The sequence below is a fragment of the Variovorax sp. FW305-3-2-15-B-LB1 genome (genome assembly GCF_058787635.1).
This window is the reverse complement of the sequence record NZ_JBYSZY010000027.1, coordinates 1-55,499: the sequence shown is the minus strand read 5'-3', so window position 1 is coordinate 55,499 and position 55,499 is coordinate 1. Positions and strand designations below refer to the sequence as shown.

General features: G+C 68.7%; 54 protein-coding genes (1 of these 54 running past the window's edge). 34 read left to right on the top strand and 20 right to left on the bottom strand.

Translation table 11 applies throughout. From position 1 onward, the window contains the following. The 4 genes from AC3WQR_RS17920 to AC3WQR_RS17905 all read left to right on the top strand — a co-directional run. Window positions 1-484: the 3' portion of an acyl-CoA thioesterase gene (locus tag AC3WQR_RS17920; protein WP_492743059.1), read on the top strand. 344 nt of this gene lie to the left of the window's left edge; only the last 484 of its 828 coding nucleotides appear in the window; its start codon lies beyond the left edge, outside the window; the stop codon is at window positions 482-484. Continuing rightward, entirely contained in the window at window positions 481-897 is a 417-nt protein-coding gene (locus AC3WQR_RS17915) for an EthD domain-containing protein (RefSeq protein WP_487850234.1), read from the top strand. The genes AC3WQR_RS17920 and AC3WQR_RS17915 overlap by 4 nt, the downstream gene beginning before the upstream one ends. 89 nt (window positions 898-986) lie before the next feature. Further along, entirely contained in the window at window positions 987-3,137 is a 2,151-nt protein-coding gene (gene fadB / locus AC3WQR_RS17910) for a fatty acid oxidation complex subunit alpha FadB (RefSeq protein ID WP_492743058.1), read from the top strand. A 59-nt stretch (window positions 3,138-3,196) separates the two neighbouring features. Further along, window positions 3,197-3,979: an SDR family NAD(P)-dependent oxidoreductase gene (locus AC3WQR_RS17905; protein WP_062478161.1), complete on the top strand. Its 783-nt coding sequence runs from the start codon at window positions 3,197-3,199 to the stop codon at window positions 3,977-3,979. A 21-nt stretch (window positions 3,980-4,000) separates the two neighbouring features. Here the strand turns inward: AC3WQR_RS17905 and AC3WQR_RS17900 are convergent, their stop codons facing one another. Beyond that, the gene (locus AC3WQR_RS17900) at window positions 4,001-4,798 is read right to left on the bottom strand and encodes an enoyl-CoA hydratase (protein ID WP_492743057.1); all 798 of its coding nucleotides are present in this window, start codon (window positions 4,796-4,798) and stop codon (window positions 4,001-4,003) included. A gap of 167 nt (window positions 4,799-4,965) precedes the next feature. Between AC3WQR_RS17900 and AC3WQR_RS17895 the strand changes: the two genes are divergently transcribed. Beyond that, a complete protein-coding gene (locus tag AC3WQR_RS17895) occupies window positions 4,966-6,123 on the top strand; it encodes an acyl-CoA dehydrogenase family protein (protein ID WP_492743056.1) in 1,158 nt (385 codons plus the stop codon). Between the two features lie 21 nt (window positions 6,124-6,144). Here the strand turns inward: AC3WQR_RS17895 and AC3WQR_RS17890 are convergent, their stop codons facing one another. Further along, on the bottom strand, window positions 6,145-6,654 hold the full coding sequence (locus AC3WQR_RS17890; RefSeq protein WP_487850230.1) for a MarR family winged helix-turn-helix transcriptional regulator: 510 nt from the start codon (window positions 6,652-6,654) through the stop codon (window positions 6,145-6,147). 134 nt (window positions 6,655-6,788) lie between these two features. Between AC3WQR_RS17890 and badH the strand changes: the two genes are divergently transcribed. The 17 genes from badH to AC3WQR_RS17805 all read left to right on the top strand — a co-directional run bounded on the left by badH (window position 6,789) and on the right by AC3WQR_RS17805 (window position 23,856). After that, window positions 6,789-7,556 carry a 2-hydroxycyclohexanecarboxyl-CoA dehydrogenase gene (gene badH, locus AC3WQR_RS17885; protein WP_056577609.1) on the top strand — a complete coding sequence of 256 codons (768 nt, stop codon included), beginning with the start codon at window positions 6,789-6,791 and terminating at the stop codon, window positions 7,554-7,556. Window positions 7,557-7,593: 37 nt separating this feature from the next. Then, window positions 7,594-8,385, top strand: coding sequence for a 2-ketocyclohexanecarboxyl-CoA hydrolase (gene badI / locus AC3WQR_RS17880; protein WP_095947987.1), 792 nt, complete (start codon window positions 7,594-7,596; stop codon window positions 8,383-8,385). 20 nt (window positions 8,386-8,405) lie between these two features. Continuing rightward, window positions 8,406-9,557 (top strand): cyclohexanecarboxyl-CoA dehydrogenase, encoded by a 1,152-nt coding sequence (aliB, locus tag AC3WQR_RS17875; protein ID WP_095746838.1) that lies wholly within the window; start codon window positions 8,406-8,408, stop codon window positions 9,555-9,557. 50 nt (window positions 9,558-9,607) lie between these two features. Further along, complete coding sequence (aliA, locus tag AC3WQR_RS17870; protein WP_492743054.1) at window positions 9,608-11,278, top strand: cyclohexanecarboxylate-CoA ligase; 1,671 nt, start codon at window positions 9,608-9,610, stop codon at window positions 11,276-11,278. 42 nt (window positions 11,279-11,320) lie between these two features. After that, the gene (locus tag AC3WQR_RS17865; RefSeq protein ID WP_492743053.1) at window positions 11,321-12,340 is read left to right on the top strand and encodes a Bug family tripartite tricarboxylate transporter substrate binding protein; all 1,020 of its coding nucleotides are present in this window, start codon (window positions 11,321-11,323) and stop codon (window positions 12,338-12,340) included. Window positions 12,341-12,350: 10 nt separating this feature from the next. Next, the gene (locus AC3WQR_RS17860; protein WP_492743051.1) at window positions 12,351-13,127 is read left to right on the top strand and encodes an enoyl-CoA hydratase-related protein; all 777 of its coding nucleotides are present in this window, start codon (window positions 12,351-12,353) and stop codon (window positions 13,125-13,127) included. A gap of 112 nt (window positions 13,128-13,239) precedes the next feature. Further along, window positions 13,240-14,418, top strand: coding sequence for an acetyl-CoA C-acetyltransferase (locus tag AC3WQR_RS17855; RefSeq protein WP_095746834.1), 1,179 nt, complete (start codon window positions 13,240-13,242; stop codon window positions 14,416-14,418). Window positions 14,419-14,570: 152 nt separating this feature from the next. Beyond that, a complete protein-coding gene (locus AC3WQR_RS17850; RefSeq protein ID WP_062478152.1) occupies window positions 14,571-15,389 on the top strand; it encodes an ABC transporter ATP-binding protein in 819 nt (272 codons plus the stop codon). Continuing rightward, window positions 15,386-16,105 (top strand): ABC transporter ATP-binding protein, encoded by a 720-nt coding sequence (locus tag AC3WQR_RS17845; protein WP_062478149.1) that lies wholly within the window; start codon window positions 15,386-15,388, stop codon window positions 16,103-16,105. The genes AC3WQR_RS17850 and AC3WQR_RS17845 overlap by 4 nt, the downstream gene beginning before the upstream one ends. 13 nt (window positions 16,106-16,118) lie before the next feature. Then, a complete protein-coding gene (locus AC3WQR_RS17840; protein ID WP_056577629.1) occupies window positions 16,119-16,991 on the top strand; it encodes a branched-chain amino acid ABC transporter permease in 873 nt (290 codons plus the stop codon). A 4-nt stretch (window positions 16,992-16,995) separates the two neighbouring features. After that, a complete protein-coding gene (locus AC3WQR_RS17835) occupies window positions 16,996-18,024 on the top strand; it encodes a branched-chain amino acid ABC transporter permease (protein ID WP_492743050.1) in 1,029 nt (342 codons plus the stop codon). Next, window positions 18,014-19,030 (top strand): phosphotransferase family protein, encoded by a 1,017-nt coding sequence (locus tag AC3WQR_RS17830; RefSeq protein ID WP_492743049.1) that lies wholly within the window; start codon window positions 18,014-18,016, stop codon window positions 19,028-19,030. The genes AC3WQR_RS17835 and AC3WQR_RS17830 overlap by 11 nt, the downstream gene beginning before the upstream one ends. Continuing rightward, window positions 19,030-19,404 carry a DUF6285 domain-containing protein gene (locus tag AC3WQR_RS17825; RefSeq protein ID WP_492743048.1) on the top strand — a complete coding sequence of 125 codons (375 nt, stop codon included), beginning with the start codon at window positions 19,030-19,032 and terminating at the stop codon, window positions 19,402-19,404. Before AC3WQR_RS17830 ends, AC3WQR_RS17825 begins: the two co-directional genes overlap by 1 nt. A gap of 3 nt (window positions 19,405-19,407) precedes the next feature. Then, the gene (locus AC3WQR_RS17820; protein WP_492743047.1) at window positions 19,408-20,694 is read left to right on the top strand and encodes an acyl-CoA dehydrogenase family protein; all 1,287 of its coding nucleotides are present in this window, start codon (window positions 19,408-19,410) and stop codon (window positions 20,692-20,694) included. 70 nt (window positions 20,695-20,764) lie between these two features. Continuing rightward, window positions 20,765-21,982 carry an ABC transporter substrate-binding protein gene (locus tag AC3WQR_RS17815; RefSeq protein WP_492743046.1) on the top strand — a complete coding sequence of 406 codons (1,218 nt, stop codon included), beginning with the start codon at window positions 20,765-20,767 and terminating at the stop codon, window positions 21,980-21,982. A 36-nt stretch (window positions 21,983-22,018) separates the two neighbouring features. Beyond that, on the top strand, window positions 22,019-22,828 hold the full coding sequence (locus AC3WQR_RS17810; RefSeq protein WP_492743045.1) for an enoyl-CoA hydratase-related protein: 810 nt from the start codon (window positions 22,019-22,021) through the stop codon (window positions 22,826-22,828). Continuing rightward, on the top strand, window positions 22,825-23,856 hold the full coding sequence (locus AC3WQR_RS17805; RefSeq protein ID WP_492743044.1) for a phosphotransferase: 1,032 nt from the start codon (window positions 22,825-22,827) through the stop codon (window positions 23,854-23,856). Before AC3WQR_RS17810 ends, AC3WQR_RS17805 begins: the two co-directional genes overlap by 4 nt. A 34-nt stretch (window positions 23,857-23,890) precedes the next feature. Here AC3WQR_RS17805 and AC3WQR_RS17800 read toward each other — a convergent pair whose 3' ends face one another. From AC3WQR_RS17800 to AC3WQR_RS17780, 5 genes are all read right to left on the bottom strand, one after another. Beyond that, window positions 23,891-24,283 (bottom strand): VOC family protein, encoded by a 393-nt coding sequence (locus AC3WQR_RS17800; protein WP_307696445.1) that lies wholly within the window; start codon window positions 24,281-24,283, stop codon window positions 23,891-23,893. 21 nt (window positions 24,284-24,304) lie between these two features. Beyond that, window positions 24,305-24,754: a helix-turn-helix domain-containing protein gene (locus tag AC3WQR_RS17795; RefSeq protein WP_492743043.1), complete on the bottom strand. Its 450-nt coding sequence runs from the start codon at window positions 24,752-24,754 to the stop codon at window positions 24,305-24,307. A 298-nt stretch (window positions 24,755-25,052) separates the two neighbouring features. Then, a complete protein-coding gene (locus tag AC3WQR_RS17790) occupies window positions 25,053-26,036 on the bottom strand; it encodes a hypothetical protein (protein ID WP_492743042.1) in 984 nt (327 codons plus the stop codon). 300 nt (window positions 26,037-26,336) lie between these two features. Continuing rightward, window positions 26,337-27,662, bottom strand: coding sequence for a hypothetical protein (locus AC3WQR_RS17785; protein ID WP_492743041.1), 1,326 nt, complete (start codon window positions 27,660-27,662; stop codon window positions 26,337-26,339). A gap of 290 nt (window positions 27,663-27,952) precedes the next feature. Continuing rightward, complete coding sequence (locus AC3WQR_RS17780) at window positions 27,953-28,273, bottom strand: hypothetical protein (protein ID WP_492743040.1); 321 nt, start codon at window positions 28,271-28,273, stop codon at window positions 27,953-27,955. Window positions 28,274-28,653: 380 nt separating this feature from the next. Between AC3WQR_RS17780 and AC3WQR_RS17775 the strand changes: the two genes are divergently transcribed. Further along, entirely contained in the window at window positions 28,654-28,881 is a 228-nt protein-coding gene (locus AC3WQR_RS17775; RefSeq protein ID WP_159272852.1) for a hypothetical protein, read from the top strand. Window positions 28,882-28,903: 22 nt separating this feature from the next. Here AC3WQR_RS17775 and AC3WQR_RS17770 read toward each other — a convergent pair whose 3' ends face one another. The 4 genes from AC3WQR_RS17770 to AC3WQR_RS17755 form a co-directional block, all read right to left on the bottom strand. Beyond that, window positions 28,904-29,857 carry a DMT family transporter gene (locus AC3WQR_RS17770; protein WP_492743039.1) on the bottom strand — a complete coding sequence of 318 codons (954 nt, stop codon included), beginning with the start codon at window positions 29,855-29,857 and terminating at the stop codon, window positions 28,904-28,906. Between the two features lie 35 nt (window positions 29,858-29,892). Then, entirely contained in the window at window positions 29,893-30,714 is an 822-nt protein-coding gene (locus AC3WQR_RS17765) for a helix-turn-helix transcriptional regulator (protein WP_492743037.1), read from the bottom strand. 28 nt (window positions 30,715-30,742) lie between these two features. Beyond that, entirely contained in the window at window positions 30,743-31,108 is a 366-nt protein-coding gene (locus AC3WQR_RS17760) for a hypothetical protein (protein ID WP_159279361.1), read from the bottom strand. 87 nt (window positions 31,109-31,195) lie between these two features. Continuing rightward, complete coding sequence (locus tag AC3WQR_RS17755) at window positions 31,196-32,749, bottom strand: long-chain-fatty-acid--CoA ligase (RefSeq protein WP_492743036.1); 1,554 nt, start codon at window positions 32,747-32,749, stop codon at window positions 31,196-31,198. Between the two features lie 201 nt (window positions 32,750-32,950). On the opposite strand from AC3WQR_RS17755, the gene AC3WQR_RS17750 reads away from it, so the two are divergent. The 3 genes from AC3WQR_RS17750 to AC3WQR_RS17740 are packed head-to-tail and all read left to right on the top strand — an operon-like array spanning window position 32,951 to window position 37,078. Continuing rightward, window positions 32,951-33,943, top strand: coding sequence for a tripartite tricarboxylate transporter substrate binding protein (locus AC3WQR_RS17750; protein ID WP_062475192.1), 993 nt, complete (start codon window positions 32,951-32,953; stop codon window positions 33,941-33,943). A gap of 20 nt (window positions 33,944-33,963) precedes the next feature. After that, window positions 33,964-36,051, top strand: a complete 2,088-nt coding sequence (locus AC3WQR_RS17745; RefSeq protein ID WP_492743035.1) for an acetate--CoA ligase family protein — start codon at window positions 33,964-33,966, stop codon at window positions 36,049-36,051. Window positions 36,052-36,091: 40 nt separating this feature from the next. Then, complete coding sequence (locus AC3WQR_RS17740; protein WP_139704328.1) at window positions 36,092-37,078, top strand: Bug family tripartite tricarboxylate transporter substrate binding protein; 987 nt, start codon at window positions 36,092-36,094, stop codon at window positions 37,076-37,078. A gap of 3 nt (window positions 37,079-37,081) precedes the next feature. Here the strand turns inward: AC3WQR_RS17740 and AC3WQR_RS17735 are convergent, their stop codons facing one another. The 9 genes from AC3WQR_RS17735 to AC3WQR_RS17695 form a co-directional block, all read right to left on the bottom strand. Continuing rightward, complete coding sequence (locus AC3WQR_RS17735; RefSeq protein WP_492743033.1) at window positions 37,082-38,293, bottom strand: CaiB/BaiF CoA transferase family protein; 1,212 nt, start codon at window positions 38,291-38,293, stop codon at window positions 37,082-37,084. 3 nt (window positions 38,294-38,296) lie between these two features. Further along, window positions 38,297-39,283 carry a Bug family tripartite tricarboxylate transporter substrate binding protein gene (locus AC3WQR_RS17730; RefSeq protein WP_492743031.1) on the bottom strand — a complete coding sequence of 329 codons (987 nt, stop codon included), beginning with the start codon at window positions 39,281-39,283 and terminating at the stop codon, window positions 38,297-38,299. An 11-nt stretch (window positions 39,284-39,294) separates the two neighbouring features. Beyond that, the gene (locus tag AC3WQR_RS17725) at window positions 39,295-40,284 is read right to left on the bottom strand and encodes a Bug family tripartite tricarboxylate transporter substrate binding protein (protein WP_492743029.1); all 990 of its coding nucleotides are present in this window, start codon (window positions 40,282-40,284) and stop codon (window positions 39,295-39,297) included. Window positions 40,285-40,325: 41 nt separating this feature from the next. Further along, on the bottom strand, window positions 40,326-40,775 hold the full coding sequence (locus tag AC3WQR_RS17720; RefSeq protein WP_390348533.1) for a hotdog family protein: 450 nt from the start codon (window positions 40,773-40,775) through the stop codon (window positions 40,326-40,328). Window positions 40,776-40,948: 173 nt separating this feature from the next. Beyond that, a complete protein-coding gene (locus AC3WQR_RS17715; protein WP_369630174.1) occupies window positions 40,949-41,479 on the bottom strand; it encodes a hypothetical protein in 531 nt (176 codons plus the stop codon). 15 nt (window positions 41,480-41,494) lie between these two features. Then, a complete protein-coding gene (locus AC3WQR_RS17710; RefSeq protein ID WP_095948110.1) occupies window positions 41,495-42,166 on the bottom strand; it encodes a nitroreductase in 672 nt (223 codons plus the stop codon). A gap of 2 nt (window positions 42,167-42,168) precedes the next feature. After that, window positions 42,169-43,368 (bottom strand): CaiB/BaiF CoA transferase family protein, encoded by a 1,200-nt coding sequence (locus AC3WQR_RS17705; protein ID WP_492743027.1) that lies wholly within the window; start codon window positions 43,366-43,368, stop codon window positions 42,169-42,171. Window positions 43,369-43,379: 11 nt separating this feature from the next. After that, the gene (locus tag AC3WQR_RS17700; RefSeq protein WP_492743025.1) at window positions 43,380-44,474 is read right to left on the bottom strand and encodes an acyl-CoA dehydrogenase family protein; all 1,095 of its coding nucleotides are present in this window, start codon (window positions 44,472-44,474) and stop codon (window positions 43,380-43,382) included. Between the two features lie 21 nt (window positions 44,475-44,495). Beyond that, window positions 44,496-45,749 (bottom strand): acyl-CoA dehydrogenase family protein, encoded by a 1,254-nt coding sequence (locus AC3WQR_RS17695; protein ID WP_492743024.1) that lies wholly within the window; start codon window positions 45,747-45,749, stop codon window positions 44,496-44,498. Window positions 45,750-45,923: 174 nt separating this feature from the next. On the opposite strand from AC3WQR_RS17695, the gene AC3WQR_RS17690 reads away from it, so the two are divergent. From AC3WQR_RS17690 to AC3WQR_RS17655, 8 genes are all read left to right on the top strand, one after another. Further along, entirely contained in the window at window positions 45,924-47,162 is a 1,239-nt protein-coding gene (locus tag AC3WQR_RS17690) for an ABC transporter substrate-binding protein (protein ID WP_159272866.1), read from the top strand. Between the two features lie 69 nt (window positions 47,163-47,231). Then, complete coding sequence (locus AC3WQR_RS17685) at window positions 47,232-48,446, top strand: ABC transporter substrate-binding protein (protein ID WP_492743021.1); 1,215 nt, start codon at window positions 47,232-47,234, stop codon at window positions 48,444-48,446. Window positions 48,447-48,491: 45 nt separating this feature from the next. Continuing rightward, window positions 48,492-50,132 (top strand): 3-(methylthio)propionyl-CoA ligase, encoded by a 1,641-nt coding sequence (locus AC3WQR_RS17680; RefSeq protein WP_095746812.1) that lies wholly within the window; start codon window positions 48,492-48,494, stop codon window positions 50,130-50,132. Between the two features lie 172 nt (window positions 50,133-50,304). Next, on the top strand, window positions 50,305-51,978 hold the full coding sequence (locus AC3WQR_RS17675) for a sigma 54-interacting transcriptional regulator (RefSeq protein ID WP_492743019.1): 1,674 nt from the start codon (window positions 50,305-50,307) through the stop codon (window positions 51,976-51,978). A 222-nt stretch (window positions 51,979-52,200) separates the two neighbouring features. Next, the gene (locus AC3WQR_RS17670) at window positions 52,201-52,470 is read left to right on the top strand and encodes a phenol hydroxylase subunit (RefSeq protein ID WP_174250303.1); all 270 of its coding nucleotides are present in this window, start codon (window positions 52,201-52,203) and stop codon (window positions 52,468-52,470) included. Between the two features lie 43 nt (window positions 52,471-52,513). Then, complete coding sequence (locus tag AC3WQR_RS17665; protein ID WP_095746811.1) at window positions 52,514-53,518, top strand: aromatic/alkene monooxygenase hydroxylase subunit beta; 1,005 nt, start codon at window positions 52,514-52,516, stop codon at window positions 53,516-53,518. A gap of 33 nt (window positions 53,519-53,551) precedes the next feature. Further along, on the top strand, window positions 53,552-53,848 hold the full coding sequence (locus AC3WQR_RS17660) for an MmoB/DmpM family protein (protein WP_174250302.1): 297 nt from the start codon (window positions 53,552-53,554) through the stop codon (window positions 53,846-53,848). 37 nt (window positions 53,849-53,885) lie between these two features. Next, window positions 53,886-55,469 carry an aromatic/alkene/methane monooxygenase hydroxylase/oxygenase subunit alpha gene (locus AC3WQR_RS17655; protein ID WP_492743017.1) on the top strand — a complete coding sequence of 528 codons (1,584 nt, stop codon included), beginning with the start codon at window positions 53,886-53,888 and terminating at the stop codon, window positions 55,467-55,469. Window positions 55,470-55,499: the final 30 nt, after the last annotated feature.

The window sequence follows — 55,499 nt, the reverse complement described above, 5'->3', positions numbered from 1 at the left end:
GGAGGGCGTGTCGCACCAGTGCGCGATGCCCGAGGCGCCGCCACCGGAAGAACTCACGCCGCGCGCCGGCCCGCGCGTGCGCGTCGAGGGGCCGATCGAGTTCCGCTACGTCGATCCGCGCGACCCGGTCACGGCCGGCCCGCGCCCGCCGCGCAGCCAGCTCTGGCTGCGCACCGCCGACGCGTTGCCCGACGACCCGCTGCTGCACCAGGCGATGCTGGCCTATGCCTCCGACTACAGCTTCATGGGTGTGGCGATGCAGCCGCACGGCCTGGCGTTTCAACAACCCGGTGTGCAGGGCGTGAGCCTGGACCACGCGATGTGGTTCCACCGCGATTTCCGCTGCGACGACTGGCTGCTGTACGACGCCGACTCGCCCTCGGCCGAGCACGCGCGGGGCTTTTGCCGCGGTGCGCTGTTCGACCGCGCCGGCCGGCTTGTGGCCTCGGTCGCGCAGGAAGGCCTGATCCGGGTGCGCCGATGATCAAGCTCGTCTTCTGCCTGCGGCGCTTGCCGCACCTGGACCGCGCGCAGTTCCAGCACCACTGGCGCAACGTGCACGCACCGCTCGTCGCCGAGCGCGCCGAGGTGCTGGGCCTGCGCCGCTACGTGCAGTCGCACACGCTCGACGATGCGCTGGTGCAGCCGCTGGCCGTGCCGCGCGGGAGCCCCGCGCCCTTCGACGGCGTGGCCGAGCTGTGGTGGGACAGCCTCGAGGCGCGCACCGGTGCGCGGCGCGAAGAAGCCCGCCGCGCGAGCGCCGAGCTGCTCGCGGACGAGCGCCGCTTCATCGACCTGGCCGCCTCGCCGATCTTCTTCACCGACGAGTTCGCCGTGGTCGGCGACCCCGCCGCCGAGGCGGTGCGCGACTACCTGCAGGCGCGCGGCCGCCTGTAATCGTCGCTTCGGACGATGCCTGCGCGCAGGGCGCGTCCCTAAACTTTTTCCCACAGGCTGGCGCGTCGCCGGCCGCGAGGAGACCCCCTTTGTTCCAAGGCGAAAGTATCGAAGTCCTGCCGCTGCAGGACGGTCTGGTGGAGCTGCGCTTCGACCGGCGCGGCGAGGCCATCAACAAGCTCGACGCACGCACCGTCGACGAGTTCCGCCAGGCCACCGAGCGCATCGCGGCCTCGCCGGATGTGCGCGGCGTGCTGGTGACAAGCGCGAAAGACGTGTTCATCGTCGGCGCCGACATCACCGAGTTCGGCGCCACCTTCCAGCAGGCCGAGGCCGACATCGCGCGCGGCGTGCGCGCCAGCAACGAACTGTTCAACGCCTTCGAGGACCTGAAGGTGCCCAGCGTGGTCGCCATCAACGGCTTCGCGCTCGGCGGCGGGCTGGAGCTGGCGATGCTCGCGCCGCTGCGCGTGATGGCCGACACGGCCCAGGTCGGCGTGCCCGAGGTGAAGCTGGGCCTGTTCCCCGGCTTCGGCGGCACGGTGCGGCTGTCGCGTCTCGCAGGCCTGGCCACGGCCATCGACTGGGTGGCGAGCGGCAAGCCGGCCAAGGCGCCGGCCGCGCTGGCCGCGGGCGTGACCGACGAGGTCGCGACGCCCGATGCTTTGCGCGACCGTGCGCTCGCGCTGCTGCAACGTGCGGTGCGCGGCGAGATCGACTGGCGAGCGGCGCAGCAACGCAAGCGCGCGCCGCTGGCGCTGTCGAAGCAAGAGGCGGGCGCGCTGGTCGAGACCGCGCGCACGCAGGTGGTGGCGCGCAGCGGCAAGCACCAGCCCGCAGCAATCATCGCGCTCGAAATGATGGCCGAGGCCGCAGGCCGCGACCGCGCGGGCGCGCTCGACCTCGAGTCGGCCGCCTTCGGCCGCGTCGCGAAGACGCAGGCCGCGGCTTCGTTGGTGCAGGCCTTCCTCAACGACCAGGCGCTCAAGAAGCTCTACAAGCGCCACGCGCGCGAAGGCCGTCCGGTGAAGCAGGCGGCCGTGCTCGGCGCCGGCATCATGGGTGGTGGCATCGCCTACACCAGCGCATTGCGCGGCACGCCGGTGCGCATGAAGGACATCGCGCAGCCGCAGCTCGACCTGGGCATGGCCGAGGCCGGCAAGCAGCTCGCCAAGCAGGTGAAGAACGGCCGGCTCGCGCAGGCCAAGGCCGACGCCATTCAAGCGTCGATCGTGCCGCAGCTCGACGAGGCCGGCTTCGACAGCGTGGACTGCGTGGTCGAGGCCGTGGTCGAGAACCTCGAGGTCAAGCGCAAGGTGCTGGCCGCGCTGGAGCGCAGCGTGAAGCCCGGCACCGTGATCGCCTCGAACACCTCGAGCCTGCGCATCGACGACATCGCCCAGCCGCTTGCGCGGCCCGAGGACTTTGTCGGCATGCACTTCTTCAACCCCGTGCCGGTGATGCAGCTGGTGGAAGTGATCCAGGGCGCGAAGACCAGCAATGCCGCCGTGTCCACCGCCGTGGGCTATGCCGTGGCCATGGGCAAGACGCCCATCGTGGTGAAGGACTGCCCGGGCTTCCTGGTCAATCGCATCCTCACGCCGTACATCAACGCCTTCGTGCAGCTGGTGGCCGATGGCGCCGACTTCGAGGCTGTCGACCGCGCGATGGAAGCCTTCGGCTGGCCCATGGGCCCGGCCTACCTGCAGGACGTGGTGGGCATGGACGTGGGCGCGCACGTGGGCGATGTGATCGCCGCGGGCTACCCGCAGCGCATGCCGGCCCTCGAACGCAACGCCGTGAAGCTCATGGTGGCGAACAAGCGCTACGGCCAGAAGAACGGCGCGGGCTTCTACCGCTACGAGAACGACCCCACGGGCCGCCCGCGCAAGTCGGCCGCGCCCGAGGCGCATGCGCTGGTCGCCACGCTGCAGCCGCAAGGGCGGCGCGACTTCGCGGACATGGAGATCGTCGAACGCATGATGCTGCCGATGGTCGTCGAGGCCGCGCACGCGCTCGAAGACGGCGTGGTCGCCACGCCGGCCGAGCTCGACATGGCGCTGCTGCTCGGCGTGGGCTTTCCGGCCTACGCGGGCGGCGCGCTCAAGTACGCCGACTGGCTGGGGCTGGACCGCGTGGTCGCGTTGTGCGACAAGCATGCGGCGCTCGGCGCGCCGTATGTGCCCACGGCGCGCATGCGCGAGATGGCGGCGCGAAAGCTGCGCTACTACCCGGTCTGAACGGCAGGCGTTTTCGGTTTTCTTTCTTCCTTTCTCTCTCTATCCAAGGACAACAAGAGATGCAACTCGATTCCAGCATTGCCGCCGTCGTCACGGGCGGCGCCTCGGGCCTCGGGGCCGCCACCGCGCGCCGCCTGGCCAGCCACGGCGTGAAGGTCGCGCTGTTCGACCTCAACGTGGAGCAGGGCGAGGCCCTGGCCAAGGAGCTGGGCGGCGTGTTCTGCAAGGTCGATGTCACGTCGGAAGAGCAGGTCGACGCGGCCTTTGCCAAGGCGCGCGCCGCGCACGGCCAGGAGCGCGTGCTGGTCAACTGCGCCGGCACCGGCAACGCGGTGAAGACCGCGAGCCGCGACAAGGCCTCGGGCGAGATCAAGCACTTTCCGCTCGCCAACTTCGACCGCATCATCCAGATCAACCTCGTGGGCACCTTCCGCTGCATCGCCAAGTCGGCAGCCGGCATGCTCACGCTCGATGCGCTGGAAGATGGCGAGCGCGGCGCCATCGTCAACACCGCCTCGGTCGCGGCGCAAGACGGCCAGATGGGCCAGGCCGCCTACACCGCCTCGAAGGCCGGCGTGGTCGGCATGACGCTGCCCATCGCGCGCGACCTCATGGGCGAGGGCATCCGCGTGAACACCATCCTGCCGGGCATCTTCAACACGCCGCTGCTGCAGGGCGCGCCCGACAACGTGAAGGCCGCACTGGCCGCCTCGGTGCCTTTCCCCAAGCGCCTGGGCAACCCTGCCGAGTACGCGACGCTGGCCGAGCTGATGATCACCAACGGCTACTTCAACGGCGAGAGCGTGCGGCTGGACGGCGCGATCCGGATGGCGCCGCGCTGAGGCCGGGGCGAAGGGCTGTCGTCAGCCCTTCTGCGCCCGCCCGCGCGCCTGCACCGCCTCGCGCCGCGCGCGCAGCACCTCGGGCGTGAGCGACGCAGCCCACTCGCGCGTGGCGGCCTGCTCCAGCGCCATGCCTTCGGCGAAGCTGCGTGCATGGCCGTCGTCGATCAGGCGCTTGTAGACCGGCAACATCTCGGGCAGCGCGCTCGCGATGTCGGCGGCCAACGCCAGCGCCTCGGGCATCAGCTGCTCGGGCGTCGTCACGCGGTTGACCAGCCCCCAGCGCTCGGCCTGTTCGGCGCCGACGAAGTTGCCGCTGAAGGCCATCTCCTTGGCCCGCGCGATGCCGATGAGGCGTGACAGCCGCTGCGACAGCCCCCAGCCCGGGATCACGCCGATGCGCGCGTGGGTGTCGGCAAAGCGCGCCTCGCTCGACGCGATCAACAGGTCGCAGGCCAGCGCCACCTCGAGGCCGCCCGTGATGGCCGCGCCGTTCACGGCGCCGATCACCGGGCGTGGAAAGTTCGCGAGCGCGGTGGCCACGTCGGTGCCGGCGTCGCCGGTGATGGCGCCGGGGTCGATCTCGCGCAGGTCCAGGCCGGCGCAGAAGGCGCGGCCCGCGCCGGTCAGGACGAGCACGCGCACGCTGTCGTCCTGCGCGAGCGTGTCGAGCGTGCGCACCAGCGCGCGCCGCAGCGCGAGCGACAGGGCGTTCATGGCCTGCGGGCGGTTCAGCGTGAGGCAGGCGCAGCCGTCCTGCGGGCGGGTGAGCAGGAGGACGTTGTCGTTGGCGTGGTTGTCGGTTGCAGGTGTGTTCATGGCGTGTCAGTGTTGGGCGCAGGCCGGGCTGCGGCATCGTCGGAACGGACGAATCCGGCGGGCTTGTCCCGCTCACGACTCGAAACCCGCGCCCGCGTCGGCACCATGCGCCGCATTGTCTTCAATCCGTCCTTGAATCCACTGAGAGAAAGAAGGAGCGTCCCACCATGGACTTCAGCCTCACCCCGGCCCAGCTCGACCTGCAGGAACGAACGCGCCGCTTCATCGCCGAGGAGGTGATTCCGCTCGAATCCGACCCCCGGCAGGATTCGCACGGCCCCGCCGAGGCGCTGCGCGACGAGCTGGTGGCGCGCGCACGCCGCGCCGGCCTGCTCACGCCGCATGCGTCGAAGGAACACGGCGGGCTGGGCCTGTCGCACATCGACAAGGCCATCGTGTTCGAGGAGGCGGGCTACTCGCCGCTCGGCCCGGTGGCGCTCAACATCCACGCGCCCGACGAAGGCAACGTGCATCTGATGGAGGTGGTGGCCACGCCGGCGCAGAAGGCGCGCTGGCTGCAGCCGCTCATCGACGGCCACGTGCGCTCGTGCTTCTGCATGACCGAACCGCCGCCCGGCGCCGGCTCCGACCCGTCGATGATGCAGACCGTGGCCGTGCGCGACGGCGACCACTACGTGATCACCGGGCGCAAGTGGTTCATCACCGGCGCCACCGGCGCGGGCTTCGCGATCATCATGGCGCGCATGGAAGACGGGTCGTCGACCATGTTCCTGGCCGACATGAACCAGCCCGAGATCGTCATCGAGCGGCAGATCGACGCGCTCGACAGCTGCTTCACCGGTGGCCACGGCGTGGTGCGCTTCGACGGCCTGCGCGTGCCGGCCACCGACGTGCTGGGCGCCATCGGCGAAGGCTTTCGCTACGCGCAGGTGCGGCTGGCGCCCGCGCGCCTCACGCACTGCATGCGCTGGCTCGGCGCCGCGCGCCGCGTGCACGAACTCGCCGCCGACTACGCCCGCCGCCGCCAGGCCTTCGGCCATGCGCTGGTGGAGCACGAGGGCGTGGGCTTCATGCTGGCCGACAACGAGATGGACCTGCACGTCTCGCGCCTGACCATCTGGCATTGCGCGTGGGTGCTCGACCAGGGCGGCAAGGGCCGCCACGAGTCGAGCGTGGCCAAGGTGCTGTGCTCGGAGGCCGAGTGGCGCGTGGTCGACCGCTCGGTGCAGATCCTGGGCGCGAGCGGCGTATCGGACGAGACCGTGGCCGCGCGCATCTTCCGCGACATGCGGGCCTTCCGGATCTACGACGGCCCGTCGGAGGTGCACCGCTGGAGCATGGCGAAGCGTTTGGCCAAGGCCTGATTCAGGCCGCGGGGGCCGGCGTCATTCCGCCGGCTCTTCCGCTCCCCCCTGCGCATCGTCCACCCGCTGCATGTTGTCGAGCAGCTTCAGCAGGTAGTGCAGGGTGTGCGTGACGTCGTTCACCGAGAACCCGTCCAGCACCTGCTCGTAGTAGGCGTAGATCTTCGGCTGCGCTTCCACCTTCCACACGTGTTGCCCCGACCCGGTCATCGTGACCAGCCGTGACCGCCGGTCGCGGCTGTCGGGCGCGGTCGTCACGTGCCCGTCGCGCTCCATGCGGCTGACCAGGCCCGACAGGTTCTGGCGGCTGACCTTCAGGTAGCGCGCCAGGTCCCCCACGCTCATTCCCCCCTCGGCCTCGTCGCGCGACAGCGCGCCGAGCACGGCCCATTGCTGCGTCGTCAGGCCCTCGGCCTCGACCGCGCGGCTGCCGGTTTTATGCAACATGTTTGCGCATTGATAGAGGCGGAAGAACACCCGGTTGGCCAGCGCCATGCGCGCCGCGTCGGTGTTTTCACTAGTGTTTTGCATGTTTTTCTTTCGGAAAGGCTTGCGCGACGCCACGGCAGCATCCCATAATACGTCAACATATTTACGTAAATGTCTCAAAAGTGGCGCCCAACGGCCCAACGATATAGCAAGCCCTCGCACCCCAGGAGAACCAGATGCAGCGATTTCAGGACAAGACAGTGATCGTCACCGGCGGCGGTGGCGGCATCGGCGGCGCCACCAGCCGCCGTTTCGCCCAGGACGGCGCCCGCGTGGCGGTGTTCGACATGAACCTCGAGGCCGCCGAAGCGGTGGCCGCGCAGATCCGCGCCGACGGCGGCCAGGCCCAGGCCTTCCGCTGCGACATCACCGACCGCCCCGGCGTCGACGCGGCCGTGGCCGCCGTGGTGGAGCGCTTCGGCCCGGTCGACGTGCTGGTCAACAACGCCGGCTGGGACGTGTTCAAGCCCTTCACCAAGACCGAGCCCGCGCAGTGGGACAAGCTCATCGCCATCAACCTCACCGGCGCGCTGCACATGCACCACGCCGTGCTGCCCGGCATGGCCGCGCGCAAGGCGGGGCGCATCGTCAACATCGCCTCCGACGCGGCGCGCGTGGGCTCCTCGGGCGAGGCGGTGTACGCGGCCTGCAAGGGCGGGCTGGTGGCGTTCTCCAAGACCATCGCCCGCGAGCACGCGCGCCACGGCATCACCGTGAACGTGGTGTGCCCCGGCCCCACCGACACCGCGCTGTTCGCCGAATACAAGGAAGGCGCGGGCAACCCAGAGAAGCTCATGGAGGCCTTCACGCGCTCCATTCCGCTGGGCCGCATCGGCCAGCCGAACGACCTGCCGGGCGCCATTCTTTTCTTCGCCAGCGACGACGCGGCCTTCGTGACCGGGCAGGTGCTCAGCGTCTCGGGCGGCCTGACGATGAACGGCTGACCCCCCACACACACCCGACACCTTTCAGGAGACCCCCATGGCATCCCCCGACTTCGAAGACATCCTCTACGACGTGCGCAACGGCGTGGCGTGGATCACCATCAACCGCCCCGAGAAGATGAACGCCTTCCGCGGCCAGACCTGCGACGAGATCATCCGCGCGCTCAACCGCGCGGGCTACGACCGCGGCGTGGGCGCCATCGTGCTGGCCGGCGCCGGCGAGAAGGCCTTCTGCACCGGTGGCGACCAGTCGGCCCACAACGGCAACTACGACGGGCGCGGCACCATCGGCCTGCCGATGGAAGAGCTGCACGACGCCATCCGCAACGTGCCCAAGCCCGTCATCGCGCGCGTGCAGGGCTTTGCCATCGGCGGCGGCAACGTGCTGTGCACCATCTGCGACCTGACCATCGCCTCCGAGAAGGCCGTGTTCGGCCAGGTGGGCCCGAAGATGGGCTCGGTCGATCCGGGCTACGGCACCGCCTTCCTGGCCCGCGTGGTCGGCGAGAAGAAGGCGCGCGAGATCTGGTACCTGAACCGCCGCTACAGCGGCGCCGAGGCCGTGGCCATGGGCCTGGCCAATGCCGTGGTGCCGCACGAGCAGCTCGATGCCGAGGTGCAGAAGTGGGCCGAGGAAATCTGCGAGCGCAGCCCCACCGCGCTGGCCATCGCCAAGCGCAGCTTCAACGCCGACACCGCGCACCAGGCCGGCATCGCGGGCCTGGGCATGTACGCGCTCAAGCTGTACTACGACACCGAAGAGTCGCGCGAGGGCGTCGCGGCCCTGCAGGAACGGCGCAAGCCCGAGTTCCGCAAGTACGCCAAGTAGCCGCACCCGGACACACCGCGATGAACCCGTACATCGACGACGACCTGGCGACGCTGGCCGAGCATGCGCGCCGCTTCGCCACCGGGCGCGTGGCGCCCGGCTTCCTGGAGCGCGACGCCACGCGCGTGCTCGACCGCGCGCTGATGCGCGAGATGGGCGAGATGGGCTTCATCGCGCCCGAGCTGCCCGAGGCCCACGGCGGCCAGGGCCTGGGCTGCCTGGCCGCCGGCGTGATCCACGAAGAGATCGCCCGCGCCGACCTGAGCCTGAGCTACATCAACCTGCTGGCCTCGCTCAACGGGCAGATCCTGTGCGAGCACGGCCGGCCCGAGGTGGTGGCGCCGTGGCTGGCCAAGCTCACGCAGGGCGAGGCGCTGTTCGCCATTGCGCTCACCGAGCCGCGCGGCGGCTCCGACGCCGCCAACCTGCGCCTGCGCGTGGAGCGCGTGGGCGATCACTACGTGCTCAACGGCGAGAAGACCTCCATCTCGGCCGCCGACCAGGCCGACGCGGCCGTGGTGTTCGGGCGCACTGGCAGCATCGAATCGGCCGCCCACGGCGTGACCGCGCTGCTGGTGCCGATGGACCTGCCCGGTGTCACGCGCAACCGCTTCGACTGCCACGGCCAGCGTGCCATCGGACGCGGCTCGCTGTTCTTCGAGAACGTGCGCGTGCCCGTCGACCACCGGCTGGGCGAGGAGAACAAGGGCTTCGTGCAGGTCATGCAGGGCTTCGACTTCTCGCGCGCGCTCATCGGGCTGCAGGTGCTGGCCGTGGCGCGCGTGGCGTTGGAAGAAACCTGGGAGTACGTCGCGCAGCGCGAGGCCTTCGGCAAGCCGCTGTCGGCGTTCCAGGGCGTGTCGCATCCGCTGGCCGACTTCGACACGCAGATCGAGGCCGCGCGCCTGCTGTGCCTGCAGACCTTGTGGCTCAAGGACAAGGGCGCGCCGCACACCGCCGAGGCCGCCATGTGCAAGTGGTGGGGCCCCAAGCTGGCCTACGACGCCATCCACCAGTGCCTGCTGATGTTCGGCCACGGCGGCTACGACCGCGGGCCGATGGAGCAGCGCCTGCGCGACGTGCTGGGCTTCCAGATCGGCGACGGCACGGCCCAGATCATGAAGACCATCGTCGCCCGCACGCGCGCCGGGCGCTCGGCGGTGCCGGCGTAGACGGCGGTTCCTGGTTTTCCGGTTCGCACAACAAGAGGAGACAAGACATCATGGAATTCGACGCCGTACTGCTGCCCCCGCGCCGCGCGCGCATGGTAGCCCAGGGCCTGTGGCACGACCGCACCATCAACGATGCGCTCGATGCCTGCATTGCCGCCAGCCCCGACAAGGTGGCGCTCACCGCGGTGCGCGTGAAGGACGGGGAGGGCGATGCCGCCACCGTGCGCTTCACGTACCGCGAGCTGGGCCGCATGGCCGACCGCATCGCCGTCGGGCTGGCGCGGCTGGGCGTGGGGCGCAACGACGTGGTGGCCTGCCAGCTGCCCAACTGGTGGGAGTTCACGCTGACCTACCTGGCCTGCTCGCGCATCGGCGCGGTGATGAACCCGCTGATGCACATCTTCCGCGAGCGCGAGCTGTCGTTCATGCTGCGGCACGGCGCGGCCAAGGTGCTGGTCGTGCCGGCGCGCTTCCGGGGCTTCGACTTCGAACAGATGGCCACGGGCCTGCAGGCCGGCCTGCCCGACCTGGCGCAGGTGGTGGTGGTCGGCGGCAGCGGCGCCAACAGCTTCGAGGCACTGCTGGCCGGCCCCGCATGGGAACAGGAGCCCGACGCCGCGCAGATCCTGCAGCAGCACCGGCCCGGCCCCGACGACGTGACCCAGCTCATCTACACCTCGGGCACCACCGGCGAGCCCAAGGGCGTGATGCACTCGGCCAACACCACCATGGCCAACATCGTGCCCTACGCGCAGCGGCTCGGCCTGGGCGCCGCCGACGTGGTGCTCATGGCCTCGCCCATGGCACACCAGACCGGCTTCATGTACGGGCTCATGATGCCCATCGTGCTGCAGGCCTCGGTCGTGCTGCAGGACATCTGGGAGCCGAAGCAGGCCATCGCGTCGATCAACGCCGAGGGCGTGAGCTTCACCATGGCGTCCACGCCCTTTCTCTCCGATCTGTCGAAGACCGTGGCCGAGTCGGGCACGGCGGTGCCCACGCTGCGCGCCTTTCTGTGCGCCGGTGCGCCCATTCCGGGCGCGCTGGTCGAGCAGGCGCGCCAGGCGCTGGGCGCCAAGATCGTGTCGGCCTGGGGCATGACGGAGAACGGCGCCGTCACGCTCACGCGGCTGGACGACGACGACGAGCGTTCCATCCACACCGACGGCTGCCCGCTGCCCGGCGTGGAGCTCAAGGTGGTCGACGTCGACGGCCTCGCGCTGCCGGCGGGCGAGGTCGGCAAGCTGCTGCTGCGCGCCTGCTCCAACTTCGGCGGCTACCTGAAACGCCCGCAGCTCAACGGCACCGATGCGGCCGACTGGTTCGACACCGGCGACCTCGCGCGCATCGACGAGCGCGGCTACGTGCGCATTGCCGGGCGCACCAAGGACGTGATCATCCGCGGCGGCGAGAACATCCCCGTGGTCGAGATCGAGTCGCTGCTGTACCGCCACCCCGACGTGGCCATGGCCGCCGTGGTCGCCTACCCCGACGAGCGCCTGGGCGAGCGCGCCTGCGCGGTGGTGGTGCCCAGGCCGGGGCGGCAGATCGACCTGCCGTCGATCGTTGCCTTCCTCAAGGCCGAGAAGGTGGCGCTGCAGTACATCCCGGAGCGCCTCGTGGTGCGCGAGACGATGCCGTCCACGCCCTCCGGAAAGATCCAGAAATTCAAGCTGCGCGACCTGCTGCGCGCGGACGAATCGGGCGCCCCGGCCGCCTGAGCGCACCTGCCGATCCTTTCGACACCACAACGGAGACAACACATGCACAAGAAGCAATTCGCCGCCGGCGTGGGCCGGCGGCTGGGCCGCGCCGTGGCCGCACTGGGCGGCCTCGCGCTCGCCGGCCATGCGGCCTGGGCCCAGGCGCCTGCAACCACACCCGCTGGCGCATGGCCGTCCAAGCCCATCCGCGTGGTCGTCGGCTTCGCGCCCGGCGGCAGCACCGACGTCATGGCGCGCATCCTCGCGCAGTCGCTGTCGGAGTCGCTCGGCCAGACCGTGCTGATCGACAACAAGCCCGGCGCCAGCGGCAACATCTCGGCCTCCGAGGTGGTGCGCGCCGCACCCGACGGCCACACCTTCCTCATCGCGCCGACCTCGGTCGAGACCGCCAACCCCTCGCTCTTCAAGGCGAGCCTGCTGCCCTCGCGCGACCTCACGCCGGTGGCCACGGTCGGGCGCACGCAGATGTACCTCGTCGCCAAGCCGCAGCTGCCCGCGAAAGACGTGCGCGAGCTGGTCACGTTGGCACGGGCCAAGCCCGGCACGCTCTCGTACGCCTCGGCCGGCGCGGGCACGCCGCCGCACCTAGCCTGCGAGCTGTTCAAGCAGGCCACCGGCACGCAGGTCACGCACGTGCCCTACCGCGGCGCAGCGCCTGCATTGCAGGATGTGCTCTCGGGCCAGGCCGATTTCGTCTGCGACCCCGGCATTGCCTTCCAGCACATCCGCGCGGGCAAGGCCAAGCTGCTGGGCATCGTGAGCGCCAAGCGCTCGCCCTTCTTCCCCGAGGTGCCCACGGTGGGCGAGCAGGGCTTTCCGGGCGCCAACCTCGACATCTGGTTCGGCATGTGGGCACCCAACGGCACGCCGCCCGAGGTGCTGGCCCGCATGAGCGCCGAGCTCGGCAAGGCGCTGGCGCTGCCCGCCGTCAAGTCGCGCTACGGCGACCTGGGCGCGGAGCCCATCGCCATGAGCACGCCCGAGTTCCGCAAGCTGCTGGCCGACGAAGGCGCGATGCTCTCCTCGCTGATTGCGCGCCAGAAGATCGTGGTGGACTGAGTTCATGACGATGCCCGACGCTCCCGTGCTCACCCATGTCGACGGCCGCGTCGGCGTGATCACGCTGAACCGCCCGCGCCAACTCAATGCGCTGGACGACGCGCTCATGGACGCCCTCGGCGCCGCCTTGCTGGCCTTCGATGCCGACGCGGGCATCGGCGCCATCGTCGTCACCGGCGGCGACACCGCCTTCGCCGCCGGCGCCGACATCGCGGCCATGGCCGACTGGGGCTACGCCGACGTGGTGCGCGACGACTTCATCACCCGCAACTGGGAAACCATCCGCCGCGTGCGCAAGCCCGTGATCGCCGCGGTGGCCGGTGTGGCCTACGGCGGCGGCTGCGAGCTGGCATTGGCCTGCGACATCGTGCTGGCCGCCGAATCGGCGCGCTTCGCGCTGCCCGAGGTAAAGCTCGCCATGCTGCCGGGCGCCGGCGGCACCCAGCGCCTGCCGCGCGCCATCGGCAAGGCCAAGGCGATGGAAATGTGCCTGGCCGCGCGCGTGCTCGACGCGGCCGAGGCCGACCGCTGCGGCCTGGTGTCGCGCGTGGTCGCGCCCGAGGCGCTCATGCCCGAGGCCCTGGCGCTGGCCGCGCGCATCGCGGCGTATTCGCTGCCGGCGCTGGTGGCGATCAAGGAGTCGGTCAACCGCGCGTGGGAGTCGTCGCTGTCCGAAGGCATCCTGTTCGAGCGGCGCCAGCTGCACGCGCGCTTTGCCACCGAGGATGCGCGCGAGGGCCTGCGCGCCTTCCTGGCGCGGCGCCCGCCCGTGTTCGGCCACCGGTGAGGGGTGGGGCGCCCGGCATGGCGCCCAAAATCGTCGGTTCCGACGACGCTGCGCGGCGGCGTGGCGCCAACAATGCGCAGGACGCGAACCGATCACTCACCGGAGATTTCACATGCCCGAAGCCTATATCGTCGCCGCCGCGCGCACCGCCGGCGGCCGCCGCAACGGCCGCCTTGCCGGATGGCACCCGGCCGACCTGGCCGCACAGGTGCTCAACGCCCTCGTGGAGCGCACCGACGCCGACCCCGCGCTGATCGAAGACGTCATCATGGGCTGCGTCGGCCAGGCCGGCGAGCAGGCCTCCAACGTGGCGCGCAACGCGGTGCTGGCCTCGCGCCTGCCCGAGTCGGTGCCCGCCACCTCGGTCGACCGCCAGTGCGGCTCGTCGCAGCAGGCGCTGCACTTCGCGGCGCAGGCCGTGATGTCGGGCACGATGGACATCGTCATCGCCGCCGGCGTCGAGAGCATGAGCCGCGTGCCCATGGGCCTGCCCACCACGCTGCCGCTGAAGAACAACCTGGGCTTCTACGTGAGCCCCGGCATGGAAAAGCGCTACCCCGGCATCCAGTTCAGCCAGTTCACGGGCGCCGAGATGATCGCGCGCAACTACGGCATCGAGAAAGACGCGCTCGACCGCTACGCGCTCGAAAGCCACCACCGCGCCATCGCCGCCACCAAGGCCGGCCACTTCGAGCGCGAGATCGTGCCCGTGGCCGTGCGCATGGCCGACGGCACCGAGACCGGCGAGCTGCACACCACCGACGAAGGCATCCGCTACGACGCCACGCTGGAGAGCATCGCCGGCGTCAAGCTCATCGCCGAAGGCGGGCGCTGCACGGCGGCCACCGCCAGCCAGATCTGCGACGGCGCCAGTGGCCTCATGGTCGTGAACGAGCGCGGCCTGAAGACGCTGGGCGTGAAGCCGCTGGCGCGCATCCACCACATGAGCGTGCTGGGCCACGACCCGGTCATCATGCTCGAGGCCCCGCTGCCCGCCACGCAGCGCGCGCTGCAAAAGGCCGGCATGAAGATCGAGGACATCGACCTGTACGAAGTCAACGAAGCCTTCGCGCCCGTGCCGATCGCCTGGCTGAAGGCGCTGGGCGCCGACCCGGCCCGCATCAACGTGAACGGCGGCGCCATTGCGCTGGGCCACCCGCTGGGCGCCTCGGGCACCAAGCTGATGACCACGCTGGTCAACGCCCTGGGCCAGCGCGGCAAGCGCTACGGCCTGCAGACCATGTGCGAAGGCGGCGGCATGGCCAACGTCACGATCATCGAACGGCTGTAGACAGGCACACCCCCAGGCTTGCCCACTTCGTGTGGCCTCCAACCCCCTTGCAGGGGGCAACACCTGCGGCCCGGCAAAGCCGGTTCCGCGGTGTTTCTGGATAAGAGAACGCTGCGGCCATCGACCGCGGCTCCATAAAAAGAGATCGACGCATGATTCATGACACCGATCGCGGAGACAAAGAGAACACCCCCCTGTTGCGCATCGACGCGGTGTCGGTGCGCTTCGGCGGCATCGTGGCGCTCGACGGCGTCTCGTTCGACGTGCGGCGGGGCCAGATCTGCGGCCTCATCGGGCCGAACGGGGCGGGCAAGAGCACGCTGTTCAACTGTCTCTCGCGCCTGTACGAGTGCAGCGCCGGCCGCATCGAGTTCGACGGCCATCCGCTCACGCGCCTGCCGCGCCACCGTATGGCGGGCCTGGGCATCGGGCGCACCTTCCAGAACTTGGCGCTGTTTCGCACGATGACCGTGCGCGACAACGTGCTGGTGGGCTGCCACAGCAAGCACCACGCGGGCTTTCTGCGCAACGCCTTCCGGCTGCCCGGCGTGGCGGCCATCGAGTCGCAGGCGCGGGCACGGGCCGACCAGCTGATCCACTTTCTCGACCTCGAAGCCGTGGCCGAACGCGAAGTGGCCGACCTGCCTTTCGGCACACAGAAGCGCGTCGAGCTGGCCCGCGCACTGGCGGCCGAGCCGCAGTTGCTGCTGCTCGACGAGCCGGCCTGCGGCCTGAACCACGAAGAACTCGAAAGCCTGGGCACGCTGATCCGCGACATCCGCGACCGCCTGAACGTGACGGTGCTGCTGGTCGAACACCACATGAGCCTCGTGATGGGCGTGTCGGACAAGGTGGTGGCGCTGAACTTCGGCAAGAAGATCGCCGAGGGCACGCCGGCCGAGGTGCGCGCGCACCCCGAGGTGATCCGCGCCTACCTGGGCGAAGAGGCAGAAGCGGAGGCGATGGCATGACGACCAACATTCTCGAGGTGCGCGGCTTACACGCGGCCTACGGCCCGACGCGCGTGCTGCAGGGCATCGACCTCGACATTCCCACCGGCCAGGTCGTGGCGCTGCTGGGCGCCAACGGCGCCGGCAAGACCACCACGCTGCGCGCGCTGTGCCAGATGATGGTGAGCACCGAGGGCCGCATCATGCTGGCCGGCCAGCGCATCGACGGCCGCTCCACCGAGCAGATCGCCAAGGCCGGCGTGGGCCACGTGCCCGATGGGCGCGGCACCTTCCTGGGCCTCACGACCGAGGAGAACCTGCGGCTGGGCGCGTACGCCCGCGCGAGCAGGGACGGCATCGATGCCGACATGGAGCGCGTGTTCGGCTATTTCCCGCGCCTGCGCGAGCGCCGCGCCCAGCAGGCCGGAACGCTGTCGGGCGGCGAGCAGCAGATGCTGGCCATCGGCCGCGCGCTCATGGGCAAGCCGCGCCTGCTGCTGCTCGACGAGCCCTCCTTCGGACTCGCGCCGCTCATCGTGAAGGACATCTTCTCGATCATGCGGCGCATCAACAAGGAAGAGCGCGTGTCGATCCTGCTGGTGGAACAGAACGCCAAGCTCGCGCTCGACCTGGCCGACTCGGCCTACCTCCTGGAAACCGGCCGCATCGTGCTCTCGGGAACGGCCGCCGAAATCCGCCGCAACGACGCCGTGCGCAAAGCGTATCTCGGCGAATAAGGGCCTCACACCGATGAACGCATTCCTGCACCAACTGCTGGCGGGCCTGGCCACCGGCGGCATCTACGCCAGCGTTGCGCTGGCGCTGGTGATGATCTACCAGGCCACGCACCACATCAACTTCGCGCAGGGCGAGATGGCGATGTTCTCGACCTTCATCGCCTGGAGCCTCATGCAGGCGGGCCTGCCGTACTGGGCCGCCTTCGTGGCGACCGTGGCGCTGTCCTTCGTGCTCGCGGCCGTGGTGGAGTTCACCGTGATCCGGCCCATGCACGACAAGCCGGCGCTGTCGGTGGTGGTGGTGTTCATCGGCCTGCTGGTGATCTTCCACAGCCTAGCGGGCTGGCTCTTCGGCTACACCATCAAGCAGTTCCCGAGCCCGTTCCCGTCGGACGCGTGGTTCGGCAGCGCCATGATGTCGGCGCACGAGATGGGCGCCATCGGCGTCACGCTGCTGGTGGTCCTGCTGCTGTTCGCGTTCTTCCGCTTCACGCCGCTGGGCCTGGCGATGCGCGCTGCGGCGCAGAACGCGGCCTCGTCGCGGCTGGTGGGCATCAACGTCGGTCGCATGCTCATGCTGGGCTGGGGCCTGGCCGGCGCCATCGGTGCGGTGGCCGGGATGATGGTCGCGCCCGTGGTCTTTCTCGATCCGCACATGATGACCGGCGTGTTGCTCTACGCCTTTGCCGGCGCGCTCATCGGCGGCATCGACAGCCCCGTGGGCGCGGTGCTCGGCGGCTTCATCGTCGGCGTGCTCGAGAACCTCATCGGCACCTACGTGGTGGGCACCGAACTCAAGCTGTCGGTGGCGCTGGTGCTGATCGTCGGCGTGCTCATCGTCAAGCCTTCCGGCCTCATGGGCCGCAAGTTGGTCACCCGGGTCTGATCGCATGAACTCCCCCCAAGCTTCCTCCCTGCCGACCGCCATGGCACCGCTCGCTACGTCGGCCAGCGCACGCACCGCCAAGCCCTCGCGCTCGCCGCTCATGTGGGTCGGCCTGCTGATCGTGCTGGCCATCGGCATCACCTTCGTGGCGCGCGGCTACCAGCTGTTCCAGGCGACCATGGTGATCTCGTACGCGATCGCGCTGCTGGGCCTGAACATCCTCACGGGCTACAACGGCCAGATCTCGCTGGGCCACGGCGCCTTCTATGCCATTGGCGCCTACACCACCGGCATCCTCATGGAGCATGCGGGCGTGCCGTACTGGCTCACGGTGCCGGCGGCGGCCGTGGTGTGCCTGATCGTCGGCTACCTGTTCGGGCGGCCCGCGCTCAAGCTCGAAGGGCTGTACCTGGCGCTGGCCACCTTCGCGCTCGGCGTGGCGATGCCGCAGCTGCTCAAGTACAAGCACCTCGAGGCCTGGACCGGCGGCGTGCAGGGCATCGTGCTCATGAAGCCCGCCGCGCCTTTCGGCCTGCCGCTCAACGAAGACCAGTGGCTCTACCTGTTCTCGCTGTTCGTCGCGGTCGTGATGTTCTTCATTGCCCACAACCTGCTGCAAAGCGGCAGCGGCCGGGCCATGCGCGCCATCCGCGACCACGCCATGGCGTCGGAGGCAATGGGCGTGGACAACAGCCACTACAAGGCCATGACCTTCGGCGTGTCGGCCGCGTACACCGGCGTGGGCGGCGCGCTGTCGGCCATTGCGGTGCAGTTCGTGGCGCCCGATTCGTTCACGCTGTTCCTGTCGATCTCGCTGCTGGTGGGCATCGTGGTGGGCGGCGTGGGCACGCTGTACGGCGCGATCTTCGGCGCCATCTTCATCATGTTCGTGCCCTCGCTGGCCGAGAAGGTCTCCAAGGCCGCGCCCTGGGCGGTGTACGGCGTGGTGCTGATCGCCTTCATGTTCGCGATGCCCGGCGGCGTGGTCGGGCTGCTGCGCAAGCTCCAGGCACGCTTCGCCCGTGCACGATGATGCGGCGCTGATCGCGAACGCACTGCAGCGGCTGGCCGGGCGCCTCGTGCCCGATGGCCATGCGGTGCAGGCCGTGCGCCGGCTCTCGGGCGGCGCCAGCCAGCAGACCTGGGCTTTCGATGTGACGACGACCGGCGCGGGCCATGCCCGGCCGCTGGTGCTGCGCCGCGCGGCCGATGCCAGCGGCGCGCGGGCCCTGGGCACCGCGGGCCTGGTGGTGGAAGCGCAGCTCATCGAGGTTGCACGCGCAGGCGGCGTGCCCGTGCCCGGCGTGCGCCATGTGCTGCAGCCGGCCGACGGGCTCGGCGAAGGCTTCGTCATGGACCGCATCGAAGGCGAAACCCTGGGCCGCCGCATCGTGCGCGACGAACGCCTGGCCGGCGCGCGCCGCGTGCTGGCGCGCCAGTGCGGCGCCGCCATGGCGCGCATCCATCGCCTGCCCGTGCACGGCCTGCCGCCGCTGCGGACGGCCGCCGCGCGCGCGGAGCTTGATTTTCAGATCGACCTTCACCGCAGCCACGGCACCGCGCGCCCCGTGTTCGAACTCGCGTTCCGCTGGCTGCGCGCGAACGCGCCGGCCGACGTGCCCGCGCCGGTGCTCGTGCACGGCGACTTCCGCAACGGCAACCTGATGGTCGGCGAGGAGGGCCTGCGCGCCGTGCTCGACTGGGAGCTGGCGCACGTCGGCGATCCGATGGAAGACCTCGGCTGGATGTGCGTGCGCTCCTGGCGCTTCGGCCACGGCGCGCTGCCCGTGGGCGGCTTCGGCACGCGCGAGCAGCTCTTCGAGGGCTACACCGCCGAAGGCGGGCAGGTCGATGCCGGGCGCGTGCGCTGGTGGGAGGTGCTGGGCACGCTCAAGTGGGGCATCGTCTGCGAGGCCATGGTGCATGCCTGGCTCAGCGGCCGCGAGCGCGATGTGGAGAAGGCCGCCATCGGCCGCCGCGCCTCGGAGGCCGAGTCGGACCTGCTGGCGCTGTTCGCACCCCAGGCAGAGGCCGCCTGATGCAAGACCGCCCCGACATCGCCGAACTGCTCGAGGCCGTCGCAGCCTTCCTGCGCGAGCAGGTGGTGCCGGCCACCGAAGGGCAGGTCGCGTTCCACGCGCGCGTGGCTGCGAACACGCTCGATATCGCGCGGCGCGAAGTGCAGTTCGGCCCCACGTCGCAGGCAAGCGAACGGGTGCGGCTGCACGCACTGCTGGGCCCCGACGCCCCCGCCGACCTGGCCGATGCCAACCGCCTGCTCTGCACCCGCATCGCCACCGGCGAACTCGACGCCGCCACCCCCGGCCTGATCGACCACCTGCGCCAGACCACACGCGACAAGCTCGCCATCGACCAGCCCGGCTATGCCGCCGGCACGAAGAAGAAAGACTGAGCCATGGACTTCGACCTGCCCCGCGACCTTGTCGACTATCTCGCCGAACTCGACGCCTTCATCGACCGCGAGATCGCGCCACTGCAGGCGCAGGACGACAACGAGCGCTTCTTCGACCACCGCCGCGAATGGGCCCGCACCGACTTCGAGAACGGCGGCCTGCCGCGCCCCGAGTGGGAGGCGCTGCTGGCCGAGGCGCGCCACCGCGCCGACCGGGCGGGCCACCTGCGCTTTGCATTGCCCGCCGAATTTGGCGGGCGCGACGGCAGCAACCTCTGGATGGCCGTGATCCGCGAGCACTTCGCGGCGCGCGGCCTGGGCCTGCACAACGACCTGCAGAACGAGCATTCGATCGTCGCCAACAACCCCTTCGTGCTCGCCATCCGCGACTTCGGCACGCCCGCGCAGTGCGACGAACTCATCCAGGGCATGCTCGACGAGCGCGTGCGCCTGACCTTCGGCCTCACCGAGCCGCAGCACGGCTCCGATGCCACCCACATGGAAACGCGCGCCGTGCCCGAAGCACGCCACGGCCGCGCCGGCTTTCGCATCGACGGCGAAAAGATGTGGACCACCGGCATGCACACCGCCACGCACTGCGTGCTGTTCGCACGTACCAGTGGGCGCGACGGCGACGCGCGCGGCATCAGCGCCTTGCTCGTGCCCGCGAAGGCCGAGGGCGTGAAGATCGAGGAGTACCTCTGGACCTTCAACATGCCCACCGACCACCCGCGCGTGAGCTTCACGAACGTGTGGGTGCCCGAAGACGCCGTGCTCGGCCCGCTCGACGGCGGCCTGGCCATTGCCCAGCACTTCGTGCACGAGAACCGCATCCGCCAGGCCGCGTCGAGCCTGGGCGCCGCCGACTACTGCGTGCGCGAGAGCGTCAAGTACGCACGCGAGCGCAAGCCCTTCGGCGAGGAACTGGCGCGCAACCAGGGCATCCAGTTTCCGCTGGTCGAGCTGGCCACGCAGGTCGAGATGCTGCGCCTGTTGATCCGCAAGACCGCGTGGCAGATGGACCAGATGCCCAAGCCGCAGGTCGAGAAACAGCTGTCCGACAAGGTCTCGATGTGCAACTACTGGGCCAACCGTCTCGTGTGCGAGGCCGCCGACCGCGCGATGCAGGTGCACGGCGGCATCGGCTACTCGCGCCACAAGCCCTTCGAACACATCTACCGCCACCACCGCCGCTACCGCATCACCGAAGGCTCCGAAGAGATCCAGATGCGCAAGGTGGCGGGCCACCTCTTCGGCTACATGGGGCCGAACCGGGCCACCACCGCCTGAACCGCTTTCCGACGACGACTGACGACGCAGGCCACCCGGCCACGCAGCAACACAGAAGGAGACACGCGACATGGTTCATTTGCTTTCCCGCCGCACCGCCCTCGTGGCTGGCCTTGCCACGCTCTGCATCAGCCTGCCGGCCCTGGCCCAGAAGAAGCCCGAGGCCGGCGTGAGCGACGCCGAGATCGTGCTGGGCATGCCCATGCCGCTGTCGGGGCCCGTGTCGGGCTACTCGGTGGTCGGCAAGGTCGCCGAGGCCTACTTCAAGAAGCTCAACGAGCAGGGCGGCATCCACGGGCGCAAGGTGCGCCTGTTGATCTACGACGACCAGTACTCGCCGCCCAAGACCGTCGAGGTGGCGCGCCGCCTCGTCGAGGAAGACCAGGTGCTCGCCATCTTCGGCAACCTGGGCACTGCGACCAACATGGCGATCCAGCGCTACATGAACGCCAAGAAGGTGCCGCAGCTGTTCGTGCAGTCGGGCGCCTCGCAGTTCGACGACGCGGCCAAGTACCCGTGGACCGTGCCTTTTCTCGGCAGCTACCAGGGCGAGGGCCGCGTGTTCGCGCGCCACATCATCGACAACCGCCCCGACGCGAAGATTGCCGTGCTCATGCAGAACGACGACCTCGGGCGCGAAGTGCTCAAGGGCCTGCAGGAAGGCCTGTCGAAGCAGGGCAAGGCCAGGATCGTGGCGCAGGCCACCTTCGAGGTGACCGACCCCACCGTCGATTCGCAGGTGGTGCAGCTCAAGTCGTCGGGCGCCGACGTGCTCGTGATGGCCGCCACCGCGCGCACCGCCGCGCAGGCCATCCGCAAGGTCGCCGACGTGGGCTGGACGCCCGACCGCTATCTCAACTTTGCCGCCGCCTCCGTGAAGATGGCCTTCGAGCCCGCGGGCGCCGACAAGGCCAAGGGCGTGGTCGCGCTCGCCGTCTACAAGGAGCCCATGAGCCCGCGCTGGAGCCGCGACCCCGAGGTGCTCGAGTACCTCGAGCTGCTCAAGACCCACGCCAGCGGCGTTGACCCGAGCAACGGCAGCGGCGTGTCGGGCTACATCGTGGCGCAGCTCATGGCCCACGTGCTGCGCGAGGCCGGCGCCAACCCCACGCGCGAGAGCGTGCGCGTGGCCGCCAGCACCCTCAAGAGCCCGCGCATCTCGATGCTTCTGCCCGGCGTGGCCATGGCCAATTCGGCCGCCGACCTGCACGCTTACGCGTCGATGCAGCCCGTGCGCTTCAACGGCGTGGACCTCGACCCGGTCGGACCCGCGCTGAACATGAAGTGAACGCCTTTACCTACTCACGCCCTTCGGAGCCCACCCATGAGCCAGCCTGACGACCAGGACCCCCTTCTGTACGAACGCGACGGCGACGTCGCCATCCTCAGCTTCAACATTCCCAAGCGCCTCAACCCGCTCACCCAGCCGCTGCAGGAGGCCCTGCGCCAGCGGCTCGCACAGTTGCGCGACGAAGGCGAGGTGCGCGCCGTGGTGCTCACCGGCGTCGGCAAGTCGTTCTGCGTGGGTGCCGACCTGAGCAGCATGGACGCCAGCGCGCCCGGCAGCCTGGGCCAGCGCACGGCCGACGCGATGGAGGCGATGTCGAACCGCCTCATCGAAGACCTGCGCAGCATGCCCTTCCCCGTGGTGAACGCCGTCAACGGCCCCGCCGCGGGCGCCGGTGTGGGCGTGGCGCTGGCCGCCGACGTCGTGCTGGTGGCGCGATCGGCCTACTTCTACCTGCCCTTCATGCCGCGCCTGGGCATCGTGCCCGACCTGGGCACCACCTGGTTCCTCGAGCGACTCGTGGGCCGCGCGCGCGCCGTCGGCATGTCGCTGCTCGGCGAGCGCCTGTCGGGCGAACAGGCCGCGCAATGGGGCCTCGTGTGGGCCTGCGTGGACGACGCCGAACTGCGCGCCCAGGCCGTGGCCGTCGCGCAGCGGCTCGCGCGCTTGCCCGCGCATGCCGCGCACGAGATCCGCGCCGTGTACGAATCGGCCGCGAACCAGTCGCTCGTCGGCCAGATGCGCCACGAGGCCGAGCGCCAGCGCGAGCTGATCGACCGGCCCGACTTCGCCGAAGGCGTGAAAGCCTTCCTGGAGAAACGCGAGCCCGTGTTCCGTCGGCCATGAGCGCAGCTGCAGACACCGCCACCGCAGGCATCGAGTTCGACGCCGACCGCCTGCAGCGCCACCTGCGGCAGGCACTGCCCGAGCTCGAAGGCCCGATGCGCCTGGCGCGCATCGGCGGCGGGCAGTCGAACCCCACCTTCTTCGTCGACTTCGACAACCGCGCGCTCGTGCTGCGCAAGCAGCCGCCCGGCGAACTGCTGCCCTCGGCCCATGCGGTCGACCGCGAGTACCGCGTGCTGCGCGCACTGGCCGTCACCGACGTGCCCGTGCCGCGCACCGTGCTGTACTGCGACGACCGCGCCGTGGTGGGCACGCCCTTCTACGTGATGGAGAAGCTCGAGGGTCGCGTGCTGTCGAACTACGCGCTGCCCGGCATCGCGCCCGCCGAGCGCCGCGCGTACTACTTCGCCATGGCCGAGACCCTGGCGCGCCTGCACGCGGTCGACCTGGCCGCTGTCGGCCTCTCCGACTACGGCCGCCCCGGCAACTTCTTCCAGCGCCAGATCGCCCGCTGGACCCGCCAGTGGGAAGCCTCGCGCACGCGCAAAGACGCCAACATCGACCGCCTCATCGCCTGGCTGCCGGCCAATTTGCCGCCGGGCGACCAGACCACCATCGCGCACGGCGACTTCCGTTTCGGTAACCTCATGTTCCACCCCACCGAACCGCGCGTGATCGCCGTGCTCGACTGGGAGCTGTCCACCCTGGGCCACCCGCTGGCCGACGTGGCCTACAACTGCATGGCCTGGTATACCGGCGCCGACGAGTTCGAAGGCATGCAGGGCATCGACCTCGCGGCCGAAGGCATTCCCACGCAGGCCGAGTACGTCGCCCACTACCAGCAGGCCGGTGGCTGCGCCGAGCCGGTGACGAACTTCCACCTGGCGTTCTCGCTGTTCCGCTTCGCCGTGATCCTCGAAGGCATCGCGGCGCGCGCCAAGAGCGGCAGCGCGGCGGCGGCCGATGCGGTGCAGGTGGGCGCGCAGGCCGCGGGGTTTGCGCGGCGGGCGGTGGCGTTGATCGACTAGCCGCCAGCGAACTGGCGAGCGGGCAGGGCGCCCGTCAGCCGCCGATGGGCGAGCACAGCTCGACCAGCGTGCCGTCGGGGCAGCGCACGTACGAGACCACCTGTCCCCAGGGCTTGGTCACCGGTGCCGACAGCTGCGTGGCGCCGGCCGCGAGCGCGCGGCTGTGCGCGGCGGGCACATCGGGCGTCACGAGGCCCAGCTCCATGCCCAGCGGTTGCGCGGATTCCGAGGCGGCGACATGCCCGCCCGGAAAGTTGGAATCGCCGAGCGCGTGTGCGGCGAACGCCAGCGTGGTCTCGCCAGTTTCGAGTTCGCCATAAGTGCCCGATTCGTGCAGGAAGCGCGTGGGCAGACCGAAGGCTTGCTCGAAGAACTTCAGCGATTGGGCGACGTCGGGAACGTAGACGATGGTGTAGCCGAGCTTCATGGTGTGCGGCGGGTGACTTGCTTACTGCGCTTCCAGCCGCTCAGCAATCTCGCGCGCCCCGAGTTCCCGCACCGCGGCCAGTCGCTCCAGCTGCGCCGCACGCGGGCGTGCCTTGCCTTGTTCCCAGTGATAAATCGTCTGGCCTGACACGCCGACCAACTGCCCGTAGATCGCCGCGGAAAGCCCGAGCTTGACGCGGTGCGCGGCCAGCCGGTTGGCACTGAAGCGGCGCTTCGGGCCGCCTGCGTCGGCGTCGTCGCCCGCAGCACCGGCGGCGGCCGGCGCCTGGCGCGCGGAGCCCTTGGCGACCTTGCGCAATTCCTTTTCGAGGGCGCTCACCTGACGGCGCAAGTCGGCAATCGATGCCCGGTGCGCGACGGAGGCCTTCTTGAGTGTTTCGATTTCCGCTCGCACTTCCTTGCGAGCGACACGGGAGATTTCGGCTTTGAGGATGGATGCGATGTTTGGCATGGGGGGATTGTGCTCAATTTGGGAACACAAATGGAGGGGGTGCGCTGTAGGCGGAAGCCGTCGTTTGCGGGCAACAGGTGTTTGAGCCTCAATGAGCTTCGAATTTCTTCGGTGAACTTCGAATTCCGGTCCCCGATGGATGCTTGCCGCGCCGTTTGGCAAAACGGCGCTTATCAGGTTGAGTGGTCCGTGCGAGGATTCGGGGTAGCGCTATTCGGCCAGAAGCTACCTTAGTCGAGCGGCTGCTTTCGGTACGCTAAGCACTGGCCCTGACGACGCCGAGACTTCTTTGGTCTGACTACTTCGACGCCGCAATAGGAGTCGTTAGGTCAACGTCGCCAGGGCGGCTCCGCATCGCGAAGAACTGCGTTCGAGCAGCATCGTCAGTGAGCATAAAAGTTGCAATGTGGTGATCGCTGGGTGCCACAAAATCCGAGTACGTCACCAGCCGCAGCTCAGACGTGTCAAATTCCACCGCGAGGCTGGAGAAGTCGTACTGGTAGCACTCTTGAAGTACCTTCAGGTCGCGAGATGGGAACTTCTTCTTGTAGACGGTGTTGTATTTCGGCTGGAAGTACCGGATAAGAGCTGCTTCGACCAGTGAGATTTGGAGCTTCTTGCTGAAGTCGGCATCCAATGCCTTGTTGAAACGACGCTCGTCTCGTTCGCCGCGGATCAAGCTCTTGTCTCTTCCGTTCATCATGCTAATGATCCGTGGCGGCAAGTATTCGACGGTCAGCACCAGGACCTCGCTCGAAGGCGATTCATAGGCGGTGGTAGCAAGAATTTTTTGCAGCGTGTCGTGCTTTCGAAGGCGATCAAACGCAGAGCTGTGCCCGCCTGCGTATGACTGACCAACATACAGCACTTTGAGCTTACGAAATGCGTGTTTGTAGGACAGTTGAGTTTGGAGAACGCTGGCCGCGTTCGCCGGCATGAAGCGGACAATGCTTCCTTCCGAGTCGTACGTCCTGATTTCGTTGTGAGGGTACGGCGACAGATCAAGTCGAATCGCGCCGTCCACCAGCGGGAACGGACTGGAGAATTGATGCCGTTGCTCGCCATCGTCATTGCGGTAGACGAGCGAGCCTGCGATCACGCCATCGGCGTACGTGAAGTCGGAGGGATCGAAGTGAACGGCCGGCCGTGTAACAACCATGTAGATGTGACAGTTCTTCGAGATCTCCAGCTCTTTCGGAGGAATTTCTCCGTCTGACATCAGCTGACTAGCCGAGGTCAGCAAGTACCGAGTACTAATAAGGTTGACGGCGAATTCCGTCATGAAGTTCTCTACCGATTTCGTAGGCCTCACCACTCTGATCTCCCTTTGTTAGAGGATCATTGTAGGTACTAGGAAATCCGTCAAACATTCACCTGATGCTTCGAATTTGATCGCCAATTTTCGTCGTTCTTCGGATCCCCCGACGCGAGCATCGTGAGCGGATGAAAGTTGACTCGAACGGCGGCTCTCGTGCATTGCGGCGCCTCCTACGAACGTCTGCAATGGGCCCAAAGCGGAAGTTCGGCCTCCTCCGATGCAGACGCCCAAAGCGTTTCGTCGGCTGCTGGTGCGAGTCACGACCTATTGCGCTGTAGGGCCCTCCGGTAAACGCGCCAACGCCTCGGTCAGCAATGCGTCTGGATCCCCGGGCACAAAAATTCGATTGAATGCGTTGGTAAGCTCCTCGCTGGCTATCAGAATGACTCCATGCCGGAGCGCCTGATCTTGATTGGCGATCTGCTCGCGAGGGATCCTGCAAACTAGTGCGGCTGATACGGGGTTGAGATGACGGCTTTCCGTCAGGGCACGGACCATTGAGGTTCGACGGTCGACCAGCTTGCCGATCTTCGACGCAAAATCCGCAACCCTCGTTGTGCATTCGACTATGACCACCCGCCCGCCCGGTGTAGCTACCACGATGTCCGGTGAGTCCGTCTCCAAAGGAATCACAGAAGTGAATCCGAGCAAGAACAAGAGAGCCGCAACGCCTCGTTCGAATTTCGCAGACTCTGGTGCGTCGAATACCGCCGAGCGGACCATTCGAAGGTCCTTGTCAAAATGCTGCATGGTTAGCAGTCGAATGTTCCGGGCCTTATCCGGATCACTGAACCACTGACGCCGGACGTTCGTGCCACCAATCATCAGCATGGCAAGTACGGAGTCGGCGTCTGTCACTTCGACCTCGGCCACTCCCACACGTAGACCGTCTCTTGGTCGGCGCCAGCGGACTTGATCCGCGATCTGCTTTCTTGCCATCAAGCCCTGACCAGGAGCGACACGGATTGCCATGTCCATTCGGGACGTGTCAAAAGTCGAATGAGCGTGGAGCGTTAATTTGAATCTGTTTTGTCTAAGAGAGGACGTCTCAAAGATCAAGTCGCATGGGGGAGATACCCGCAATTGAATCTGCGATGCAGCCCCCGCTCCCGGTGGTTGCAGTCCAAGCCATCCACAAAGATCAACCAATCCATCGAATGGAAGCTCTTGCATCCGCAACGCATCATCGACCTCTGCCAGATCGGTACTCAATGGTATCGCAGCATGGTCGGAGACGATCGAGAGATGAAGCGTGGAGTACCAGCGATCCCGAAAGCTCATCTCGGAGGAGTAGTCGGCGACCCGCAGCCTTAGTTGATGATCGTGAATGTCGATGCGACCACCAATGGCGTCACGAAGCAATCCTAGAACCTCTGTTTTTCTTCTAATCACTCTTTGTACTTGCCCAGCAACGAGGCGCGACGTGGCGATCTGAAAGTTCGATTCGACGTTCGGTCGCACTGGGCTGAGATAAATCGATGCTTGCCAGAGGCTTGTACCGGCCGATCCTTTCTCAGCGACATATCGAATGTCGACCCAATATCCATTGCAGAGCCACGCTTCCGCGGCGATCAGGAACGCATCAACCATCTCTCTGTTTCCTTAAAGGTACAACTCGCCTTCCACCGAGTTGTTCACTCGCAGCGGAAGTGGCTAACAATCGATGAGGTGCGTGCGGCACACGCGAGCGGCTTTGGGGCGAGGTCAAAAGAGGACGGTCACGGCTGGCTGCTTCTGGCCGGATTCTGCCTCCCCAACTCGAAATGCGATATGCCCATTTCCATTGTTGAGTGCTAGATCTTGATCAGCCGAACAGGTGTGCCTCGCCTTAAAGATTAGGGCCATCTCGCAGGAGATTCCATGTCGGGGGGCGAAGCGGCTTATCGCACACCGCCTTCAACAACGGCACGCAGTGACTGAGTCGTGGCATCGGCGGCTTCGATCCGCCGTTGCAACTCCTCATTCACCAACCGCACCAGCGCCCCCAACTCCGTGCGCGTCGGAAAGACCTCTTCCGTATCCCCAACGTGCTGCGGAACGATGAGCTTCTCGATGCACGCGTAGGCGCGTTGCACCGCATGAAGACTGTCGACGTCGTCACACGCCTGCAGTGCGAGCGATTCGGCACTGGAGGTTTCTTCAGAAGATGCAGGAAGCGAAGACGCGTGTGCGGACGCGCGGGGAGATGCAGATGCCGCCATGAATGGCCTCCAAGGGTTTCGGTTTGCTGAAACCGACGCACCCGAGTCCAAGCGGGGGCGGCGGCTCGACGGGTTGGACTACCGGGAAACCACTTGCGTGAAACCGGCCGGGCTCGCGCCCGCCCATCGAGCCGCCTAAACAGGAAGCGCGAACGACAAAGCCGCAGACCCTGCGGGGTGGCTGCGGCTTTTACGTCGCAGTGATTTCAACGGGAGTCCAAGCCCGATCACGCCCTGTGTTGACGTGACCGGCGCAGTATAGCCACGGCCAGTGCTGCTCGCGCGAGGGTGGATTCGCAGACCTGCCGACCTATCATCCGGCCCTGTCGAGCCTCAACCCTCAGCGCACGGCATCGTCATCTTTCATCCGCAGAGCAGACATGAAAAACGAGAAATGGGAAACCACCATCCTGAGCGACACGGCACACGAGCACCTCGTCGCGGAACTGAGTTTCGACGGCCAGTTCTTGCTGCTGCTAGATCGCGAGGAAGGGCGAGACCAGCTCTGCGTTGCGTTCCCCGCGAAAGACGGAAGCCTGGGCTCACGCATTCCCCTTCCTGACTTCATCGCGCAACTGAACGCCGCAGCAGCCGATCTGCGCCGTTAGCGCACCGAGGCGTCACACCACCTCACGGCGTCGTCGCATTCTCCTCCGGGGTTTTGCGCTCGCTCTCGCGTGGCGCCGGCACCCGCCACCGCAGCGCGCCGCTCGCGAGCACGACGCCGGGCACCACGAACGACAGCGCCAGCAACGCGGGGCGCGTGACGGGCTCGTTCATCCACCACGCCGCGCCGAGGGTGGTCAGCACGGGCACGAGCGCGGACGACAGCGCGGCGCGTGCGGCACCCAGCCGCGTGATCGCGACGCCGTAGACCACCAGCCCCAGCAGGCCGGCGACCACGCCTTGCCCTGCGGCCTGCATCGCGATGTCGCTCCATGGCGCGGCGAACAGTCGCGGCGGGCCGGCGAGCCAGAGCAGCGGCAACAGCAGCAGGGTCGACGCCCCGTTGACGAAGGCCGCGCCCTGCCACGCGCTCATGCCGCAGCGACCGAAGGCCAGGGAGTAGACGGTCCACAGCAAGGCCGCCAGCAGAAAGAGCAGGTCGCCGCGCCAGTGCTGCTGGCGCAGGCCCTCGCCGAAGCTGCCTGCCGCGAACACGGCCATGCCGACGGCGATGCCGGCCAGTCCGAGCAGGCGCAGGCCGTGCACGCGCTCGCCCCGGTAGACCCACGCGCCCAGCGCGGTGAACAGCGGCAGGCTGCCGGCCATGAAGATGCCCATGTGGCTGGCGGGCGCCCACTGCGCGCCGGCCAGCACCAGCAGGCCGAAGGGCAGGCCGCTGCCGACGACGAGCAGCACGAGCGCGCCGCGCGACGCACCCGGCGGCACGAGCCTGCCGCGCAACCACAGCGGGCTGAGCAGCAGCGCGGGAATGCCGTAGCGCAGCAGCGCGAGGTCCATCGGCCCGAGCGCGGTGGCGGTCACGCCGTGGCGCGACAGCAGCTGCCAGGCGCTGCCGATGAGGGCGGCGGCCAGCGCGGCGAGCGCGCCGGTCCAGAGGGTGCGAGGCGATGTCGTCATCGGGCCAGTCTGTGGCCCGGCCGGCGCGAAAGCTATCAGATTCGTGCGCCTGCTGCGCCGGCCGGCCCGAGCACGCGGCGGGCCTCGCCGAGCGTGACGCCGACGCCGCGCCGGAACACGGCGCCCAGGTGGCTCTGGCTGCAGTAGCCCAGGTCGTGCGCCAGGCCGGCCAGGTCGCGCTCGCCGTCGGCCAGCCGCTCCATCGCCGCCGCCAGCCGCAGGTGCTGGCGGTACTGGTGCAGGCTCAGGCCGGTCTGCTGGCGAAAGCGCCGCGCCAGGTGAAAGGGCGAGCGCGACACGGCCTCGGCCAGTTCGTCCAGCGAGAGCGGAGGCCGCGCGCCCGGGCCGCTGCCTTCGGACAGCAGCAGCTGCCGTGCGCGCGCGACGGCGCCATGCCAGGGCGCCTGGTGCGGCGCGCTGCCCAGCTCGGCGACGAGCGCGGCCACCAGCGCGGCAGCCTGTGCGCTGTCGGTGTCCGGCAACTGGCGCCGTGCCGCGTGCATGCGGTACAGCGCCTGCGGGGTGAGCAGGCAGACGCTCACGCCCGCAGCGCTTTCACCGTGGGCCGGGTTCACCGACGCATGGCCGCTGACCACGAGGCTGTGCCGCACGGTCGCGGTCTCGGGCCGCAGCCGGTAGGCGGTGGCGTCGCCGAAGCGGATGGCGGTGAGCGCGTCGGTCAGCCAGGTGTGCTCGCCCGAGCGCACGTCGAGCCGCGTGCGCCCGATGGGGAAGACGACGCGCGGCGAGGCCACGGTGTACAGGTCGCTCCACGCCGGCCCCTGCGGCGCGTGCAGGCGCACATGCGCCACCTCGAACCCGCGTCCGGCATAGAGAAGGGTGCGGTCTTGCGGCATGCGAAGCGTGAACGCACGACGGGGTGGGTCAGCCCAGCGCGGTCCAGTTGCAGCGCAGCTCGTACTGCGCGCCGCGGTAGCTGAGCGTGCCCGTCGCGCCGGCCACGCGCAGCGCCACGGCCACTTGCGGACGGTCCAGGCCGGTGCCGCGCGCGCGCATGAACTGGCGGCGATGGTCGACGAAGCGCTGCTGCAGGCTGAAGCGCTCGGTCTCGTCGGCACCGGAGGCGGTGTTCGCCACGATCAGCTCGGTCAGCTGGCCGGTCGAGAGACTGAACTGGATCTCGACCGCATAAGGCCGGCCGTCGCACTGCAGGCTGCCGTTCGCAAAGGCGGGCGACAGGCCAAAGAGCAGAAAGCAGGGCAGGGCGAGAGCGAGGAGGCGGCGGTGCATGTCGCAGTGGGTGCAGGTGGCGGCCCGCCACCATACCCCAAGCAGGTGAAACACACCCGTACACACCCAGACACACCCGCCGGCGCGTCACCCCACCTTGCGCGCGCGCCCTTCCCAGTGCGGCTCGCGCAGCTTGTACTTGAGCATCTTCCCTGCCGGCGACAGCGGAATCTCTTCGCGAAACTCCACGCTGCGCGGGCACTTGTAGCCGGCGATCAGCGTCTTGCAGTGCGCCACCAGCGCCTCGGCGCTCAGGGCCTCGCCGGCGCGCAGCACGACCACGGCATGCACGCGCTCGCCCCACTGGTCGTCGGGCACGCCGACCACGGCGCACATCGACACCTGCGGCAGCTGGGTGATGGCGTTCTCGACCTCGGCCGAGTAGATGTTCTCGCCGCCGCTCACGATCATGTCCTTGAGCCGGTCGACCACGTAGACGAAGCCGTCGGCGTCCATCACGCCGCCGTCGCCGGTGTGCATCCAGCCGTCGCGCAGCACTTCAGCCGTTTGTTCGGGCTTGTTCCAGTAGCCGGCCATCACCATCGGCCCACGCGCGGCGATCTCGCCGACGGTACCGTTGGGAACGGGCCGGCCGTCGGCATCGACGATGCGCACTTCGGCGATGGGCACGGGCCGCCCGGCCGAGCGGCGGCGCGCGGCCGGCTGGTCGGGGTGGTGGCACCACGTGGGCAGCACGGTGACCACGGGCGACAGCTCGGTCATGCCGTAGAGCTGGCAGAAGCCCGCGCGCGGCAGCTTGTCGATGGCCTGCAGCAGCAGCGCATCGTCGATGGGCGCGGCGCCGTACAGCACCAGCTGCAGCGGGGTGGTGTCGAACTCGCCGAAGCGCGGGTGCTCGATGAGCCGCTTGAGCATGGTGGGCACCATGAAGGTCTCGCTGGCGCGCTCGTTCTGGATCGCCTCGAGCACCTTCACTTCGTCGAAGGCCGGAATGATGACCTGCGTGCACAGCCGCATCATCAGCTGCAGCGTGAGGCCGGTGCCGCCCACGTGGAACATGGGCGCCATGTTCAGGCCCACGGCCTCGGCGGGGCGCGTGGCGGCCATGTTGGCCGAGAGCTGGCCGGTGTAGAGGTTGCCGTGCGTGAGCATCACGCCCTTGGGCAGGCCGGTGGTGCCGCCGGTGTACATCACGGCGGCCAGGTCGGCGCCGCCGCGCCGCGCGTCGGGCACGGGCTGCGCCTGCGCCATGAGGGCTTCGGCGTCGGCCATGCCGTCGGGCGCGGGGCCGTCGCCGAAGTGCACCAGCGTCTTCAGCGAACGCGAGAGCTCGCGCTGCTGCTGCGCCACGGCGCCGAAGTGCGCGTCGGACAGCAGGATGCGCGTGTCGCAGTCGTCCAGCGAGTACGCGACCTCGCGCGCGCTCCAGCGGATGTTGACGGGGTTGATCACGCCGCCCGCCCACCAGGTGGCGTAGAGGTACTCCACGTAGCGGTCGGAGTTCAGCGCCAGCAGGCCCACGCGGTCGCCGGGTTGCAGGCCCAGCGACTGCAGCACGGCCGCGAGCCGCGCCACGCGGTCGACGAACTGGGCGAAGGTGCTGCGGCGTTCGCCGCACACGAGGGCGGTGGCGCCGGGGCGTTCCTGCAGGGCCTTGTGCAGGGGCTGGGTGAGGTCCATGGACTGCGGTCTCCGTCGGTCGGTTCGTTGTTGTGCGCCGAGTATGGAAGGGACGCGCCGCGCCGGCATCGTCGGAAGCGACGGGATCGAAAGCGCCCTGGCGGCCAAAGTCGTCCGAAGCGACGGTGACCGGCACAGGGCTGCGCGCGACCATCGCCGCAGAACGAACGATTCGACTGTTCGACCGACCGGAGACAAGCCATGCATTCCTTCCCGACCGACCCGGCGCGCCGCCGCCTGATCCACGGCGCGGCGCTCGCCGCCGCGGGCACCGCGCTGCCCTTCCTGGCGCGCGCCCAGGGCCTGTTCGGCAAGCAGCCGATCACGCTGCTGGTGCCGTACCCCGCGGGCGGCGCCACCGACGTGCAGGCGCGCGCACTGGCGCTGGCGGCCTCGCGCGAGCTGAAGCAGCAGATCGTGATCCTCAACCAGCCCGGCGTGGCCGCCACGCTGGCGCCGACCACCATGGCGCGCAAGGCCGCGCCCGACGGCTACACGCTGTCGCTCATGCTGAGTTCGCTGTACCGGCTGCCGCACCTGCAGAAGGTGAGCTACGACCCGGCCACCGACTTCACCTACGTGGCCAACGTGACGGCCGCCACGCTGGGCATCACGGTGCGCCAGGACGCGCCGTGGAAAGACCTGAACGCGCTGCTGGCCGCGGCCAAGGCCAAACCCGGCGAAGTGTCGTACGGCACCACCGGGCGCGGCGGCACCTCGCACGTGTCGATGGAGCGGCTGGCGGCGCTGGCCGGCGTGAAGTTCAATTTCATTCCCTTCAAGGGCGCGGCCGAGCTGTACAACGCGCTCATGGGCGGCCATGTGGACGCGGTCTCCGAGGCCGGCTTCGGCGCCGCCGTGGCGGGCGGGCGCGTGCGCCTGCTGGCCACCTTCAACGAAGCGCGCTCGCCCACGCGGCTGAACGTGCCGACCGTGAAGGAACTCGGCTACGACGTGGTGGCCAACGGCTCGTGGGGCATCGCCGGCCCGCGCGGCATGGACCCGAAGGTGGTGCAGGCGCTGCAGGAGGCCTTCCGCAAGGCCGTGGACGACCCCGAGTTCTTGCGCACGCTCGACTTGAACGACTACGTCAGGTTCTACATGGACAGCCCCGCTTACACGGCCTGGGCGCACAAGACCTACGCCGACGAGAAGCGCTTCGTGAGCGACCTGCGCATCAAGCTCGACGACTGAACCCGACCTTCCTTCCCGCCATGACTTCTTCCTCTTCTTCTCTTCACTGCTTCCTCCACCCCAAGGCCATCGCCTTCGTCGGCGCCACCGAGCGCTCGGTGTGGTCCAACGCGGCGCTCGCCAGCCTGCGCACGCTGGGCTATGCGGGCCAGCTGTACCCGGTCAACCGGCGCGGCGGCAGCTTTCATGGCATGGCGGCGGCCACCTCGGCCGAGGCCATCGGCGAGCCGGTCGACACGGCGCTGCTGATGGTGCCGGCCGACGCGCTCGACGACGCGCTGGCCGACCTGCAGCGAGCGGGCATCGGCAATGCGGTGCTGCTGAGCTCGGGCTTCGCCGAAGCCGGCGAGGAAGGCCGCGAGCGCCAGCGCCAGCTCACGGCCAAGGCGCGATCGCGCGGCCTGCGCATCCTCGGGCCGAACTGCCTGGGCTTCGTCAACTTCGTCGACCGCTCGGCCGTGTGGACCGCCTCGCTGCGCGAGCCGCTGCCGGCGGGCACGCTGGGCATCGTGTCGCAAAGCGGCGCGCTGGCGGGGCAGCTGTCGTTCATGGCGCAGGTGCACGGCATCGGCCTGAGCCGCATGGTGTCGACCGGCAACGAGTCGGACATTGACATCGCCGAGGTCATCGACTACCTGGTGGACGACGAGCACACGCGTTCCATCGCCGTGTTCGCCGAGACCGTGCGCGACCCGCAGCGCTTTGCCGCCGCGGCCGAGCGCGCGCTGGCCGTGGCCAAGCCCATCGTCGTGCTGAAGATGGGCAGCAGCGAGATCACGGCGCAGGCTGCGCAGGCCCACACCGGCTCGCTGGTGGGCGACGACCGCGTGTTCGACGCCATGTGCCAGCGCCTGGGCCTGATGCGCGTGCGCTCCATCGAAGACCTGGTGTTCACCGCCGCCTTCGCCAGCATGACCGGGCCCTTCGCGGCCGGCGGGCTGGCGGCGGTGTCGATGTCGGGCGGCATGTGCGAGATCTTTGCCGAGCGCGCCGAGGAAGAAGGCCTGGCGCTCACGCCGCTCGCGCCCGCCACCGAGGCCGCGCTGCGCGAGGTGCTGCCGGGCTACGGCACGCCGCAGAACCCGCTGGACGTGACCGGCGCCGCCATGCTGCAGCCCGAGCTGTTCGGCAACGCGCTCGAAGCGCTGGTGCGCGACCCCGCGCTGGGCGCCGCCATCGTCGTGGCCGACGTGCCCAACGCGCCGGCCAACGACACGCCGCTGAATCGCGCCGTGCTGGCGCAGGTGGCGCGCGGCCTGGCCGCCAGCCCGGTGCCCGCCATCGTCTGCAGCCACTACGTGATGCAGGTGAGCGAGCGGTCGCGCGAACTCATCGCCGAGACCGGCATCCGCCACATCGCCTGCGGCATCCACCATGCGATGAGCGCGGCGGGTGCGGTGCGCCGGTGGTCGGAAACGCTGCGCCGGCGTCAGGGCGTGCAAGGTGTCGCTGCCGCGGTGCCGGCCACGCCGCCCGCGCAGCCTCTGCGTTCGGAGCGCGAGACGCTCGAGTGGCTCTCGCAGCGAGGCGTGCCAGTGGTGCCCGTGCGGCTGTCGCGCAGCGCCGACGAGGCCGCGCGCATTGCACAGGAACTCGGCGGCCCGGTCGTGCTGAAGATCGCCTCGGCGCAGATCGCGCACAAGACCGAGGTCGGCGGCGTGGCGCTCAACCTGCCAGGCGCCGACGCGGTGCGCGCCGCGCGGCCCGAGGCCGAGATCGACGGCATCCTGGTCGCGCCGATGCGCCAAGGTGGGCTCGAGCTCTTCGTCGGCACCGTGCGCGATCCGCAGTGGGGCCCGGCGCTCGCCGTGGGGCTCGGTGGCATCTGGGTCGAGGCGCTGCGCGACACCAGCCTGCGCCTGCTGCCCGTGACGCCCGCCGAGGTGAAGGACATGCTGGCCGAGCTGCGCGGTGCGCGCCTGCTCGACGGCTGGCGCGGCGCGCCCGCGGCCGACCGTGACGCCATCGCCGAAGCCGTGGCCGCCATCGGCAACGCGGCGCTCGCACTCGGGCCCGAGCTGGTCTCGCTCGAAGTCAACCCGCTGCGGGTGGACGGCCGCACGGTCGAGGCGCTCGACGCGCTGGCCGTGTGGGGCGCGGCCGGCTGAACGACTTTCATCGTCAAGAAAACCAACAGGAGACCTCTTCATGCTGCAACGACGTCGATTCGCGCAATGGGGCGCGAGCGGACTGCTGGCCCCCGCGCTGGGTGCCCTGCCGAAGGCGCAGGCGGCCGACGCCTACCCGACCCAGCCGATCAAGGTGATCGTGTCGTCGGCCGCCGGCGGGCTGGTCGACGGCATCGCGCGCACCATCGGCGAACGCATCGCCAAGCCGCTGGGCCAGCCGGTGCTCATCGACCCCAAGCCCGGCGCCAACGGCGCCATCGCCGCGTCCTTCGTGGCCAAGGCGCCGGCCGACGGCCACACGCTGCTGTTCGCCGTCAACTCCTTCGTGCTCGCGCCGCTGCTGATGGCCAAGCCCGGCTACGACGTGTTCAAGGACTTCGCGCCCGTGTCGCTGTCGAACTACGGCCTGCTCGTGTTCGCGGTGGGCGAGGGCGTGCCGGCCAAGAGCATGCGCGAGTTCGTCGCCATGGCCAAGGCGCAGCCCGGCAAGCTGAGTTTCGGCTCGGCGGGGCAGGGCTCGTCGGGCCACCTCTATGGTGAGAAGCTCATGCGCGACGAGGGCCTGCAGATGACGCACGTGCCCTACAAGGGCGGCGCGCCGCTGATGATCGACATCCTCGGCGGCCAGGTGCAAGGCGGCTTCGTCACCATGGGCGAGGCGCTGCCGCACGCGAAGTCGGGCCGCGCGAAATTGCTGGGCGTGTTCGGCACGCGCCGCATGCCGCTTGCGCCGCAGATTCCCACCTTCACCGAGCAGGGCTTCAAGGGCTACGAGCACGGCGGCTTCTGGGGCTTCTTCGCGCCCACCGGCACGCCGCAGCCGGCCATCGACAAGCTGGCCGGTGCGGTGCGCCAGGCCGTGGCGCAGCCTGATCTTCAGGAACGCATGATCGGTTTGGGGCTGGAGCCTTCGGGCGAAGGGCCGGGGGAACTGATGGCGGCGGTGCGGCGCGAGAACCTGCTGTGGTCGCGGCTCATCAAGGACATGAACCTGAAGCTCGAATAGACCTCAGGCCCGCGCCACCACGCCGGCGGTCACCAGCGCATCGACCGCCGCGCGTTCGAACCCGAACTCCCCCAGCACCTCGTCCGTGTGCTCCCCCAGCGACGGCGCGAGCCGCTGCACGCCGCCCGGCGTGGCCGACAGCGTGAACGGCACGCCGGGAAAGCGCAGCGTGCCTTCGGTCGGGTGCTCGGCGTCGTGCCACAGGCCGCTGGCCTTCAGCTGCGGATCGTCGGGCAGCTGCTGCAGCGTCTGGATCGGCATCGCCGGAATGTCGGCCTGGCGGAAGGCAGAAACCCACTCGGCCGTGGTGCGCGCGCCGGTGGCGCGTTCGAGTTCGCCGAACACCACGGTGTGGTTGCGCACGCGCGCGGCCAGCGTGGCAAAGCGTTCGTCCTCGCGCAGCTCGGGCCGGCCCACGACCTCGAAGAAGCGCAGCCACTGCGCGTCGGTGTAGGGCACCAGCGCGATGTAGCCGTCGGCCGTGCGAAAGGGCTTGCGCACGCCGGAGCGGATCGAGCCGTACACCATGTCGTCGATGGGCGGCTGGAAGGTGTGGCCCCACAGGTGCTCCACCATGTTGAAGGCGGTCATGGTCTCGAACATCGGCACGTCGACCGCCTGCCCCTGGCCGCTGCGTTCGCGGTGGAACAGCGCGGTGACGATGGCGTACGCCGCGTACAGCGCGGTGGTCTTGTCGGCGACGAGCGCGGGCATGTAGCGCGGCTCACCGGTGTAGATCGATTGCAGCTGCGCCAGGCCCGAGGCGGCCTGGATGATGTCGTCGAAGGCCGGCAGGCCCGCATACGGTCCCTCGTCCGAGAATCCCTTGACGTGCGCGCTCACGAGGCGCGGGTTGAGTTCCAGCAGCCGCGCCGCATCGATGCCGATGCGCGCCGCTGCATCGGTGCGCACCGAATGCACGAGCACGTCGCTGCCGCGCACCAGCGTGTCGAGCACCTCGCGCGCGGCGGGTTGCTTCAGGTCGAGCACGAGGCTGCGCTTGTTCCGGTTGCACGACAGGTACAGCGACGACATGCCCTTGTGGCGCGCAGGCCCGACCGAGCGGGCCAGGTCGCCTTGCGGCGCCTCGACCTTGATGACGTCGGCGCCCATGTCGGCGAGCATCTGGCTGGCCAGCGGGCCGAGCACGACGGACGAGAGGTCGAGCACCTTGACGCCTTCGAGGGCGCCGCGAAGAAGGGGAGGGGGCGTCATCGGTCAGTCCTCCAGGCGGATGCCGGTCTTGTCGATCACGCGCTTCCAGGTGTCGGCGTCCTGGCGCAGCACCACAGAAAACTCGGCAGCCGTGCTGCCCACGGGCTCGATGTTCATGTCGCGCATCTTCTTTTGCACCTCAGGCTTGGCGATGATGGCGGCGACGGCCTTCGACATCTTGTCCACGCGCGGCTGCGGCGTGCTGGCGGGCAGGAAGAGCGCGATCCACGCGTAGGGCTCGAAGCCCGCGTAGCCCGCCTGCTGGAAGGTCGGCACCTGCGGCAGCGTGGCCGAGCGCTGCGTGCCCAGTGCCGCCAGCGCGCGCAGCTTGCCGCTTTGCAGGTAGGGCAGGGCGGTGCCGGTGTCGAGCACGGCCACGCGGATGTGGCCGCCCAGCAGGTCGGTCACCATGGGGGCGGCGCCCTTGTAGGGCACGTGGGGCATGTCGACGCCGGCCTCTTTCTTGAACAGCTCGCCATAGATGTGCGAGGTGGTTGCGACGCCGGTAGAGCCATACGAGTACTTGCCGGGCTCGGCCTTGAGCAGCGTGACGAGTTCGGCCAGCGTCTTGGCGGGCACGTCGGGCGTCACGACCAGGGCCGAGGTCGAGATGCCGATCTGCGACACGGCCGCGAAGTCTTTCACCGCGTCGTACGAGAGCTTGCGCTGCAGCGCGGGCATCTGCACGTGCGTGGTGATGGTGAAGAGGGCGGTGTGGCCGTCCTTCGGGGCGCGCGCGACGGCAGCGGCGCCGATGGTGCCGCTGGCGCCCACGCGGTTGTCGACGACGACGGGCTTGCCCCAGGCGGTGCCGAGTTCCTGTGCGACCAGCCGCGCGATGTTGTCGGTGATGCCGCCGGCGGGGAAGGGAACGACGAGCGTGACGGGTTGCGAGGGGTAGTCGGCCGGTGGCTGTTGCGCGGCGGCGGGCAGGGCGAACAAGGCAGCCAACGCGAGCCCGAGGCCGAGCGTGGAGGAAAGACGTGTCATGGCGTGCGGTCTCAATCGAGCTTGATGTTCTTGACCTGGATCACCTGCTTCCACCGCGCATGGTCGGCGCGCATGGTGGCGGTGAGCTGCGCGGGTGTGCTGCCGACCGGGATCACGCCCAGGCCTTCGATGCGTGCGGCCTGTTCGGGGCTTTGCACCACCTGGGCCACCTCGGTCGAGAGGCGCTGCGCGATGGGCTGCGGCGTGCCGGCGGGCAGGTAGATGCCGAACCAGCCGACCGACTCCATGCCGGCGAAGCCCTGTTCCTTGAAGGTGGGCACGCCGGCGGCGAGCGGGGCGCGTACGGTGCCGACCACGGCGATCGACTTGGCCCTGCCGGCCGCGACGTGCGGGCCCACGCCCTTGGCCGAGACGAACACCGCATCGACGGTGCCGCCGAGCAGGTCGGTGATGGCCGGCGCTTCGCCCTTGTAGGGCACGTGCAGCAACTGGATGCCCGCCGCGTCCTGCAGCACTTCGGCGTACAGGTGGGCGCTCGATCCGTTGCCGTAGGAGCCGTACGAGTACTTGCCGGGCGCGGCGCGCGCGAGCTTGACGAAGCCGTCGAGGGTGTCGACGCCGAGCTTGTTGCTCACGGTGAAGACGATGGGCAGGCGCCCCGCTTCCGACACGGGCACGAAGTCCTTGAACGGATCGAAGCCGGCGTTGGGGTACAGCAGCGGGTTCTGGATGATGGAGGTGAGCGAGAACAGCACGGTGTAGCCGTCGGCCGGTGCGCGCTGCACGGCGGTGATGCCGATCTGCCCGTTGCCGCCGGGGCGGTTGTCGACGATGACGCTCTGGCCGAGCCGCTTGCCCAGGCCCTCGGCGACGATGCGCGCGAACACGTCGGTGCCGCCGCCGGCGGCGTAGGGCACGATCATGCGGATGGGTTTGTCGGGCCAGGTGGTCGGTGGCTGTTGCGCGAAGGCGCTGCTGCCGGTGGCCAGGGCGGCTGCCAGCGCGAGGGCGTGGCGGCGGGTGAATCTGCTGCTGTGCATGTCTGTCTTGTCTCCGATGGTTTTTCTGTCTGGGTGCGATGTCAGGGCGGCAGGCTCACGACGGCCAGGCCGGGGCCGACGGACACGCCGTGGCGGTTCTCGCTCCACAGGCGCAGGTCGAGACGGTGGCGGTGCGCGGCGTCGGCGCTGTCGTCGATCCACTTGCGCTCGACCTGGCCGCGCACGGTGACGGTGTCGCCCGCCGTGTTGAACGACTTCATGCGAAAGCCGCGGATGGCGTGCAGCACGCCGGCCGTGCCGATGTACTCACGAATCGCACGCTCCCACATGCCCTGCAGCAGCATGACGTTGGCGTACATCTCCGGGGCGCCGGTCGATTGGGCGTGCTCGGTGTTGTGGTGGATGGCGTTGAAGTCGCGATTGGCGCCGGCGGCCATCACGAGGCGGTAGACGGTGAGGGGGAAGGGCACGGGGTTCAAAGGGTCGCCCTCGTTGACTTCGTTCCAGTGGCGTTGTTCTTGCCAGTTCATCTTGTTGCTTTCTTTGTTCAGGGCGCGTGCACAGGCCACCGGGTACTTCCCTCCGCGAATGTCCCCCGGCCTGCGGCCTCCTCCTTGATTTCGCTGCTGGAAGCACCCAGTGCCCTGCGCACGGGACGCAGCGCGCCAGTGCGGGTGGCCGCATGGCATCGGGCATCTGTTCTCTAGTGCGGCAGGTAGTGGTACATGCCGAAGCGGCAGCGCGCCACGACCTCTTCGCGCTGGTTCACGATGTCGTACTCCCATGTCGTGAAGGCGCCTTTTCCTACCTTGGTCGCCTTGGGTTCGCAGCGCACGAGCCGGTTGCCGCGCCTTCCCAGGCGGTCGCCCAGGCGCGCGGGTTGCAGGTAGTCGACCTCGTAGTCGGTCGCCATGTAGGCGGTGGTGGGCGGCATGCCTTCGGGTCGCGTGCCCTTGAGCGGGCTGCGCTCGGGCTCGGCGTTGCGCGCGTCGCTGGTGAACACGGGCGGTTGGCCCGGGGCCCACATGGGCGGCAGCGTGAGGCTGGCGAGGCTGGTCGATGGCGCGACGGCGTCGGGCCCGTGGTGCAGCGGGCAGTCGAACTCCAGCACCTCGACATAGCGGCGCACCGCGCCGGCCTCGATCACGTCGGCGCCCCAGCGGATCACGCCGTTCGCAAAGTCTTCGCCCACGCGCGCCACCATCGGCGCCCAGGCGCTTTCCCAATCGTCCATGTGCAACTGCTTTCTTCAGATGCCGATGAACTCGGCCACGTCGGCGAGCGGCGCACGCTCGGTCTCGAGGGCGTCGAGGGGTTTGTCGCGGTCGGCATAACCGATGGCCATGCCGGTGAAGAGCATGCGTTCGGGCGGCAGGTCGATGAAGCGGCCGATGGTCTGCGGGTAGATGGCCCAGCACTCCTGCGGGCAGCTGTCCAGGCCCTCGGCGCGCAGCAGCAGCATCACGTTCTGCAACATCATTCCGAGGTCGGACCACTGCGGCGGGCCCATGCGGCGGTCGACGGTGCAGAAGAGCGCGAGCGGCGCGCCGAAGAACTGGAAGTTGCGCGCAAACCATTTCAAACGCGCGGCCTTGTCCTCGCGCGGAATGCCCAGGCGCGCGTACATCGCCTCGCCGACGGCAAAGCGGCGGTCGCGGTAGGGCGCCACCAGCTCGCGCGGGTAGATGTCGTACTCGCTGCCTTCGCCGCCGGGCGTTTCCTGCACGCGGGTGCGCATGAGGGCCTTGAGTTCGTCCAGGCGCTCGCCGCCCACCACGTGCAGGTGCCACGGTTGCAGGTTGCCGCCCGAGGGCGCGCGCAGCGCGGCCTGCAGCACGCGGCGGATCGTGTCGGCGGGCACGGGGCGGTCGAGAAATTCGCGCACCGAGCGGCGGCTTGCGACGGCGTCGTAGACAGTCATGGTCATGCGGCGTTCTTTCGTTCGTTCATGAGGGTCACGCCCAGCTCGCGGGCCACTTCGGTGCTGTGCTGGCCGGGCGTCGCGGCGTGCGACAGGTCGGCGTAGGCATAGCCCGAGAAGCGCACCGGTGGGCGCACCTCAAGATACGCGCCTTCGGTCGGGTGCGTGCGCTGTCGGAAAAGGCCGGCGGCCTGCAGCTGCGGGTCGTCAGGCAGGTCGGCGATGTCGTTCACGCGCATCGCGGGCACGTTGGCCTTCTTCAGGATGTCGAGCCACTCGGCCGTGGTGCGCTCGGGCAGGATGGCGGCGGCGGCCTCGTACATGCGGCTCATGTGCTTGCGGCGCAGCGCCTTGTCGGCCAGCTCGGGCGCCTCGAGCACCTCGGGGTGGCCGGCGGCCTCGAAGAAGCGCAGCCAGCGGTCGTCCAGGTAGGGCGCAATGGCGATGTAGCCGTCGCGCGTGCGCATGGGCTGGCGCATGGGGTCGATCTGGCGCGGGTACAGCGCGGGGCCGGTGGGCGGCACGAAGGTCTTGTCGCACAGGTGCTCCACGAGGTTGAAGCTGGCGAGCGACTCGAACATCGGCACCTCCACCTGCTGGCCCTCGCCGGTGCGCAGCCGGTGCACCACGGCGGCGAGCACGGCATACGCCGCGTGCAGGCCCGAGACCTTGTCGGCCATGGTCATCGGCACGTAGCGCGGCTGCGGGTTGCCGTCGACCTTGGGCGGCAGCGAGGCGATGCCCGAGGCCGCCTGGATGATGTCGTCGTAGGCCTGCAGCGCGGCATACGGCCCGCGCTGGTCGAAGCCGGTGCAGTGCACGTAGACGATGTCGGGGCGGATGGCGCGCACCTCGTCGTACGACAGGCCCGCGCGCGCGATGGCGTCGCTGCGCACGTTGTGGATGAAGATGTCGCTGGTCTCGATGAGGCGGCGCATTGCGGCGCGGCCGTCCTCGCTCTTCAGGTCCCAGACGACCGAGCGCTTGCCGCGGTTCAGCCGCAGGTGCACGGGGCTCATCAGCGGCGTGACGGGCGGCGTGCCGATGATGCGGATGCTGTCGCCCTCGGGCGGCTCGACCTTGACCACCTCGGCGCCGAGGTCCGCAAGGATCTGCGTGCAGTAGGGGCCGAAGATCACCGTGGTGAGATCGACGATGCGCAGGCCTTCGAGCATGCGGGGGGCGGGGGATGGGGTGGTCATGGGTTGGGAGGTCATGCGGCGACAAGGCCCTGCATCTCGGCGGCGAGGTGGCGCACGCGCTCGGGCCCGCCGAGCAGCTGGCGGTTGAAGCCGATGCGCTTGAACCAGTAGTGCAGGCCCAGCAGGTCGGTGATGCCCATGCCGCCGTGCACCTCGGTGGCGGTGCGGGCGACGAAGGTGCCGGTTTCGCTCAGGTGCGACTTGGCGTGCGCGGCGAGCAGCGCGGCTTCTTCGGGCAATGCATCGAAGGCGTGGGCCGCGTACCAGACGAGCGCGCGGCCGGGTTCCAGCGCGGCGGCCATCTCGGCGCACAGGTGCTTCACGGCCTGGAAGGAACCGATCACGCGGCCGAACTGGCGGCGCTCCTTGGCGTAGGCCACGGCCTGGCCGATCATGGCTTCGCCCGCGCCGAGCGTGTCGGCGGCGAGCAGGGCCCAGCCCGCGCTGCGCAGGCGCGCGAGCGTGGCGGGGCTGGCGTTGGGAAGCCGCTCGGCCTTCACCTGCGTGAAGTGAAGTTCGCCGAGCGGGCGCGTCGCGTCGATGCTGCGCAGCGCGCCGCGCGTGAGGCCCTGTGCATCGGCGCGCACGAGGTGCAGGCCGCCCGCGCGGTCGGCCACGATGAACACATCGGCCGCGCTCGCGTCGAGCACGAAGAGCGCGCTGCCGTCGAGCGTGCCGTTGGCATTGGCCGTCACGCCGGCGCCATCGCGCGCGCCGGCCACGGCCTCGGCGATGGCCACGCCGGCGATGCATTCGCCGGCCGCCAGGCGCGGCAGCCATTCATCCTGCTGCGCGGCGCTGCCGGCCTCGCGCAGCGCCAGCGGTGCGAGCACGGCGGTGCCGAGAAAAGGCGTGGGCGCGACATGGCGGCCCAGTTCTTCTGCGGCCAGCGCGGCGTCGAGCAGCGACAGGCCGAGCCCGCCGAAGGCCTCGGGCACGAGCAGGGCCGGCACGCCGACCTCGCACAGCGTGCGCCAGACCTCGCGGTCCAGCGGCAGGTCGTCGGCCGCGACGCGGCGCACGCGATCGAGCGGGCAGGCGCGTTCGAGCGCGCGTCGCAGGCTGTCCTGCAGCAGCTTCTGGTCGGCGGAGAGGGCGAATTCCATGGGGTGCTTTCTTTCAACCGATCAGGCGAGACGGGGTTCGCGCGGCATGTCCAGCCCGCGTTCCGCGATGATGTTTTTCTGGATCTGCGCGGTGCCGCCGCCGATGATCAGACCCAGGTCGAACATGTAGCGCTCCTGCCAGAGCGCCTGCGCGCGCAGGTGCGCGCTGCCGGGCATCAGGAGGCCCAGCTCGCCCAGCGCGTCGATGGCGAGCGCGGCCAGCTGGTGGCGCAGCTCGCAGCCCTGCAGCTTCACGACCAGCGCGGCCAGGCCCGGGTCTTCGCCCCTGGCCGCGGCCGTGAGCAGCCGCAGGCCGTGGCACTTCTGCGCCAGCACCTGGCCCTGCAGCCGCATGAGGCGGTCGCGCAGCACGGGCTGGTCGATGAGGCGCGTGCCGTCGACGGTCTCGGCTTGCATCAGCGTGGCGAGTTCCTGGTAGCGCTGGGTCGTGAGGTTGGGGTTGCCGAGCGAGCCGCGCTCGTGCTTGAGCGTGGCGTTGGCCACCTTCCAGCCGTCGCCGCGCTGGCCCACGATCTGGTGCTGCGGCACGCGCACGTCGGTGAAGAAGACCTCGTTGAACTCGGCGTGGCCCGTCATGGTCTTGAGCGGGCGCACCTCGATGCCGGGCGTCTTCATCGAGAACAGCAGGTAGCTGATGCCCGCATGCTTCGCGGCGCCGGGTTCGGTGCGCACGAGGCAGAAGATCATGTCGGCCACGTGCGCGGTCGAGGTCCAGATCTTCTGGCCGTTGATGACGAAGTCGCCACCGTCTTCGGTGGCGCGCGTCTGCAGCGAGGCCAGGTCGGAGCCCGCGCCGGGCTCGGAGTAGCCCTGGCACCAGACCACCTCGCCGCGCAAGGTGGGGGCGATCCATTCGCGCCGCTGCGCCTCGGTGCCCAGCTCGAGCAAGGTGGGCACCAGCATCGAGATGCCCTGGTTGCCCAGCGGCGGCGCCACGCCGGCGCGCGCGAACTCCTCGGTGATGAGGTGCGACTCCATGACGTCGGGCGCCGCGCCGTGGCCGCCGTAGTCGCGCGGCACGGTGCGGCCCGCGTAGCCGTGGTCCAGCAGCAGGCGCTGCCAGGCGAGGGCGTCGGCGTCGGGGCGTTCGGCGGTGCGCGCGAAGGCCGAGCGGTGGCCGTGCGTGGCGAGGAACGCGCGCAGCTCGTCGCGAAAGGCTTCGTAGCGGGGATTGAGCGTGAGGTCCATGCGGTGCTTGCCTTCGGTGCCCGCCGCGTTGCGCGGCGGTGGGTGTGTCTCCGTGTCGAGGCTCATGCTAGGGGCAACCCTCAGCCGCTCTCAATCGTCCGTTCCGACGATGTGACGCGCAGGAGGCGCTGCCTACCATCCAGCCCGAACGCCGCACGAGGTCCGCAAGAGACCGACACGAGGCCGGTGAGAGGCCCGCGGCCGCAGCTTCTTTTTCACGAGAACGACGGAGACAACACCATGACACGTTCCCTCTTTTCCGCCCGCCCCGGCACGCGCCGCCGCCTGCTCGGCGCCGGCCTCGCCGCCACGCTCGGCCTCGCCACGGCCTTCACGGCGCAGGCCCAGAAGCGCTACGACCCGGGCGCGAGCGACACCGAGATCAAGATCGGCCACATCGTCCCGTACTCGGGGCCGGTGTCGGCCTACGGCACCATCGGCAAGGCGGCGGCGGGCTACTTCGCCAAGCTCAATGCCGAAGGCGGCATCAACGGCCGCAAGGTCACGTTCATCTCGCTGGACGATGCCTACAACCCCTCGAAGACGGTGGAGCAGGCGCGCAAGCTGGTGGAACAAGACGAGGTGCTGGTGCTCTTCGGCCCGCTGGGCACGGCGCACAACCTCGCGATCCAGCGCTACATGAACGCCAAGAAGGTGCCGCAGCTGTTCGTGGCCACGGGCGCCACGCGCTTCGGCGACCCGAAGGCCTTCCCCTGGACCATGGGCTGGCAGCCCACGTACCAGACCGAAGGCAAGATCTACGCGCAGCACATCCTCTCCACCAAGCCCAACGCGAAGATCGCCGTGCTCATGCAGAACGACGACTTCGGCAAGGACTTCCTGAAGGGCTTTCTCGAAGCACTGGGCGACAAGGCCAAGACGATGATCGTGGCGCAGTCGACCTACGAGGTGACTGACCCGACCATCGACAGCCAGATGGTCAACCTGAAGGCCTCGGGCGCCGACACCTTCTTCAGCATCACCACGCCCAAGTTCGCGGCGCAGGCGATCCGCAAGGCGGCCGACATCGGCTGGAAGCCCACGCAGTATTTGTCGAGCGTGTCGGTGTCGGTGTCGGCGGTGATCAAGCCGGCCGGCCCCGAGAACGCGGTGGGCGTGATCTCGGCCACCTACCTGCGCGACCCGGCCGACGACATGTGGAAGGGTTCCAAGGAGTACGAGGACTACAAGACCTGGTTCAGCAAGTACTACCCCTCGGGCGACCTGAGCGATTCGCTCAACGTGCTGGGCTACTCGTCGGCGCAGACGCTGGAGCAGGTGCTGCGCAAGGCGGGCGACGACCTCACGCGCGCCAACATCATGAAGGTGGCGGCCAACCTGCAGTACAGCCCGCCCATGCTCTACCCGGGCATCGAGGTGAAGACCTCGCCGACGGACTTCTACCCGATCGAGCGCATGCAGCTGGTGCGCTTCAACGGCACGCGCTACGAGCCGTTCGGCAAAGTGCTCGGCGATTGATCGACGTCACGCGGGCCGCGCTGTCGGCCCGCTGTTCATTTCCCCTTTTTGTTTTCCACTGAAGCTTCCATGACCTCCATCGTTCGACTGGCCGCCGCCCTGGGCGGCGCGGCCCTCCTGTTCACCGCCGGCGCGGCCCTCGCGCAGAAGAAGTACGACACCGGCGCCTCCGACACCGAGATCAAGCTCGGCATGGCCATGCCCTACAGCGGCCCCGTGTCGTCGTACGGCATCGTCGGCAAGGTCAACGAGGCCTACTTCAAGATGGTGAACGACAAGGGCGGCATCAACGGCCGCAAGGTCACGCTCATCAGCTACGACGACCAGTACACGCCGCCGCGCACCACCGAGGTGGTGCGCAAGCTGGTCGAGCAGGACGAAGTGCTCGCCGTGTACGGCAACCTGGGCTCGGCCTCCAATGCCGCGATCCAGCGCTACATGAACGCCAAGAAGGTGCCGCACCTGTTCCTGGGCGTGGGCGCCGACCGCTTCAACGACCCCAAGGCCTACCCCTGGACCACGCCCTACATGCCCAGCTACGAGGGCGAAGGCAGCCTCTACGCGAAGAACATCCTCAAGACGATGCCCAACGCGAAGATCGCCGTGCTCTACCAGAACGACGACTTCGGCAAGGACCTGCTCAAGGGCCTGAAGAAGGGCCTGGGCGACAAGGCCTCGATGGTGGTGGCCGAGGCCTCGTTCGAGGTGGCCGACCCCACGGTCGATTCGCAGATCATCAAGCTGCAGTCGTCGGGTGCCGACGTGTTCGTCAACTTCGCCACCGCGCGCTTTGCCGCGCAGGCCATCCGCAAGGCCTGGGACATCGGCTGGAAGCCCAAGCAGCAGTACCTCACCTACGTGTCGGCCTACGTGAAGATGACGCTGGAACCCGCGGGCCTCGAAAAGTCGAAGGGCATCATGGCCATGGCCTTCTTCAAGGACGCCGCGCAGCCGCGCTGGGCCAACGACCCGGCCACGCAGGAGTTCCTGGCCTTCATGAAGAAGTACGCACCGAACGAAGACGTGAACAACGCCGCCGGCGTGTACGGCTACGGCGTGGCGCAGGCCATGGAGACCGTGCTCAAGGCCTCGGGCGACAACCTCACGCGCCAGAACGTGCTCAAGCAGGCCACCACGCTGAAGAACATGCGCACCGGCATGCTGCTGCCGGGCATTGCGCTGAACACTTCGAGCACCGACTACTTCCCGTTCAACACGCTGCAGCTGGTGCAGTTCAACGGCAAGGAGTTCGAGCCCATGGGCGATTCGATCGCCGTGAAGTAGCCTTCGCAGAAGCACGCTCAAAAGAACCACAGGAGACACACCACCATGTTCGGACTGATGCAGGACCGCCCGCTGCTGATCTCGTCGCTGATCGACCACGCGGCCACCTTCCACCCCCACGTCGAGATCGTCGGGCGCACCGTCGAAGGCCCGGTGCACCGCACCAACTACCGCGAGGTGCAGCGGCGCTCCAAGCAGGTGGCCAATGCGATGAAGGCGCTGGGCGTGGCGCCCGGCGACCGCGTGGGCACGCTGGCGTGGAACACCTACCGGCACCTGGCGCTGTACTACGGCGTGTCCGGCTCGGGCGCGGTGCTGCACACGGTGAACCCGCGGCTCTTTCCGGAGCAGATCGACTACATCGTCAACCACGCCGAAGACAAGGTGCTGTTCTTCGACACCAGCTTCGCGCCGCTGGTCGAGAAGCTCGCCCCCAAACTGAAGAGCGTGCGCGCCTTCGTCGCCATGACCGACCGCGCCCACATGCCGGCCATCGATGTGCCCAACCTGCTGTGCTACGACGAGCTCATCGGCGCGCAGAGCGAGGACTACACCTGGCCCGAGTTCGACGAGCGCACTGCCTCGTCGCTTTGCTACACGTCAGGCACCACGGGCAACCCCAAGGGCGTGCTGTACAGCCATCGCTCCACCGTGTTGCATTCGCTGATGGAATGCGCGCCCGACACCTTCGGCGTGTGCTCGCAGATGACGCTGCTGCTGGCCGTGCCCATGTTCCACGCCAACGCCTGGGGCATGCCGTACTCGGCGCCGATGGTGGGCGCCAAGCTCGTCATGCCCGGCCCGCACCTCGATGGCCAGAGCCTGTACGAACTCATGCGCGACGAGAAGGTGAGCTTCTCGCAGGCGGTGCCCACCGTGTGGCTGATGTTGTTCCAGTACTTCGACGCCCACCCCGAGATCGACACCCGCGCCATCGGCCTCAAGCGCATCGGCGTGGGCGGCGCCGCCACGCCGCGCGCCATGATCGAGCGCTTCGAGCGCGACTTCGGCGCCGACTTCGTGCAAGGCTGGGGCATGACCGAGACCAGCCCCATCGGCGTGATCGGCAACCTGCTGCCCAAGCACCTCGCGCTCCCGAAAGATGAGCAGACGACGGTCAAGATGCGCCAGGGCCGCGGCGTGTGGGGCGTGGAGCTCAAGATCGTCGACGAGAACGGCCAGCGCCTGCCGCACGACGGCGTGGCCTTCGGCCACCTGCATGTGCGCGGCCCGTGGATTGCGAGCGGTTACTTCCGCAGCGAAGGCGGCGACGTGCTCGACGCCGAGGGCTTCTTTCCGACCGGCGACGTGGCCAACATCGATGCCGACGGTTATGTGCAGCTGGTCGACCGCGCCAAGGACGTCATCAAGTCGGGCGGCGAGTGGATCTCGTCGATCGACCTGGAGAACGCGGCCAGCGCGCACCCGGCCGTGGCCGAGGCGGCGGTGATCGGCATCGCGCATCCGAAGTGGCAGGAGCGGCCCCTGCTGATCGTCGTGAAGCGTGCAGGCGCAGAGGTCACGGGCGAGGAACTGCTCACTTTTCTTTCGCAGCGCGTGGCCAAGTGGTGGCTGCCCGACGACGTGGCTTTCGTCGACAGCCTGCCGCATACAGCCACCGGCAAGCTGCTGAAGACCAAGCTGCGCGAGCAGTTCAAGGGCTACGTCGCAGCCAAGTCAACTTGATGACAGTTGTTCGTTCTTTCTGTGCATAACTCTGTGGGTTGCCTGAGGAGGCGAGCCAGCAGAGCGAGCATTGGCGCGGCTTCGCACCACGTTGCCTGTTGATTGAGCAGCCTTGTCGTCCGTCCTTGCAGGAGAATGTAGGAGGAACGGATTCCAGACAAGTAAAGGGGACATGGTGGGAGAACTTCTTTCTCTCCTGCGCTTCAGCGCCGGCTCGGGCCACATCTGGCTGGACGAGCAGCGCATGCTGCTCATGCATGCCCGGGCCTTCGCCGAACTGCGCCGCGAACTGCTCGACTCGCTGGGCATCGAGCGCGCGCGCGGCCTGCTGGTGCGCATGGGTTTTGCTTCCGGCCTGCGCGACGGCGAGGTGGCCGTGCGCGAGCGCCTTGCCGGCATGCGCGCCGAAGACGCCTTCATGCTCGGGCCGCGCCTGCATTCCATCGAGGGCATCGTCTCGGTGCAGAAGGTGCAGGTCGACCTCGACGTGGCCACCAAGCATTTCTACGGCGAATTCCTCTGGGAGAACTCCTGGGAATGCGAAGCCCACGTGGCCGACTTCGGCTACGGGGAAGACCCGCAGTGCTGGTCGCAGATCGGCTACGCCTCGGGCTACACCACCGCCTTCATGGGGCGGCTCGTGGTGTTCAAGGAAGTCGAGTGCACCAGCATGGGCGACAGCCGCTGCCGCATCGTCGGCCAGGCCGCCGAGGCGTGGAACGACGAGCACTACCTGGAGTACTTCCGCCAGCACCACGTGGCCGAGAAGCTCATCGACTTCAACCTCGGCCTGCAGCACCTGCGCCGCCTGCAGCCGCGCCGCGAGTACGACCAGAAGCTGGTCGGCGTGTCGCCGGGTTTTCGCGCCGCCTTCGAGCTCATGCGCAGCGCGGTCGACAGCGCCATCACCGTGCTGCTGCTCGGCGAGACCGGCGTGGGCAAGGAAGTGTTCGCTCGCTGGCTGCACGACAACGGGCCGCGCGGCAAGCAGCCCTTCATTGCCGTCAACTGCGCGGCGATCCCGGCCGACCTGATCGAGGCCGAGCTGTTCGGCGTGGAAAAGGGCGCCTACACCGGCGCCCACCATGCGCGCGCCGGGCGCTTCGAGCGCGCCCACGGCGGCACCCTGTTCCTGGACGAGGTGGGCGACCTGCCGCTGGCCGCGCAGGTCAAGCTGCTGCGCGTGCTGCAGACCGGCGAGGTCGAGCGCCTGGGCGCCGAGCAGCCCAACAAGGTCGACGTGCGCATCGTGGCCGCCACCAACGTCAACCTGCAGCAGGCCATGCAGGCGGGCAAGTTCCGCACCGACCTGTTCTACCGGCTCAACACCTTCCCGATCCAGATTCCGCCGCTGCGCGAGCGCACCGCCGACATCCCGGCGCTGGTGGCGCGCTTCGTCGAGAAGTACAGCGTGCTGTACGGCAAGAAGCTGCGCGGCCTGACCGACAAGGCCGCGCTCGACGTGCACAAGCACGCCTGGCCCGGCAACATCCGCGAGCTCGAGAACGTGATCGAGCGCGCCGTGCTGCTGGCGCCCGACCACGGCGACATCGAGGCCTGCCACCTGTGGATGCAGCCGCCAGGCGCGCCGCCCGACAACCAGCTCGACGCCAGCGGCAAGGTCGCCACGGGCGTTTCGGCTTCGGGCGCCGACGCGAGCGAACTGGATGCGCTGTGCCAGCGCGTGCTCGAGCAGAACATCGACATCGCCTCGCTCGAGCAGCGCCTCATGCAGACCGCGATGCAGCGCGCCAAGGGCAACCTGTCGCAGGCCGCGCGCCTCTTGGGCATCACGCGCCCGCAGCTGGCCTACCGGCTGAAAAAGGAAGGCCTGCCGACGTCTTGAGCGGACGCAGGCCGGCGTTTTCCGGTTTTCACCATTTGATCAAGCTGCACCGCAGCAAATGATCAAACCAGCATCCGGGACTTCCCGGTGCTTCGGGCCCGCAGGCGCAGCGGGCCCATGCAAATCAATCACTTAGCCACGCTGGCACGCCCGTTGCCCTTATCAGGCCGGGCGGCGCTGGTGCCGTCCACCTGTTGATGGATTGAACAAGTGATGCCCTCGATGCAGCCCGACCCCCGCAGCGGCAGCGCCGCACAGATGACCGGCCAGCCGTGCTTCGTGCGCGTGACCGGCACGCGCGGCACGCGCTTCGTGGAGTTCGAGTTCGCCATCGGCGACCCCGAACTGGCCGTGGAGCTGGTGCTGCAGTTCGACCAGTTCCGCGAGTTCTGCGCGCGCCACGCGGTGCGCCACCTGAGCACCGAAGAGGGCGCGCGGCTGGACTTCGAGCGCATGAAGTGGCGCTTCGGCGCACCCGGCATCGACCACTGACGACCCCCGCATTTTTTTCCCGCGACAACCAAGGAGACACCCCGTGCAAGTCGACATCAAGACCTCGGACATCCGGCCGATCCGCCAGACCTTCTCGCACGTGGCGCGGCGGCTCGGCGACAAGCCGGCCTCGCGCTACCAGGAGGCCACGCTGGACATGCAGCCCACGGCCAACTTCCACTACCGGCCGCTGTGGGACCCGCAGCACGCGCTGTACGACAAGCGCCGCACGGCGCTCGTGATGGCCGACTGGTACAGCTTCAAGGACCCGCGCCACTACTACTACGGCGTGTACACCATGACCCGCGCGCGCCAGGGGGAAGGCGCCGACCGCCAGTTCGAGTTCGCCGAGAAGCGCCAGCTGCTGGCCCAGGCCGATGCCGGCGTGCGCGAGTCGCTGCAGCAGGTGCTGGTGCCGCTGCGCCACTACGAGTGGGGCGCCAACATGAACCACAGCTATTGCTGCGGCTACGGCTACGGCACGGCCATCACCCAGCCCTTCATCTACGCGGCCATGGACCGCCTGGGCATCGCGCAGTACCTCTCGCGCGTCGGCCTGCAGATCGACGCCAACTCGGGCCGCGCGCTGGACGCCGGCAAGGAAGCCTGGCTCGCGCACCCGGCCTGGCAGGGCGTGCGCCGCCTGATGGAGAACCTCTTCGTCACCAAGGACTGGTTCGAGGTGTTCGTGGCCCAGAACCTCGTGCTCGACGGCCTGCTGTACCCGCTGGTCTACCGCCACTACGTGAACGCGCACAGCGCCGCCACCGGCAACGCGCTGGCGATGCTGACCGAGTTCATGAACGAGTGGTTCGACGAGAACGTGCGCTGGGTCGACGCCACGCTGAAGACCGCCGCCGACGAGTCGCCCGCCAACGCCGAGCTGCTCGCGCAGTGGTACGCGAGCTGGCGCGACCAGGCCGTGCAGGCGCTGGCGCCGCTGGCCGCGCTGGCCCTGGGCGCGCAGGGCGCCGAGGTGCTCAAGACGCTGCACGCCGCGCTCGATGCGCGCGTGGCCCGGCTGGTGCGCACGGGCGCTGCCGCCTGACGACCGAATCGATCGAACCAAGGAGACCACCCCATGACCACCGCCACCGCCGAAGTGTCCCGACCGCCCGTCTTCATCGCCCTGCAGACCGGCGAGGCCGCACGCGCCATCGTCGAAGCCATCGTGGCCGACAACCCCGGGGCCACCGTCACCGAGTACCCCGCGATGGTGAAGATCGACGCGCCCGGCCGCCTCGTGATCCGTCGCGAGAGCGTCGAAGCCCTGGTCGGGCGCCGCTGGGACCTGCAGGAACTGCACCTGAGCCTGATCTCGCTGTCCGGAAGCATCGAGGAAACCGACGACGAATTCACCCTCCATTGGGGCGCCTGAGCACAGGCCTCACCGGATCACGACCAAGGACCACGCCATGACCACCCAAGCAGCAGCAAAGACCCCCGCCACCCCGCGCCTCGGCCTGAAGGAACGCTACGCCATGATGACGCGCGGCCTCGGCTGGGAGACCACCTACCAGTCGATGGACGACGTGTTTCCCTTCGACAAGTTCGAGGGCATCAAGATCCACGACTGGGATCAGTGGGAAGACCCGTTCCGCCTCACGATGGACGCCTACTGGAAGTTCCAGGGCGAGAAGGAGAAAAAACTCTACGCCATCATCGATGCGTTCCAGCAGAACAACGGCCAGTTCAACATCAGCGATCCGCGCTACCTGAACACGCTCAAGCTGTTCCTCACCGGCGTCTCGCCGCTGGAGTACGCGGCGCACCGCGGCTATGCCATGGCCGGGCGTTCGCTGCGCGGCGTGGGCGCGCGCGTGGCCTGCCAGATGCAGTCGATCGACGAGCTGCGCCATGCGCAGACGCAGTTCCACACCATCAGCCACTTCAACAAGTACTTCCACGGCCTGCATGACCCGCAGCACATGCACGACCGCGTGTGGTACCTGTCGGTGCCCAAGAGCTACTTCGAAGATGCGATGAGCGCGGGGCCCTTCGAGTTCATCACCGCCATCTCGTTCTCGTTCGAGTACGTGCTGACCAACCTGCTGTTCATGCCCTTCATGAGCGGCGCCGCCTACAACGGCGACATGGCCACCGTCACCTTCGGCTTCTCGGCGCAGAGCGACGAGTCGCGCCACATGACGCTGGGCCTGGAGGTGGTGAAGTTCATCCTCGAGCAGGACCCGGACAACGTGCCCATCGTGCAGAAGTGGGTCGACAAGTGGTTCTGGCGCGGCTACCGCCTGCTCACGCTGGTCGCGATGATGATGGACTACATGCTGCCCAAGCGCGTCATGAGCTGGTCCGAGGCCTGGGAGATGTACTTCGAGAAGAACGGCGGCGCGCTGTTCGAGGACCTGGCGCGCTACGGCATCCGCATGCCCAAGTACCACGAGGTCGCCTCGAAGGAAAAGAGCCGCATCTCGCACGAGGCCTGGGCCATCTTCAACAACTACGGCCATGCCGCCAACTTCAACGTCTGGGCCCCCAAGCCCGACGAGATGACCTGGCTGGCCGAGAAGTACCCCGAGACCTTCGACAGCCTGTACCGCCCGCGCTTCGAGTGGCTGGCCGAGCAGGAGAAGCAGGGCAAGCGCTGGTTCAACAACACGCTGCCCATGCTGTGCCAGACCTGCCAGATCCCGATGGCCTTCACCGAGCCCGACGATCCGACCAAGATCTGCTATCGCGAGAGCAGCTACCACGGCATGAAGTACCACTTCTGCTCCGACGGCTGCAAGGACGTGTTCGACGGCGAGCCCGAGAAGTACGTGCAGGCCTGGCTGCCGGTGCACCAGATCTACCAGGGCAACTGCTTCCCCGAGGGCACCGACCCGACGGTGGAAGGCTTCAACCCGCTGGCGGCCGTGCTGGACTACTACCACATCAACGTCGGCGCCGACAACGGCGAGTTCAACACCTCGCCCGACAAGGCCAACTGGGAACGCTGGACAGGGCAGGACCTGTCGACGGCCGAGCCCAAGGTGGCCTGAGCACCCAGGCCCCACCACCCCTCATCGACC

Bases quoted from the DNA above. Each gene is read 5' to 3' on its own strand.
- AC3WQR_RS17915 (WP_487850234.1), top strand. From the start codon at position 481: ATGATCAAGCTCGTCTTCTGCCTGCGGCGCTTGCCGCACCTGGACCGC.
- AC3WQR_RS17905 (WP_062478161.1), top strand. From the start codon at position 3,197: ATGCAACTCGATTCCAGCATTGCCGCCGTCGTCACGGGCGGCGCCTCG.
- AC3WQR_RS17900 (WP_492743057.1), bottom strand. From the start codon at position 4,798: ATGAACACACCTGCAACCGACAACCACGCCAACGACAACGTCCTCCTG.
- AC3WQR_RS17895 (WP_492743056.1), top strand. From the start codon at position 4,966: ATGGACTTCAGCCTCACCCCGGCCCAGCTCGACCTGCAGGAACGAACG.
- AC3WQR_RS17890 (WP_487850230.1), bottom strand. From the start codon at position 6,654: ATGCAAAACACTAGTGAAAACACCGACGCGGCGCGCATGGCGCTGGCC.
- badH (WP_056577609.1), top strand. From the start codon at position 6,789: ATGCAGCGATTTCAGGACAAGACAGTGATCGTCACCGGCGGCGGTGGC.
- badI (WP_095947987.1), top strand. From the start codon at position 7,594: ATGGCATCCCCCGACTTCGAAGACATCCTCTACGACGTGCGCAACGGC.
- aliB (WP_095746838.1), top strand. From the start codon at position 8,406: ATGAACCCGTACATCGACGACGACCTGGCGACGCTGGCCGAGCATGCG.
- aliA (WP_492743054.1), top strand. From the start codon at position 9,608: ATGGAATTCGACGCCGTACTGCTGCCCCCGCGCCGCGCGCGCATGGTA.
- AC3WQR_RS17865 (WP_492743053.1), top strand. From the start codon at position 11,321: ATGCACAAGAAGCAATTCGCCGCCGGCGTGGGCCGGCGGCTGGGCCGC.
- AC3WQR_RS17860 (WP_492743051.1), top strand. From the start codon at position 12,351: ATGCCCGACGCTCCCGTGCTCACCCATGTCGACGGCCGCGTCGGCGTG.
- AC3WQR_RS17855 (WP_095746834.1), top strand. From the start codon at position 13,240: ATGCCCGAAGCCTATATCGTCGCCGCCGCGCGCACCGCCGGCGGCCGC.
- AC3WQR_RS17850 (WP_062478152.1), top strand. From the start codon at position 14,571: ATGATTCATGACACCGATCGCGGAGACAAAGAGAACACCCCCCTGTTG.
- AC3WQR_RS17845 (WP_062478149.1), top strand. From the start codon at position 15,386: ATGACGACCAACATTCTCGAGGTGCGCGGCTTACACGCGGCCTACGGC.
- AC3WQR_RS17840 (WP_056577629.1), top strand. From the start codon at position 16,119: ATGAACGCATTCCTGCACCAACTGCTGGCGGGCCTGGCCACCGGCGGC.
- AC3WQR_RS17835 (WP_492743050.1), top strand. From the start codon at position 16,996: ATGAACTCCCCCCAAGCTTCCTCCCTGCCGACCGCCATGGCACCGCTC.
- AC3WQR_RS17825 (WP_492743048.1), top strand. From the start codon at position 19,030: ATGCAAGACCGCCCCGACATCGCCGAACTGCTCGAGGCCGTCGCAGCC.
- AC3WQR_RS17820 (WP_492743047.1), top strand. From the start codon at position 19,408: ATGGACTTCGACCTGCCCCGCGACCTTGTCGACTATCTCGCCGAACTC.
- AC3WQR_RS17815 (WP_492743046.1), top strand. From the start codon at position 20,765: ATGGTTCATTTGCTTTCCCGCCGCACCGCCCTCGTGGCTGGCCTTGCC.
- AC3WQR_RS17810 (WP_492743045.1), top strand. From the start codon at position 22,019: ATGAGCCAGCCTGACGACCAGGACCCCCTTCTGTACGAACGCGACGGC.
- AC3WQR_RS17805 (WP_492743044.1), top strand. From the start codon at position 22,825: ATGAGCGCAGCTGCAGACACCGCCACCGCAGGCATCGAGTTCGACGCC.
- AC3WQR_RS17800 (WP_307696445.1), bottom strand. From the start codon at position 24,283: ATGAAGCTCGGCTACACCATCGTCTACGTTCCCGACGTCGCCCAATCG.
- AC3WQR_RS17795 (WP_492743043.1), bottom strand. From the start codon at position 24,754: ATGCCAAACATCGCATCCATCCTCAAAGCCGAAATCTCCCGTGTCGCT.
- AC3WQR_RS17790 (WP_492743042.1), bottom strand. From the start codon at position 26,036: ATGACGGAATTCGCCGTCAACCTTATTAGTACTCGGTACTTGCTGACC.
- AC3WQR_RS17785 (WP_492743041.1), bottom strand. From the start codon at position 27,662: ATGGTTGATGCGTTCCTGATCGCCGCGGAAGCGTGGCTCTGCAATGGA.
- AC3WQR_RS17780 (WP_492743040.1), bottom strand. From the start codon at position 28,273: ATGGCGGCATCTGCATCTCCCCGCGCGTCCGCACACGCGTCTTCGCTT.
- AC3WQR_RS17775 (WP_159272852.1), top strand. From the start codon at position 28,654: ATGAAAAACGAGAAATGGGAAACCACCATCCTGAGCGACACGGCACAC.
- AC3WQR_RS17770 (WP_492743039.1), bottom strand. From the start codon at position 29,857: ATGACGACATCGCCTCGCACCCTCTGGACCGGCGCGCTCGCCGCGCTG.
- AC3WQR_RS17765 (WP_492743037.1), bottom strand. From the start codon at position 30,714: ATGCCGCAAGACCGCACCCTTCTCTATGCCGGACGCGGGTTCGAGGTG.
- AC3WQR_RS17760 (WP_159279361.1), bottom strand. From the start codon at position 31,108: ATGCACCGCCGCCTCCTCGCTCTCGCCCTGCCCTGCTTTCTGCTCTTT.
- AC3WQR_RS17755 (WP_492743036.1), bottom strand. From the start codon at position 32,749: ATGGACCTCACCCAGCCCCTGCACAAGGCCCTGCAGGAACGCCCCGGC.
- AC3WQR_RS17750 (WP_062475192.1), top strand. From the start codon at position 32,951: ATGCATTCCTTCCCGACCGACCCGGCGCGCCGCCGCCTGATCCACGGC.
- AC3WQR_RS17745 (WP_492743035.1), top strand. From the start codon at position 33,964: ATGACTTCTTCCTCTTCTTCTCTTCACTGCTTCCTCCACCCCAAGGCC.
- AC3WQR_RS17740 (WP_139704328.1), top strand. From the start codon at position 36,092: ATGCTGCAACGACGTCGATTCGCGCAATGGGGCGCGAGCGGACTGCTG.
- AC3WQR_RS17735 (WP_492743033.1), bottom strand. From the start codon at position 38,293: ATGACGCCCCCTCCCCTTCTTCGCGGCGCCCTCGAAGGCGTCAAGGTG.
- AC3WQR_RS17730 (WP_492743031.1), bottom strand. From the start codon at position 39,283: ATGACACGTCTTTCCTCCACGCTCGGCCTCGGGCTCGCGTTGGCTGCC.
- AC3WQR_RS17725 (WP_492743029.1), bottom strand. From the start codon at position 40,284: ATGCACAGCAGCAGATTCACCCGCCGCCACGCCCTCGCGCTGGCAGCC.
- AC3WQR_RS17720 (WP_390348533.1), bottom strand. From the start codon at position 40,775: ATGAACTGGCAAGAACAACGCCACTGGAACGAAGTCAACGAGGGCGAC.
- AC3WQR_RS17715 (WP_369630174.1), bottom strand. From the start codon at position 41,479: ATGGACGATTGGGAAAGCGCCTGGGCGCCGATGGTGGCGCGCGTGGGC.
- AC3WQR_RS17710 (WP_095948110.1), bottom strand. From the start codon at position 42,166: ATGACTGTCTACGACGCCGTCGCAAGCCGCCGCTCGGTGCGCGAATTT.
- AC3WQR_RS17705 (WP_492743027.1), bottom strand. From the start codon at position 43,368: ATGACCACCCCATCCCCCGCCCCCCGCATGCTCGAAGGCCTGCGCATC.
- AC3WQR_RS17700 (WP_492743025.1), bottom strand. From the start codon at position 44,474: ATGGAATTCGCCCTCTCCGCCGACCAGAAGCTGCTGCAGGACAGCCTG.
- AC3WQR_RS17695 (WP_492743024.1), bottom strand. From the start codon at position 45,749: ATGAGCCTCGACACGGAGACACACCCACCGCCGCGCAACGCGGCGGGC.
- AC3WQR_RS17690 (WP_159272866.1), top strand. From the start codon at position 45,924: ATGACACGTTCCCTCTTTTCCGCCCGCCCCGGCACGCGCCGCCGCCTG.
- AC3WQR_RS17685 (WP_492743021.1), top strand. From the start codon at position 47,232: ATGACCTCCATCGTTCGACTGGCCGCCGCCCTGGGCGGCGCGGCCCTC.
- AC3WQR_RS17680 (WP_095746812.1), top strand. From the start codon at position 48,492: ATGTTCGGACTGATGCAGGACCGCCCGCTGCTGATCTCGTCGCTGATC.
- AC3WQR_RS17675 (WP_492743019.1), top strand. From the start codon at position 50,305: ATGGTGGGAGAACTTCTTTCTCTCCTGCGCTTCAGCGCCGGCTCGGGC.
- AC3WQR_RS17670 (WP_174250303.1), top strand. From the start codon at position 52,201: ATGCAGCCCGACCCCCGCAGCGGCAGCGCCGCACAGATGACCGGCCAG.
- AC3WQR_RS17660 (WP_174250302.1), top strand. From the start codon at position 53,552: ATGACCACCGCCACCGCCGAAGTGTCCCGACCGCCCGTCTTCATCGCC.
- AC3WQR_RS17655 (WP_492743017.1), top strand. From the start codon at position 53,886: ATGACCACCCAAGCAGCAGCAAAGACCCCCGCCACCCCGCGCCTCGGC.